General features: G+C 65.3%; 57 protein-coding genes (1 of these 57 running past the window's edge). 39 read left to right on the forward strand and 18 right to left on the reverse strand.

The genetic code is table 11. The features are described from left to right. Together K5H97_RS11425 and K5H97_RS11430 are read right to left on the reverse strand one after the other, a co-directional pair. Positions 1-1,055, reverse strand: partial view of a BCCT family transporter gene (locus K5H97_RS11425; RefSeq protein ID WP_028689261.1) — the 5' portion only. It extends 544 nt beyond the left edge of the window; only the first 1,055 of its 1,599 coding nucleotides appear in the window; the start codon lies at positions 1,053-1,055; its stop codon lies off the left edge, out of view. A gap of 249 nt (positions 1,056-1,304) precedes the next feature. Beyond that, the gene (locus tag K5H97_RS11430; protein ID WP_028689262.1) at positions 1,305-2,396 is read right to left on the reverse strand and encodes a tartrate dehydrogenase; all 1,092 of its coding nucleotides are present in this window, start codon (positions 2,394-2,396) and stop codon (positions 1,305-1,307) included. Between the two features lie 94 nt (positions 2,397-2,490). Between K5H97_RS11430 and K5H97_RS11435 the strand changes: the two genes are divergently transcribed. The 8 genes from K5H97_RS11435 to K5H97_RS11470 all read left to right on the forward strand — a co-directional run bounded on the left by K5H97_RS11435 (position 2,491) and on the right by K5H97_RS11470 (position 11,420). Then, entirely contained in the window at positions 2,491-3,402 is a 912-nt protein-coding gene (locus K5H97_RS11435; RefSeq protein ID WP_028689263.1) for a LysR substrate-binding domain-containing protein, read from the forward strand. Positions 3,403-3,575: 173 nt separating this feature from the next. After that, positions 3,576-6,407, forward strand: coding sequence for a xanthine dehydrogenase family protein molybdopterin-binding subunit (locus K5H97_RS11440; protein ID WP_028689264.1), 2,832 nt, complete (start codon positions 3,576-3,578; stop codon positions 6,405-6,407). Further along, the gene (locus K5H97_RS11445) at positions 6,400-6,939 is read left to right on the forward strand and encodes a (2Fe-2S)-binding protein (RefSeq protein ID WP_028689265.1); all 540 of its coding nucleotides are present in this window, start codon (positions 6,400-6,402) and stop codon (positions 6,937-6,939) included. The genes K5H97_RS11440 and K5H97_RS11445 overlap by 8 nt, the downstream gene beginning before the upstream one ends. Positions 6,940-6,941: 2 nt before the next feature. Beyond that, on the forward strand, positions 6,942-8,153 hold the full coding sequence (locus K5H97_RS11450) for a cytochrome c (protein ID WP_028689266.1): 1,212 nt from the start codon (positions 6,942-6,944) through the stop codon (positions 8,151-8,153). Between the two features lie 3 nt (positions 8,154-8,156). Next, the gene (locus K5H97_RS11455; protein WP_028689267.1) at positions 8,157-9,128 is read left to right on the forward strand and encodes an XdhC family protein; all 972 of its coding nucleotides are present in this window, start codon (positions 8,157-8,159) and stop codon (positions 9,126-9,128) included. Continuing rightward, positions 9,125-9,688 (forward strand): nucleotidyltransferase family protein, encoded by a 564-nt coding sequence (locus tag K5H97_RS11460; protein WP_028689268.1) that lies wholly within the window; start codon positions 9,125-9,127, stop codon positions 9,686-9,688. Before K5H97_RS11455 ends, K5H97_RS11460 begins: the two co-directional genes overlap by 4 nt. Before the next feature lie 170 nt (positions 9,689-9,858). After that, positions 9,859-10,713: a glyoxalase III HchA gene (gene hchA, locus K5H97_RS11465; RefSeq protein WP_028689269.1), complete on the forward strand. Its 855-nt coding sequence runs from the start codon at positions 9,859-9,861 to the stop codon at positions 10,711-10,713. 5 nt (positions 10,714-10,718) lie between these two features. Next, positions 10,719-11,420, forward strand: a complete 702-nt coding sequence (locus K5H97_RS11470; protein ID WP_051555633.1) for a PA1136 family autoinducer-binding transcriptional regulator — start codon at positions 10,719-10,721, stop codon at positions 11,418-11,420. 1 nt (position 11,421) lies between these two features. On the opposite strand, the gene K5H97_RS11475 is transcribed toward K5H97_RS11470, so the two are convergent. Then, positions 11,422-12,414 carry an NAD(P)H-quinone oxidoreductase gene (locus K5H97_RS11475; RefSeq protein WP_028689271.1) on the reverse strand — a complete coding sequence of 331 codons (993 nt, stop codon included), beginning with the start codon at positions 12,412-12,414 and terminating at the stop codon, positions 11,422-11,424. A gap of 180 nt (positions 12,415-12,594) precedes the next feature. On the opposite strand from K5H97_RS11475, the gene K5H97_RS11480 reads away from it, so the two are divergent. The 17 genes from K5H97_RS11480 to K5H97_RS11560 all read left to right on the forward strand — a co-directional run bounded on the left by K5H97_RS11480 (position 12,595) and on the right by K5H97_RS11560 (position 29,891). Then, positions 12,595-13,464 (forward strand): LysR family transcriptional regulator, encoded by an 870-nt coding sequence (locus K5H97_RS11480; RefSeq protein WP_028689272.1) that lies wholly within the window; start codon positions 12,595-12,597, stop codon positions 13,462-13,464. A 124-nt stretch (positions 13,465-13,588) separates the two neighbouring features. Continuing rightward, positions 13,589-14,593, forward strand: coding sequence for an AraC-like transcriptional regulator QhpR (qhpR, locus tag K5H97_RS11485; RefSeq protein ID WP_028689273.1), 1,005 nt, complete (start codon positions 13,589-13,591; stop codon positions 14,591-14,593). 90 nt (positions 14,594-14,683) lie between these two features. Next, positions 14,684-16,048, forward strand: coding sequence for an NAD(P)/FAD-dependent oxidoreductase (locus tag K5H97_RS11490; protein WP_230962654.1), 1,365 nt, complete (start codon positions 14,684-14,686; stop codon positions 16,046-16,048). Between the two features lie 205 nt (positions 16,049-16,253). Beyond that, positions 16,254-17,591, forward strand: coding sequence for a DUF1329 domain-containing protein (locus tag K5H97_RS11495; RefSeq protein ID WP_028689275.1), 1,338 nt, complete (start codon positions 16,254-16,256; stop codon positions 17,589-17,591). 18 nt (positions 17,592-17,609) lie between these two features. After that, entirely contained in the window at positions 17,610-19,436 is a 1,827-nt protein-coding gene (locus K5H97_RS11500) for a DUF1302 domain-containing protein (protein WP_028689276.1), read from the forward strand. A gap of 44 nt (positions 19,437-19,480) precedes the next feature. Continuing rightward, the gene (locus K5H97_RS11505) at positions 19,481-21,841 is read left to right on the forward strand and encodes an efflux RND transporter permease subunit (RefSeq protein WP_028689277.1); all 2,361 of its coding nucleotides are present in this window, start codon (positions 19,481-19,483) and stop codon (positions 21,839-21,841) included. 28 nt (positions 21,842-21,869) lie between these two features. Beyond that, the gene (locus tag K5H97_RS11510) at positions 21,870-22,832 is read left to right on the forward strand and encodes a WD40/YVTN/BNR-like repeat-containing protein (RefSeq protein ID WP_248691136.1); all 963 of its coding nucleotides are present in this window, start codon (positions 21,870-21,872) and stop codon (positions 22,830-22,832) included. 37 nt (positions 22,833-22,869) lie between these two features. Beyond that, positions 22,870-24,090 (forward strand): amine dehydrogenase large subunit, encoded by a 1,221-nt coding sequence (locus K5H97_RS11515; protein WP_028689278.1) that lies wholly within the window; start codon positions 22,870-22,872, stop codon positions 24,088-24,090. Beyond that, the gene (locus tag K5H97_RS11520) at positions 24,084-24,638 is read left to right on the forward strand and encodes a MauE/DoxX family redox-associated membrane protein (protein ID WP_028689279.1); all 555 of its coding nucleotides are present in this window, start codon (positions 24,084-24,086) and stop codon (positions 24,636-24,638) included. Before K5H97_RS11515 ends, K5H97_RS11520 begins: the two co-directional genes overlap by 7 nt. After that, positions 24,635-25,231 carry a methylamine dehydrogenase accessory protein MauD gene (mauD, locus tag K5H97_RS11525; RefSeq protein WP_036985828.1) on the forward strand — a complete coding sequence of 199 codons (597 nt, stop codon included), beginning with the start codon at positions 24,635-24,637 and terminating at the stop codon, positions 25,229-25,231. Before K5H97_RS11520 ends, mauD begins: the two co-directional genes overlap by 4 nt. Then, on the forward strand, positions 25,228-25,752 hold the full coding sequence (locus tag K5H97_RS11530) for a methylamine dehydrogenase light chain (RefSeq protein ID WP_028689280.1): 525 nt from the start codon (positions 25,228-25,230) through the stop codon (positions 25,750-25,752). Before mauD ends, K5H97_RS11530 begins: the two co-directional genes overlap by 4 nt. Positions 25,753-25,755: 3 nt before the next feature. Next, on the forward strand, positions 25,756-26,202 hold the full coding sequence (locus K5H97_RS11535; protein ID WP_028689281.1) for a hypothetical protein: 447 nt from the start codon (positions 25,756-25,758) through the stop codon (positions 26,200-26,202). Next, positions 26,199-26,804 (forward strand): c-type cytochrome, encoded by a 606-nt coding sequence (locus K5H97_RS29850; RefSeq protein ID WP_028689282.1) that lies wholly within the window; start codon positions 26,199-26,201, stop codon positions 26,802-26,804. The genes K5H97_RS11535 and K5H97_RS29850 overlap by 4 nt, the downstream gene beginning before the upstream one ends. 95 nt (positions 26,805-26,899) lie before the next feature. Further along, a complete protein-coding gene (locus K5H97_RS11545; protein WP_051555628.1) occupies positions 26,900-27,424 on the forward strand; it encodes a hypothetical protein in 525 nt (174 codons plus the stop codon). After that, on the forward strand, positions 27,421-28,125 hold the full coding sequence (locus K5H97_RS11550) for an NAD(P)H-dependent oxidoreductase (RefSeq protein WP_028689283.1): 705 nt from the start codon (positions 27,421-27,423) through the stop codon (positions 28,123-28,125). Before K5H97_RS11545 ends, K5H97_RS11550 begins: the two co-directional genes overlap by 4 nt. Positions 28,126-28,140: 15 nt before the next feature. Beyond that, on the forward strand, positions 28,141-28,923 hold the full coding sequence (locus K5H97_RS11555; protein ID WP_028689284.1) for an enoyl-CoA hydratase/isomerase family protein: 783 nt from the start codon (positions 28,141-28,143) through the stop codon (positions 28,921-28,923). A gap of 146 nt (positions 28,924-29,069) precedes the next feature. Next, positions 29,070-29,891 carry a MipA/OmpV family protein gene (locus K5H97_RS11560; RefSeq protein ID WP_028689285.1) on the forward strand — a complete coding sequence of 274 codons (822 nt, stop codon included), beginning with the start codon at positions 29,070-29,072 and terminating at the stop codon, positions 29,889-29,891. A 1-nt stretch (position 29,892) separates the two neighbouring features. On the opposite strand, the gene K5H97_RS11565 is transcribed toward K5H97_RS11560, so the two are convergent. Then, positions 29,893-30,357, reverse strand: coding sequence for a VOC family protein (locus K5H97_RS11565; RefSeq protein WP_028689286.1), 465 nt, complete (start codon positions 30,355-30,357; stop codon positions 29,893-29,895). A 41-nt stretch (positions 30,358-30,398) separates the two neighbouring features. Beyond that, positions 30,399-30,581, reverse strand: a complete 183-nt coding sequence (locus K5H97_RS11570; protein WP_028689287.1) for a DUF2986 domain-containing protein — start codon at positions 30,579-30,581, stop codon at positions 30,399-30,401. Between the two features lie 153 nt (positions 30,582-30,734). On the opposite strand from K5H97_RS11570, the gene K5H97_RS11575 reads away from it, so the two are divergent. From K5H97_RS11575 to K5H97_RS11610, 8 genes are all read left to right on the forward strand, one after another. After that, a complete protein-coding gene (locus K5H97_RS11575; RefSeq protein ID WP_028689288.1) occupies positions 30,735-31,502 on the forward strand; it encodes a ribonuclease T2 family protein in 768 nt (255 codons plus the stop codon). Positions 31,503-31,524: 22 nt separating this feature from the next. Continuing rightward, positions 31,525-33,216, forward strand: coding sequence for a phospholipase D-like domain-containing protein (locus K5H97_RS11580; protein WP_028689289.1), 1,692 nt, complete (start codon positions 31,525-31,527; stop codon positions 33,214-33,216). A gap of 224 nt (positions 33,217-33,440) precedes the next feature. Next, positions 33,441-34,076, forward strand: coding sequence for a lytic polysaccharide monooxygenase auxiliary activity family 9 protein (locus K5H97_RS11585; RefSeq protein ID WP_028689290.1), 636 nt, complete (start codon positions 33,441-33,443; stop codon positions 34,074-34,076). Positions 34,077-34,113: 37 nt separating this feature from the next. Then, a complete protein-coding gene (locus tag K5H97_RS11590) occupies positions 34,114-35,163 on the forward strand; it encodes a chitinase (protein ID WP_028689291.1) in 1,050 nt (349 codons plus the stop codon). A 178-nt stretch (positions 35,164-35,341) separates the two neighbouring features. Further along, positions 35,342-36,223: an AlkA N-terminal domain-containing protein gene (locus K5H97_RS11595; RefSeq protein WP_081791530.1), complete on the forward strand. Its 882-nt coding sequence runs from the start codon at positions 35,342-35,344 to the stop codon at positions 36,221-36,223. Between the two features lie 158 nt (positions 36,224-36,381). Next, complete coding sequence (locus tag K5H97_RS11600) at positions 36,382-37,062, forward strand: hypothetical protein (RefSeq protein WP_069017788.1); 681 nt, start codon at positions 36,382-36,384, stop codon at positions 37,060-37,062. Next, the gene (locus K5H97_RS11605; RefSeq protein WP_028689292.1) at positions 37,059-37,583 is read left to right on the forward strand and encodes a hypothetical protein; all 525 of its coding nucleotides are present in this window, start codon (positions 37,059-37,061) and stop codon (positions 37,581-37,583) included. The genes K5H97_RS11600 and K5H97_RS11605 overlap by 4 nt, the downstream gene beginning before the upstream one ends. Continuing rightward, positions 37,580-38,152 (forward strand): hypothetical protein, encoded by a 573-nt coding sequence (locus K5H97_RS11610; protein ID WP_081791531.1) that lies wholly within the window; start codon positions 37,580-37,582, stop codon positions 38,150-38,152. Before K5H97_RS11605 ends, K5H97_RS11610 begins: the two co-directional genes overlap by 4 nt. A gap of 52 nt (positions 38,153-38,204) precedes the next feature. Here the strand turns inward: K5H97_RS11610 and K5H97_RS11615 are convergent, their stop codons facing one another. From K5H97_RS11615 to K5H97_RS11650, 8 genes are all read right to left on the reverse strand, one after another. After that, positions 38,205-38,612 (reverse strand): ACT domain-containing protein, encoded by a 408-nt coding sequence (locus tag K5H97_RS11615; protein WP_028689293.1) that lies wholly within the window; start codon positions 38,610-38,612, stop codon positions 38,205-38,207. Between the two features lie 105 nt (positions 38,613-38,717). Continuing rightward, the gene (locus K5H97_RS11620; protein ID WP_028689294.1) at positions 38,718-39,206 is read right to left on the reverse strand and encodes a DUF2878 domain-containing protein; all 489 of its coding nucleotides are present in this window, start codon (positions 39,204-39,206) and stop codon (positions 38,718-38,720) included. Positions 39,207-39,209: 3 nt separating this feature from the next. Further along, positions 39,210-40,469, reverse strand: a complete 1,260-nt coding sequence (locus K5H97_RS11625) for an SAM-dependent methyltransferase (protein WP_028689295.1) — start codon at positions 40,467-40,469, stop codon at positions 39,210-39,212. Beyond that, a complete protein-coding gene (locus K5H97_RS11630; protein WP_028689296.1) occupies positions 40,450-41,253 on the reverse strand; it encodes a DUF1365 domain-containing protein in 804 nt (267 codons plus the stop codon). Before K5H97_RS11630 ends, K5H97_RS11625 begins: the two co-directional genes overlap by 20 nt. Further along, entirely contained in the window at positions 41,250-42,497 is a 1,248-nt protein-coding gene (locus K5H97_RS11635; RefSeq protein ID WP_028689297.1) for an NAD(P)/FAD-dependent oxidoreductase, read from the reverse strand. Before K5H97_RS11635 ends, K5H97_RS11630 begins: the two co-directional genes overlap by 4 nt. 6 nt (positions 42,498-42,503) lie before the next feature. Beyond that, positions 42,504-43,256 carry an SDR family NAD(P)-dependent oxidoreductase gene (locus K5H97_RS11640; RefSeq protein ID WP_028689298.1) on the reverse strand — a complete coding sequence of 251 codons (753 nt, stop codon included), beginning with the start codon at positions 43,254-43,256 and terminating at the stop codon, positions 42,504-42,506. Continuing rightward, complete coding sequence (locus K5H97_RS11645) at positions 43,253-43,675, reverse strand: nuclear transport factor 2 family protein (protein WP_028689299.1); 423 nt, start codon at positions 43,673-43,675, stop codon at positions 43,253-43,255. The genes K5H97_RS11640 and K5H97_RS11645 overlap by 4 nt, the downstream gene beginning before the upstream one ends. 105 nt (positions 43,676-43,780) lie before the next feature. After that, entirely contained in the window at positions 43,781-44,227 is a 447-nt protein-coding gene (locus K5H97_RS11650; protein WP_028689300.1) for a PAS sensor domain-containing protein, read from the reverse strand. Positions 44,228-44,380: 153 nt separating this feature from the next. Here K5H97_RS11650 and K5H97_RS11655 point away from each other — a divergent pair, with 153 nt between their 5' ends. After that, a complete protein-coding gene (locus K5H97_RS11655) occupies positions 44,381-45,268 on the forward strand; it encodes a MerR family transcriptional regulator (RefSeq protein ID WP_028689301.1) in 888 nt (295 codons plus the stop codon). A 7-nt stretch (positions 45,269-45,275) separates the two neighbouring features. Here the strand turns inward: K5H97_RS11655 and K5H97_RS11660 are convergent, their stop codons facing one another. From K5H97_RS11660 to K5H97_RS11675, 4 genes are all read right to left on the reverse strand, one after another. After that, a complete protein-coding gene (locus tag K5H97_RS11660; RefSeq protein ID WP_028689302.1) occupies positions 45,276-46,205 on the reverse strand; it encodes a malate dehydrogenase in 930 nt (309 codons plus the stop codon). A gap of 141 nt (positions 46,206-46,346) precedes the next feature. After that, a complete protein-coding gene (locus K5H97_RS11665) occupies positions 46,347-47,042 on the reverse strand; it encodes an anti-sigma factor (protein ID WP_028689303.1) in 696 nt (231 codons plus the stop codon). Continuing rightward, positions 47,039-47,569 carry a sigma-70 family RNA polymerase sigma factor gene (locus K5H97_RS11670; protein WP_028689304.1) on the reverse strand — a complete coding sequence of 177 codons (531 nt, stop codon included), beginning with the start codon at positions 47,567-47,569 and terminating at the stop codon, positions 47,039-47,041. Before K5H97_RS11670 ends, K5H97_RS11665 begins: the two co-directional genes overlap by 4 nt. 100 nt (positions 47,570-47,669) lie before the next feature. Next, on the reverse strand, positions 47,670-48,203 hold the full coding sequence (locus K5H97_RS11675) for a DUF3455 domain-containing protein (RefSeq protein WP_028689305.1): 534 nt from the start codon (positions 48,201-48,203) through the stop codon (positions 47,670-47,672). Positions 48,204-48,493: 290 nt separating this feature from the next. Between K5H97_RS11675 and K5H97_RS11680 the strand changes: the two genes are divergently transcribed. Beyond that, positions 48,494-50,395 (forward strand): potassium transporter Kup, encoded by a 1,902-nt coding sequence (locus K5H97_RS11680; RefSeq protein WP_028689306.1) that lies wholly within the window; start codon positions 48,494-48,496, stop codon positions 50,393-50,395. Between the two features lie 74 nt (positions 50,396-50,469). Here the strand turns inward: K5H97_RS11680 and chrA are convergent, their stop codons facing one another. Continuing rightward, positions 50,470-51,840 (reverse strand): chromate efflux transporter, encoded by a 1,371-nt coding sequence (gene chrA / locus K5H97_RS11685; RefSeq protein ID WP_028689307.1) that lies wholly within the window; start codon positions 51,838-51,840, stop codon positions 50,470-50,472. A 1-nt stretch (position 51,841) separates the two neighbouring features. Here chrA and K5H97_RS11690 point away from each other — a divergent pair, with 1 nt between their 5' ends. The 4 genes from K5H97_RS11690 (at position 51,842) to K5H97_RS11705 (ending at position 54,803) form a co-directional block, all read left to right on the forward strand. Beyond that, positions 51,842-52,009 (forward strand): hypothetical protein, encoded by a 168-nt coding sequence (locus K5H97_RS11690; protein WP_155952661.1) that lies wholly within the window; start codon positions 51,842-51,844, stop codon positions 52,007-52,009. Between the two features lie 157 nt (positions 52,010-52,166). Beyond that, the gene (locus K5H97_RS11695; RefSeq protein ID WP_028689308.1) at positions 52,167-53,150 is read left to right on the forward strand and encodes a DUF1852 domain-containing protein; all 984 of its coding nucleotides are present in this window, start codon (positions 52,167-52,169) and stop codon (positions 53,148-53,150) included. A gap of 27 nt (positions 53,151-53,177) precedes the next feature. Further along, entirely contained in the window at positions 53,178-54,206 is a 1,029-nt protein-coding gene (locus tag K5H97_RS11700; RefSeq protein WP_028689309.1) for a methionine synthase, read from the forward strand. 87 nt (positions 54,207-54,293) lie between these two features. After that, on the forward strand, positions 54,294-54,803 hold the full coding sequence (locus tag K5H97_RS11705) for a flavin reductase family protein (protein WP_028689310.1): 510 nt from the start codon (positions 54,294-54,296) through the stop codon (positions 54,801-54,803). Positions 54,804-55,063 lie beyond the last annotated feature (260 nt).

The following is a 55,063-nucleotide window of genomic DNA, read 5'->3' on the forward strand; positions in this document are numbered from 1 at the left end:
CCGCCCAGCAGCAGGGCGAACACCACTTCCTTGATCAGCCGGCCGCGCGAGACGCGGGCGACGAACATGGCCACGCCCGGCGCGTAGGACACCCACCACAGCCAGTAGAACACCGTCCAGTTGCGGGTGAAGGCGCCGTCGCCGGCCGGGTCGGTGAACAGGCTCATCTGCACGTAGTGCTGCAGCATCAGGCCGATGGAGTTGGCGGTATTGTTCAGGGTGAACTGGGTCGGGCCGACCAGCAGGACGATGGCGGCGAACACCAGGGCGCCGATGCAGACCATCTTCGACAGGCGCTGCAGGCCGCCGTCGATGCCGATGTACGAGCTCAAGGAGAACAGCAGCGCCACCGCGCCGATCACCAGCAGTTGCACGGTGAAGGTGTTGGGGGTGCCGGCCAGGTCGGCAAGGCCACGGGTCAGGGTCGAGGCGGTGAGCGCCAGCGACACGGTCAGCGCGCCCATCATGGTCAGCAGGAAGATCAGGTCGACGGCGCGCCCGACAGGGCCGGTGGCCTTGAAGCCGGTGACCGCCTCGATGATCGAGGCCAGGTTCAGGCCACTCTTCTTGCGCACATGGAAGTGGTAGGCCATGGCCAGCGAGGCCAGGGCGTAGATCGACCAGGCGCTGATGCCCCAGTGGAAGAACGAGTAGCTGACGCTGTACTCCAGGGCCTTGGCCGACATCGGCGCGATGTTCAGGCCCGGGGTCTGGTAGTAGTAGGCCCACTCCATCACGCCCCAGTACAGGGTCGAGGAACCCATGCCGGCGCAGATGAACATGAACACCCAGGTGGTGGTGGAGTACTCCGGCTTGCCGGCGCCCAGGCGGATGTTGCCGTATTTGCTGAAGGCCAGGTACAGCACGGCCAGGGAACTGCCGAACACCAGGACCTGGACGCTGGTGCCAAAGGTGCGGGTGGCCACCTCGAACAGCTGGTTGGCCAGGCTTTCGGCCTGGGCGGGGAAGGCAGCAAGGCCGATCACGGTGAGCAGCACGGCCAACAGGCTCACGGCGATCAGGAACACATCGATCTTTTTGTTATTGGGGGACATCAATTGTCTCCTGGAGCATTTTTTTTGTAGTAGGCGTCAGGCGTTTGGGAAGTCCGTATCGAGGCCGGGTTTTCCTTTCCGTTAACTATTGGATAACAAGTATCTTTTGGTTTACAGATTCTGCATCGAATCGAAGTGGGTGGCAATAGGATCGTCGGACAATCCGGATGGTTGGCTGGCAAGCCCGCTCCCCCAGGCAGCACATCTTCCTGTGGGAGCGGGCTTGCAGCGCGATGACCTGTCGCCGACTCAGGCCCCGAGCAGCGCGGCGATGGCCTTGCCCACTTCCTGGGTCGAGCGGCTGCCGCCCATGTCGCGGGTGGTGTCGCCGTTGGCGATCACTGTCTCGATGGCCTTGAGAATGTCGTCGTGGGCCGCCTGGTAGCGCGCGTCGTTGTCGGCCTGGCCGAGGAACTCGAGCATCAGCGCGCCGGACCAGATCATGGCGATCGGGTTGGCGATGTTCTTGCCGTGGATGTCCGGCGCCGAACCGTGCACCGGCTCGAACAGCGACGGGAACGTGCGCTCGGGGTTGAGGTTGGCCGACGGCGCGATACCGATGGTGCCGGCGCAGGCCGGGCCGAGGTCCGAAAGGATGTCGCCGAACAGGTTGGAGGCCACCACCACGTCGAAACGTTCCGGCTGCAGCACGAAACGGGCGCAGAGGATGTCGATGTGCTGCTTGTCCCAGCTGATCTCGGGGTAGTGGGCGGCCATGGCGGCGGTGCGCTCGTCCCAGTAGGGCATGCTCACGGCCATGCCGTTGGACTTGGTCGCCGAGGTGACGTGCTTGCGTTCGCGGGTCTGCGCTACGTCGAAGGCGTACTTGAGGATGCGGTCCACGCCACGGCGGGTGAACACCGACTCCTGTAGCACGAACTCGTTGTCGGTGCCTTCGAACATGCGCCCGCCCAGGGAGGAATATTCACCCTCGGTGTTCTCGCGGATCACCACGAAGTCGATGTCGCCGGGCTGCTTGTTCGCCAGCGGGCAGGGCACGCCGGGGAACAGGCGCACCGGGCGGATGTTCACGTACTGGTCGAAGTCGCGGCGGAACTTGAGCAAGGATCCCCACAGCGAGATATGGTCAGGGACTTTGTCCGGCCAGCCGACGGCGCCGAAGTACAGGGCGTCGAAGCCCTTGAGCTGGTCGAACCAGTCGTCTGGCATCATCTTGCCGTGGGCCAGGTAGTAGTCGCAGCTGGCCCATTCGAAGAACTCGAACTCAAGGTTCAGGCCGTGCTTGCGGGCGGCGGCCTCGACCACGCGCAGGCCTTCGGGGAGGACTTCGTTGCCGATGCCGTCACCGGGGATGGCGGCGATCTTGAAGGTCTTGGTCATGGGGCGCCTCTCGTGTTCAGGGAAGATGCGGCCATGCTATAAGGCTGTGCTTCGGAGATAATCCGGCAATCCATCAATTCTTGGTGCACGAATCGTGAATAATCTGCCGAACCTGGACGACCTCGACATCTTCCTGCAGGTGGCTCGCCGCGCCAGCTTCGCCGCGGTGGCCGACGAGCGTGGCATGTCGGCGGCGTTCGTCAGCAAGCGCATCCGCCTGCTGGAGGACAGCCTCGGCGTGCGCCTGCTGCACCGCACCACCCGGCGGGTGACGGTGAGCGAGGAGGGCGAGCGGGTGTATCAATGGGCGCAGCAGATCTTCGAGACCCTTCAGCGCATGGACGACGATCTCAACGCCGGCCAGCGCGAGCCGGTCGGTCAGTTGCGCATCGCCAGCAGCCTGGGCCTGGGGCGACGCTTCGTGGCGCCGGCGCTGTCGGAACTGGCGGCGCGCTACCCGCGCCTGGACATCCGTCTGGATGTGCACGACCGCCTGGTGGACCTGATCGCCGAAGGCGTCGACCTGGACATCCGCGTGGGCAACGTGATCGCCCCTCACCTGATCGCCAAGCCCCTGGTGCGTAATCGCCGGGTGCTCTGCGCGGCACCTTCGTACCTGGCCGAGCATGGCGCGCCACGGGTGCTGGCGGACCTGGCCAGCCATGACTGCCTGGTGATCAAGGAGCGCGACCACCCATTCGGGCTGTGGCACCTGGAAGGGCCGCAGGGCGAGGAGAGCGTGCGGGTGACCGGCGCGTTGTCGAGCAACCATGGCGAGGTGGCGCACCAGTGGTGCCTGGATGGGCGCGGCATCCTGCTGCGCTCGTGGTGGGACGTGCACGACAGCATCGCCGAGGGTCGGCTGGTGCAGGTGCTGCCGGACTACCAGCAGGCGGCGGATATCTGGGCGGTGTACACCGCGCCGTTGGCCGGTTCAGCCAAGGTGCGGGTGGCGGTGGAGTTCTTCCGCCAATACTTCGCCGAGCGCTATCGCTTGCCGGATTGAGCCTTCGCGGCGCGATCGCGCCCCCCCGCGACAAGTTGTCTGCTTGACTTGCAGTGGCACTCTACGATCGTTAACTTGACTTCGTAGTCAGTTTTTGTGATCGTGCGCGCCCTCCCAGTTTTCAAGCACCAGAAAAAGCATGGGCAGCCCAAGAGCTACCCAGAGGATCAACCATGTCCAACCGTGATATTTCCCGGCGCTCGTTCCTGCAAGGTGGGCTGGTCGCCGGTGTCGGCGTGACCCTGGCGCCGCTCGGCAGCCAGGCCTTCGCCGCCCTGATGGAAAGCAAGGTCACCACTTCGCCGCAGAAGTGGATGAACCACGACGGCAAGGCGCGTTTTCGTAACGATGCGTTGTCCAAGGTCTGTGGCAACAAGGTGTTCGCCCGCGACATTCGCGCCAAGGACATGCCCGGCTGGCCGCAGCAGCAGGGCCACGCCATGCTGCTCAAGGCCACCAAGGCCGACCGCCTCTACGCAGGCTACGACCTGTCGCTGCTGGGCGCCGAGCTGCAACCGGACCGCATCGTCACCGCCGACGACCTGAAGAAGGACGGCATTGCCTGGCCCGAGGCCCATTCGCCCGATCCGCTGCTGCCGCCGGGCCAGGTACCAATGTTCATCGGCCACCCGGTGGCGATCCTGATCTGGAACGACTTCGAGCGTTTCCGCAAGGCCAAGCTCAAGCTGCAGTTCAACGACCAGGCGATCCGCTACGGCGCCCAGGCCCCGCTGTACCAGCGCGACCCCTACGGCAGCTTCCGTTTCGTGCGCGTGGGCGGCAAGACGCCGTTCGACGAGGACGAATACTCGAGCCTGAAGAACACCATGCTGTTCCCCACCATCCTGGCGCGCAAGCCGGTATGGACCGCCGAGCCCAAGCAGCACGGCAACCTCACCGAGCAGGGGATGTTCTACGCCCAGCGCATCGACGAGCAGCTCAAGCAGCCGCCGGAAGACTGGCTGCTGTTCGACGAGCGCTACAAGACTCCGTCGATCGAGCCCGCGGCCCTCGAGCCGGACAACGGCAACGGCTGGTTCGACCCGGCCACCGGCACCCTGCATTTCGTCGTGGCCACCCAGTGCCCGTTCGAAGTGGCGCAGGAATGCGTGCACATGATCAAGCCGTCGCGTTTCGGCCTGAAGCACCTGAACATGCACCCGGGCTACACCGTTGGCTACGGTTCCAAGGACAACAACATCTTCGTGTTCTACGCCGCCGTCGCCGCGCTGTACGGCGCGGGCGTGCCGATCCGCCTGGCCAACGACCGCTACGAGCAGTTCCAGAGCGGCATCAAGCGCCACCCGTTCGACATCCGCTATCAGCTGGCCGTCGACAAGAAGGACATGAGCTTCAAGATCTTCCGCGCCGACATGAGCGTCGACGGCGGCGGGCGCATCAACTACAGCCCGTCGGTGGCCGCCGTGGGCGCCACCGCGGCGCAGTCGATCTACTACATGCCGCAGAACGACCTGTCGGTGACCGCGTACCATTCCCGTGGTGTCGAGGCCGGCTCCATGCGCGGCTACGGCACCCTGCAGAGCATGGCCGCCACCGAGATGATGGTCGACGAGATCGCCGACCGCCTGGGTGTGGACGCCATCGAGCTGCGCCGCAAGAACGCGCTCAAGTCGGGCATGAAGAACACCCAGGGCGCGGTGCCTGCCGGTGCCCTGCGTCTGCACGAGATCCTCGACAAGGCCGCCGCGCACGACTGGTGGAAGAACCGCCAGGCGCGCAAGCAGGCCGAGGACGCCAAGGACCACGACAACTGGTATGGCGTGGGCTTTGCCATCACCCAGAAAGACTTCGGCACCGGCTCCGAGGCGCCGATGGCGGCGGTCGAGTTCAGCGCCGATGGCCGCATCAGCCTGCGCCATATCGGCACCGAGCTGGGCACTGGCATGTCCACTTCCCAGGCCCTGGTGGTCAGCGACTTCCTCGGCCGTGTCGCCGACGAGGTCATGACCGCCCAGACCGAATGGCCGGAGCTGGCGCTGACCACCAGCGGCAACCCCTACCTGATCAGCCAGGCCGAGCAGGACGCCGCACTGCGCAACCCGCGCTGGGTCGGCAAGCTGGCCTCGCCGTCGTCGGCGACCAACTCGGCGTTCTACTTCAGCCACGCCACCCGCGAAGCGGCCCGCGTGCTGTTCAACCACGGCCTGTGGCCGGCGGCCATGGCCCTGTGGAGCCAAGGCCCGTATGGCGGCCAGGCCAACCCGTTGGTGGTGCGCCGCGAGAACGCGGTGTGGGTCAACGGCGAGTTGACCGGTAATGGCCTGGCGCCGATCCCGTTCGCCACGCTGGCGAAGAAAGCCCACGAAATGGGCCTGGTCACCGGCGTCAGCGTGCACGGTTTCAACCGCTGGAGCTGGGCCGAGGCCGACTTCGTCATCGACGGCGTGCGCGAGCGCCTGCCGCTCGATGCCGTGGCGGTAAAGTACGGCGACGGCGCGGTGAACGCGAAGAAGGCGCAGATGAACAGCGCCGGCTTCCACCTGCTCGACCGGCAGAACGCCGAATACCCGGCCACCCAGCTGAACAACGCCATGGTCACCTACTACAGCCCGGTGGCGACCATCGTCGAGGTCAAGGTCAACAAGGGCAGCGGCGAGGTGACGGTGCTCAACCACCACAGCTGGGTCGAGTGCGGCCGGGTACTGGTGCCGGAGCTGGTCAAGGGCCAGCTCGAGGGTGGTATCGCCATGGGCATCGGCCATGCGCTGCTGGAGGAAATGCCGCTGTACGAGGGTGGCCCGGGCGAGGGCGACTGGAACTTCAACCGTTATCGCCTGCCGATGGCCAGGCATGTGGCGGTGTGGAAGCAGACCTCGGAGATCCTGCCGCCGTTGTCGCCGACCGACCCGTCCAAGGGCATCGCCGAAGTGGTGATGATCCCGGTGGTCGGCGCCATCGGCAATGCCGTGGCCCATGCCATCGGCAAGCGCGTGCGCGACCTGCCCATCACCCCCGCCCGAGTCAAGGAGGCCCTCAATGGCTGACCGCAAGCTGCAACTGACCCTCAACGGTCAACCTGTCGTCACCGAAGTGGTCCCCGATGACCTGGCGATGATCGACTACCTGCACGAATACCAGAACCTTACGGGCTCGCGTCTGGGCTGTGGCCAGGGTATCTGCCATGCCTGCGTGGTAATCGTCGACAACCCCGACGGCACCAGCGAAGAGGTGCGCACCTGCATCACCGGCGCGCATTACTTCGAGGGCAAGAAAGTCCGCACCATCGAGGGCCACGCCAAGCTCGACGAAGCCGGCAATCCGGGCGAGTTGAACCCGATCCAGCAGAAGTTCGTCGATCGCTTCGCCTTCCAATGCAGTTACTGCGCGCCGGGCTTCGTCAACGCCGCCACGGTGCTGGTGGAAAAAGCCCAGCGCAAGCCGCTGAAGCAGAGTGAGCTGGAGGGCGCCATCGAGGCCAGCCTCGGCCACCATGTGTGCCGTTGCACCGGCTACGTGCGCTACTACGAGGCGACCCGCGAAGTATTGGGCGACCTCGGCCTGGTCAAGGAGGGCTGAGCATGACGCGCATTCTGAGCAGCCTGGCACTGGCCATCGGCGCACTGGTCGCCTGCAACGCCCAGGCGGCGGACGAGGCCTTGATCAAGCGTGGCGAATACCTGGCCCGCGCCGCCGACTGCATGGCCTGCCACACCGCCGAAGGCGGCGCGCCCTATGCTGGCGGCCTGCCGATCCATTCGCCGTTCGGCACCATCTACGGCACCAACATCACCCCGGACAAGCAGTACGGTATCGGCAACTACAGCAGTGACGAGTTCTTCGCCGCCCTCACCGAGGGCAAGCGCAAGGACGGCGCCAACCTGTACCCGGCCATGCCGTACACCTCGTACCACCTGGTCAAACGGGAGGATTCCGACGCGATCCATGCCTACCTGATGAGCGTGGCGCCGATCAACCGTCCGGCCCCGCAAACCAGCCTGAGCTTCCCGTTCAACGTGCGCACCGGCCTGGTCGGCTGGAACCTGTTGTACGGCAAGAGCGTGCAGCTGGAGGAGGGCAAGGGCAACAGCGAGGCGTGGAAACGCGGCCAGTACATGGTCGAGGTGCTCGGCCACTGCGGCGAGTGCCACACCCCGCGCAACCCGATTGGCGCGCTGCAGCAGGACAAGCGCCTGACCGGCGGCCTGCTGTTGGGCTATCTGGCGCCTAGCCTGCTGGCCCAGGACCTGGCCGACCGTGGCTGGAACCATGCGGATCTGGCGACTTTCCTCAAGCACGGTGTCAGCGCCCAGGGCAGCATGTTCAACGAAATGTACCCGGTGGTGCACCACAGCACCCAGCATCTGCAGGACAGCGACCTGTCGGCCATGGCCACCTACCTGCTCGGCGACCAGCCGCCGGCGGCCAAGGTGGTGCAGACAGTCGCCCACGAGACCATGGGCGAGAGCGCCAAGCGTGGCCGCCAGCAGTACCTCAACGTCTGCGCCGGCTGCCATGGTGGCGAGGGCGAGGGCAAACCGCACATCGCCGTGGCCATGCGCGGCAACACCGTGCTGCGCCAGGCCGACTCGCGCAACCTGGTCAAGGCCATCGTCGATGGCATCCGCGAGCAGCAGTTCACCGGTTTCGAGCGGATGCAGCCGATGCCGGGCTTCGCCGACAAGCTCGACGACGGGCAACTGACCGACATGGTCAACTACCTGCGCGAAGCCTGGGGCGGCCTGCCGGGCGACCTGACCACCCAGCAGCTGGCCCAGCTGAAGGCGGACTGACCCGTGCAGCATCTCGACCTGCAGGTGGTGCGCCAGGCGGCGCAGTGGTCGCGTGACGGCTTGCGCGTGTGGCTGTGCACGGTGCTCTGCACCTATGGCTCGGCGCCTCGCGCGCCGGGCTCGCTGCTGGCGGTCAACGACCAGGGGCACTGGGTCGGCTCGCTGTCCGGCGGTTGCGTCGAGGAGGACTTCCTCGAACGCGTCGCCGCTGGCGAGTTCGCCGCGGCCGTCACCATGGTGCGCTATGGCGACGGCAGCGACACTCGCGGCAACATCCGCCTGCCCTGCGGTGGCATCCTCGATGTGCTGGTGGAGAACCTGCCGGGCGACTGCGCGACCCAGGCGCACCTGGGCGAGCTGGAGGCGGCCTTGCTGGGCCGCCGCCGGCTTGTGCGCGAGGTCGACCTGCGTACGGGTGAACGCCAGGTGCAGGACGACCACAGCCAGGGGCCACGGGTGGAGCAGGGCGGCGCATGCGTGCGCCTGCGCGTCGGCGCCGCCCAACGGCTGTTGCTGGCCGGCTACTCCAGTGTCGCGCATTTCTGCGCCGAGTTCGGCAAGGGCCTGGGTTTCGAGGTGGTGCTGTGCGACCCTCGCGACGAGGTGATGGACAACGTGGTGCTCGACGGGATAGAAATCCGTCGGGAACTGCCCTCGCTGTTCATCGCCAACGGTGGCTGCCACCGCGACACGGCGGTGGTGGCGCTCACCCACGACCCGAAGATCGACGACCTGGCCATGCTCGAAGCGGTACACACCGAAGCGTTCTACATTGGCGTGATGGGCTCGCGGGCCACCTCGCAAAAGCGCCGTGAACGTCTGCGCCGTATCGGCGGGCTCGGCGATGCCGAGATGGCGCGCATCCATGCCCCCATCGGTCTCAACCTGGGCAGCAAGACGCCGGCGGAGATCGCCCTGGCGGTGCTCGCCGATATCTTGCGCACCCGTAGCGGCATCGCCCGCGAGGCCTTGTGAGCATCGTCGCGCTGGTGTTGGCGGCCGGCCAGGGGTCGCGTTTCGGCGCGGACAAGCGCCGGGCCGTGCTGGGTGATGGTCGTAGTCTTTTGCAGCACAGTGTCGAGCACGCCCTGGAGGCGTTCGACGACGTGCGCGTGGTGCTGCGCGCTGGCGAGCGGGGCGAGGACCTGGGGTTGCCGGCGGACTGCCGGATCATCCATAGCCTCGATGCCGGGCTGGGCATGGGCCATAGCCTGGCGGCGGGCGCCGCCTCGCTGGATGACAGCGAGGCACAGGCGGTCGCCATCCTGTTGGGGGACATGCCATGGATCCTGACCGCGACCTTACGGCGGTTGGTCGAAACCGCTGGCCCTGCGGTCATCGTGGTGCCGCGTCATCAGGGGCAGAATGGGCATCCGGTGCTGTTCGGGCGCAACTACTGGCCTGAACTCGCACTGATGACCGGTGATGAGGGCGCGCGTTCGGTGCTGCAACGGCATCGGCAACAGTTGCGGTTGGTCGAGGTAGACGACGCAGGGGTATTGCGCGACGTCGATACGCCCGCCGCGCTCGGCTAGACTGCCCGGAGTTCATTCGCAGCCTTTTCGCGACACAAGGCCGTTCCAGGGACCGCGCGGTCTGATGTACCGATGCCACAGGCAGCCGTTGAGGGAAAACCCTCATTGCCGCTGATCCGGTGGCCTCCTAGCATGGATCCGGTCAACCCCCCAGGCACAGGAGCACAATCATGACCAACAGCAGCGACGACAAACGCCCGACCCCCGATCCGGCCGAGGACAACGCCTTTTTCCCCTCGCCGTATTCCCTCAGCCAGTTCACCTCGCCCAAGTCCGACCTCAGCGGCGCCGACTACCCCGACGCCTACAAGGGCGGACGCTGGAAAATCCTCTTGATCGGTGCCGACGAGCGCTACCTGCTCACCGACAACGGCACGCTGTTCTCCACCGGCAACCATCCCGTGGAAACCCTGCTACCCATGTATCATCTGGACAAGGCCGGCTTCGCCTTCGATGTCGCGACCTTGTCGGGCAACCCGGTCAAGTTCGAATACTGGGCCATGCCTCGCGAGGACCAGCAGGTGCTCGGCCTGTTCGAGCGCTACAAGCCCGCCTTCAAGCAGCCGCGCAAGCTCGCCGAGGTAATCGACAGTGCCCTGGGTGACGACTCGGACTACATCGGGGTGTTCATTCCCGGCGGTCACGGCGCGTTGATCGGCCTGCCGGAAAGCGAAGAAGTCGCCCAAGTGCTGAAATGGGCGGCGGACCACGACAAGTTCGTCATCACCCTGTGCCACGGTCCGGCGGCGCTGCTGGCCGGCGGCAAACTGTTCGATGGCTACAAGATCTGCGCCTTCCCCGATGAGCTGGACGCCAAGACCCCGGACATCGGCTACATGCCCGGCCACCTGACCTGGAAGTTCGGCGAGCGCCTGCAGGCCCAGGGCGTCGAGATCGTCAACGACGGCATCTCCGGCGCCGTCCACCAGGACCGCCGACTGCTCACCGGCGACAGCCCGCTGGCCGGCAACGCCTTGGGCAAGCTGGCTGCCGCGGCCTTGCTCAAGGCGACCAACGGCGGGTGAACGGCATGCCGTTCGACGAGGTGGTACAGGCGGTCCGGCAGATCGAGCAGGCCACCACCCTGGCGACGATCCAGACGGCCGTGCGCACGTTCGCCCGGCCGCTGGGCTATGACCGCTTCGTGCTGTTCAGCGCCAGCGCTGCGCGGGACGAGGTGGTCGAGCGCATCCACTGGGTGGAAGGGGACTGGTTCGGCGACGGCCAGGTGGTCGATGCCCGGACCTACGTGCGCCATTGTCCGGTGACCCGCCATCTGCTGGCAGCCCGTGAAGCGTTCTTCTGGAGCAAGCAGCCTGGCGACGAAGGTGAACGCTATCGGGTGGTTCGGTTGCCCGGCGGGCCGGGCATCCATGGCCTGCAGGTGCCGGTGTTCGGCCCGGCAGGCCTGGAGGGCGCGATGAGCCTGGGCGGTGTGCGCATCGACGCTTCGGCGCCGGCGCGCCTGGCCCTGACCCTGCTGGCCAACGCGGCGTTCCTAGGCGCCCGGCGGCTACTCGAGGCACCGCCCGGCGAGGGTCAGCTGTCGGCGCGTGAGCGCCAGGTGCTGGCCTGGACCGCCGCCGGGCAACGCCAGGCCGATATCGCCGCCACCCTGGGCCTGTCGGTGCGCACCGTGGAAAACCACCTGCGCGCCGCTCGCCGGCGCCTGGGGGTGAGCACCACCGCCCAGGCGATCAGGATCGCCCTGGGCAGCGGCGCGCTCGACTGACTCAGCCGTTGTGCGCAACCTGCAACACCACCTTGCCGATATGCCGGCCAGACTCCATCAGGGCATGGGCCTGGCTGGCCGCTGCCAGCGGGAAGGTCGCGTGGATCAGCGGCTTGACCGCGCCGCTGCGCACATGGGGCCAGGCCTTGGCCTGCAGATCCTCGAGGATCGCCGCCTTGTCGTCGGAGCTGCGTGCACGCAACGTCGAGCCGATATGGGTCAGGCGCTTGGTCAGCAGGGGGAACAGGTCGACCTCGGTGGCCGGGCCCTTGACCACGCCGATCTGCACGATGCGCCCATCCATGGCCGCGGCCTTGAAATTGCGGGCCACATAGTCGCCGGCGATGATGTCGACGATCACGTCGACGCCCTTGCCGTCGGTGTGCAGCATGACCTGTTCGACAAAATCCTCGCGGGTGTAGTCGATGGCCACGTCGGCGCCGAGCTCGAGGCTGGCGGCCTGTTGCCCTGCGCCGTTGACCGTGGTGAAGATCTTCGCCGCGCCCAGGGCGCGGGCCAACTGTGTGGCGGTGGTGCCGATGCCGGACGCGCCGCCGTGGATCAGCACGCTTTCACCGGCTTTGAAGCCGCCGCGCTGGAACAGGTTGACCCAGACGGTCATGAAGGTTTCCGGCAAGGCCGCGCCCTCGACCATCGACAGGTTGTCCGGCAGGTGCGCGGTGGTGCGCTCGTCGGCCACGGCGTACTCGGCATAGCCGCCGCCCTGGACCAGGGCGATCACCGCGTCGCCCACGGCAAAATGGCGGACCTGTTCGCCGAGGGCCACGACCCTGCCGGCGATCTCCAGCCCCGGAATGTCCGGCGCGCCGGCGGGCGGATCGTAAAGACCCTTGCGCTGCAGCAGGTCGGGGCCGTTGACGCCGGCGGCATGGACCTGGATCAGCACCTCGCGGGGGCCTGGTCGAGGCGTGGCGTGGGTGGCGGCCTGGAGGACCTCGGGGCCTCCAGGCCGGGTGATGTCGATGGCGGTCATGTGAGTGGGGATGTGACGCATGAAGACCTCTGTCATTCTGAGGAAAGGCCGCTTTGGCCCGGTGCGTAACAGGGTATGAAACCCGCGTCGTGCGGTCGCGCGGCGATTTTGCGACGCACCTTTGCAGATTTTCTTCAGGCGCCGCGATGCCTGCGGGCCGACAAGTAATGGAGTGAGCCAATGAACTGGGATGACGCCCGCATGCTGCTGGCCTTGAGCCGCGAACTGACCCTGCGCCGCGCCGCCCGGGTACTGCGCGTCGACCAGGCCACCGTGGGTCGGCGGGTGGCGGCGCTGGAGGCGGACCTTGGCGCGACCCTGTTCCTGCGCACCCCCGCCGGCTACCAGCTCACCGCCACCGGCGAAGTGGCCGTGGAAATGGAGCAGAAGATGGAGCAGGCCGCCCTGGAACTGGCCCGCCGCACCCGGGGCAGCGACAATGAACAGGCCGGCGAGGTGCGCATTGCCACCACCGATTCCCTGGCCCTGGAGTTCGTCATCCCGGCATTGCGCCGCTTGCACGAGGAACACCCCGAGGTGCGCATCGTGCTCAGTGGCAGCTCGGAGATCGTCAACCTGTCGCAACGCGAAACCGATATCGCCATCCGCAACCAGCGCCCGGACAACCCCGACCTGGTGCTGCGCAAGCTGGCCAGCTGGCAGATGGGCCTGTTCGCCTCGGCGGACTACCTGGCGCGTCGCGGCGTGCCGCAGGAGGGCAGTTTCGCCGGCCACGACCTGGTGGTGTACGAGCCGTACTGGCGTGACCGCGGCGCACCGACCCTGGTGGACGTGCCCATGGGCGAGGGCCGGGTGGTGATGGCGGCCAATGCCAGCATGATGCTGCGCCGGGGCATCGCCGAGGGCTTGGGCCTGGGCGAGATTCCCGTGGCGCTCGGGCAGCGTGACGGCCTGCGACGGGTCTGGCCGCAGCGTACGCGCAGCCAGCCTTACGAGGTGTGGATGGTCACTCACCAGGACCTGCGCCACACGGCCAGGGTGAGGGCGGTGATCGATCACCTGGTGCGGGCGTTTGCCCCACCTCAGTAACAATCGGTTACAGTCGCTGTGAGCGACCACACGCCCCCTGTAGGCGCGGACTCATCGGCGATGCGCCGCCCGGTGGCGCCTTTTCCTGATCCTGGCACTCTAAAAACGACCTGCGAAGAACAACATGAAATCAGTGCGCACCGTCCTCTCGGAAAACTTCTTCCGCCGTTTCAGGACCACCTTCGCCCCGCACCTGGAAGCCCTAGGCATCGACCTGCCGCTGCTGGAACGCGCCGATATCGAAATCCCTGGCGACCAGTATGTCGCCCTGTGGGAAGCGGCCGGCACCTGCAATCCGGCCGTCGGCCTGACCCTGGGCAGCCAGACCGAGGCCGACGATATCGGTGCCCTGGGCCACGCCTTGCATTGCGCGCCCAGCGTGGAAAAGGCGCTGATGACCCTGCACACCTATATCGTGGTGTTCGCCCAGGAGTCGTCCATCGACTACAGCTGCGAGGGCCGCCAGCTGCGCATCACCTACCAGGTTACCGACAGCACCGTGGTCAACCGCCGCCAGGACGCCGAGTTCGCCATCGCCACGATCCTGCGCCAGTTGCAACTGATCACCGCCAGCCCGGTACGGCCGCTGCGGGTGGACTTCGAGCACTCGCGCCCGGCGGACGTGTCGATGCACAAGCAGTTGTTCATGTGCCCGTTGTTCTTCAGCCAGCCGACCAACCGCATCACGCTGCCCGCCGAGGTTCTGCAACTGCCGGTGGCGCGAGGCAATGAGCGCCTGTTCATGGCCCTGGAGCCGTACCTGCAGCAGGCGCGTGAGCAGCGCAGCATCAGCGACGAATTGCTGCCCCAGGTCACCCGCATGATCGCGCTGGGCATGGCCAGTGGCGTGCCGTCACTGGATGAGGTCAGCGAGTGCATGGGGCTGAGCCGGCGTACCCTGCAACGTCGGCTCAAGGACCAGGGCATCGAGTTCTCTGTGCTGGTGGAGGAGGTGCGCCGTGACCTGGCGCTGGGCTACCTGAATCATTCCGACTACTCGATGACGCAGATTTCTCTGCTGCTCGGCTATGCCGAATCCGGCTCTTTCACCCGGGCGTTCCGGCGCTGGACCGGGCAATCGCCGCAGCAGTTCCGCCAGGCCGGGCGCGGGCCTGGCACGGGGTGCTGAAAATCTGGCGTCCGTGGTCAATCACGTTGCCGCGCCACCCGATAGGCTCGGAGGGACCGCATGTCTGTGTGCGAAACCCGAGAGTCCAGCATGAACGACAACAACAACGACGCTGTGCATGAACATCGCTCCTTCTGGCAACACGACTACGGCGCCTACGCGCCCAATACGCGCCTGACCGAAGACCTCAAGGTCGATGTGGCGGTGATTGGTGGAGGTTTTACCGGGCTCAACACTGCCTGGCAGTTCAAGCGCGACAACCCCGGTGCCCGGGTGGTGGTGCTGGAGGCGGCCTTGATCGGCTTCGGCGCCAGCGGGCGCAATGCCGGTTTCAGCACCAAGCTGTTCGGGCTGGAGCCGGAACTGGTGGTGCTGCGCTGGGGACGGCAGAAGATGATCGACGCCCACCACTACCTCGAAAAGGCCGTGGCCTATACCCGTGAGGTGATCGACAGCCACGGCATCGATTCTGATTACCGCCATGCCGGGCTGGTGCGGGTCAGCTATTCGCCGCAGCAGGTAGCGCGCCTGGGCAAGACCCTGGAGCTGTACGACTCGCTGGGACTGGCGGCGGACATGCGCTGGCAGGACAGCGACGCGCTGCGTCAGCAGTACGCTTCGCCTCGGTTGTTGGGCGGCATTCGCGAAGCCGAGACCGGCTACCTCGACCCTTGCAAGCACGTGCGCGGGCTCAAGGGCCTGGCAGCTTGCGCAGGGGTGCGTATCCATGAGGCGACACCGGTGCTCGATATCGACAACCGCGGCGTCGGTATCGTGTTACGCACGCCCGTGGCCAAGGTGACCGCCGACAAGCTGGTGATCGCCACCAATGCCTACTCACGGCAGGTACCCGGTTCTCGTGTGCTGGAGCGCCGCCAGTTCCCGCTGTGGACTTACCAGGTGGTCACCGAGCCGTTGGGCGACGCGCTATGGCAGCGTCTGGGCTGGCAGGGCAGGGAGGCCTTCGGCGACAACCGGCAGATGCTGCACTATTTTCGCCCGACCGCGGACGGGCGCATCGTCATGGGCGGTGGTGATGTGCGGGCCTACACCGGCAGCGCCATGCACGAACAGCCCTCGCCGGCCACCTGGGCCCATTGCGAGACACACCTCAAGTGGATCTACCCGCAGTTACGCGACGTACGCATCGCCTATCGCTGGGGCGGGCCGGTGTCGGTCAACGCCGACATGGTCCCTGAGATCAGCTTTGTCGGCGATGAACGCATGATTTATGCCGGGGGGTGCTTCGGCCACGGCGTGGCGCTGAGCCACCTGAACGGGCGCACCATCGCCGACCTGCTGCAGGGGCGACGCAGCGAGCTGAGCGACTTCTGGATCGTCAACCGAAAGGCCATCCCGATGCCGGGCAACACCCTGTCGTGCTGGGCCGGGCGCACGGCGCGCCAGGCGCTGCGAGCCTGGGACTGGTGGGAGGAGCGCGGGCTCAAGGCCTGACACGCAGAGGGTACTTGCCTGCTGGCACCGGATGACAAACACCCTGGCGCATGCGGCCAAGCCGCTGGCCACCGCCATTGAATACTGTCTGTCACGCAGAGCCGGAAACGCATGTTGGGCCGTCTTTTGGCGGCCCCTTTTTCCGCGCCCTTGCCCGTTACGAACTGCCTTTCGATAACCACAACAATCCCGCAAGGAAAAGTTCATGAAACCACGCCCCCTGTCCCTGTTGGGCGGCGCGCTGTTGGCGCTGCTCGGAACCACCACTTCGCTCACGGCCCTTGCCGACCTTACCCCTACGGGGGCCGAAAGGGCCGGCAATGCCGATGGCAGCATTCCCGCATGGACCGGCGGCCTGACCGAGGCGCCGGCCGGCTGGTCGCCGGGCCATGGCGACCCCTATGCCGGCGACAAGCGCCTGTACTCGATCGATGCCAGCAATGTGGCCCAGTACCAGGGGCAGTTGCCGGAAGGCCAGGTGGCGTTGATCAAGGCCTACCCGGGCTATCGCCTGGACGTGTACCCCACCCATCGCAGCTGCGCCATCCCCGCCGAGGTGGCCAAGCGTACCCAGGACTTTGCCGGCCAAGCCCGCATCGGCGCTGATGGCTGGCGCCTGGAGCAGGCCGCCGGGGCCGCGGTGCCGTTCCCGCAACCGAAAAGCGGCATCGAGGTGCTGTGGAACTACAAGCTGCGCTACATGGCCAAGGGCCGCAAAGCGCAGATCTCGTTCCTGCGCCGCGAGGCGGCCGGCGGGCTCACCGAGGTGCGGCAGTGGGCCAGCGAGTACTACCCCTACAACGACCCGGCGGTCAAAACGCCCGAGGACACCGGCGATATCGAAGCCAAGCTGCTCTACGACATCCAGTCGCCGTCCTCGCGCGCCGGCGAGATGTACCTGGTGCACGCGCGCCTGGACCAGCCGCAGAACGCCTGGATCTACTTCCCCGGGCAACGCCGCGTGCGCCAGGCGCCGACCTTCGCCTACGACAATCCGATCGCCGGCTCCGACAACCTGTACTTCGTCGACCAGATCAACATGTTCACCGGCGCCCTGGACCGCTACGACTTCAAGCTGCTGGGCAAGCGCGAAGTGGTGGTGCCGTACAACTCCTACCGTCTGGTGGACAAGGCCAATACCTACGACAAGCTGATCGGCGAGCAGTACCTGGACCGTGACGCGCAGCGCTACGAAAAGCATCGGGTGTGGGTGGTGGAGGCCACGGTCAAGGCCGACAAGCGCCATTCGTTCGCCAAGCGCGTGTTCTATTTCGACGAGGACAGCTGGAGCCTGCTGCACGTGGACATGTACGACGCCAGGGGCAACCTGTGGCGGGTGCAAGAGGGCAGCCTGTGGGCCGCCCCCGAGATCCAGGCCTGCACCAGCTTCGAGTACGTCAGCTACGACCTGATCGCCCGGCGTTATATCGCCGACGGCTTCACCCAGCAGGGCGCGGCCCTGGACCTCACCGCCGGCCTGCAGGGCCGGGTCAGTGACAAGTTGTTCAACGCGGGCGAACTGCGCCGTCGCGGCGAGCGCTGAGCCTCGGGAGACCACAGCATGAACAGACTCCCTTCGCGGGCATGGGCGAAGGCCGCACCGTGCCCGGCGCTGGCCCTGGCTGCCCTCGGGCTGCTCGGCGCGCAACCTTGCCAGGCCGTGACATTCGGTAGCGAGCACGGGATCTCGGGCAGCGTCGACTCGACCCTGTCCTACGGTTTCGCCAGCCGCCTGCAATCGCCCGACTGCCATTTGCTGGGCAATGACAATGGCGGTTGCAACACCGCCACCCATAACGAACTGGGCCGTTATTACAACCTGGAGCGCGGCAATGGCTACGCCAACGCCGACATCAACTACAGCAACGCCGACGACGGCAACCTCAACTACCACAAACACGACGTGTTCTCCCAGGTGCTCAAGGGTACCCATGAACTGAGCCTGCGTTTCGGCGAGGGCTGGAGTGCCCTGGGGCGGGTGGCCTGGGCGCGGGACTTCAAAATGGACGACACCCGTCGCACCGACCTGGAGGGGCCGGCCAGGCGCGACGCGACCCAGCGCTTCGACCTGCTCGACCTGTGGCTGGCGAAAAGCTTCGACCTCGGCGATATGCCGGCCAAGGTCAAGGTCGGCAACCAGGTGATCAGCTGGGGCGCGGAGCTGTTCGTCAGCGGCGGCATCAACCAGATCAACGCCCTGAGCCTGCCCAAGTACCACACCCCGGGCACGCAGTTGAAGGAAGTGTTCATCCCCGCGCCGATGGCCTCGTTCAGCCTGGGACTGACTGACGCCCTGAACCTGGAGGGCTACTACCAGTTCAAGTGGAACGGCTATGACGTCGACCCGGTGGGCACCTATTTCTCCAGCGCCGACATCGCGGGCGAAGGGCGTCGGGCGATCTACTACCCGACGGGTTTCGTCGAAGGCCTGCAACCCGGCACCTGCGCCGGAAGCCCGACCGGCCGCTGCGGCGACCCGCTGACCAGCGGCCTGAGCCACGAGCAACTGGTGGCCAGCGGCCTGGCAGTACCCTATGGCGGCGAACGCAAGCCCGGTAACGGCGGCCAGTACGGCTTGGCCCTGCGCTGGATGGCGGAGTCGATCAACACCGAGTTCGGCCTGTTCTACCAGCGCTACCACGACAAACTGCCGTTCATCGGCTACACGGCGCGCAGCAACCCGGACGCCTTGGTGGTAGACGATTACTTCATCAACTACGGCGAGGACAAGGACCTGTTCGGCGTGTCGATGAGCACCCTGGTGGGGCCGGTGGCCGTGGCCGGCGAGCTGTCGTTCCGGCCCCACGACAGTGTGGCGATCGACCCGACGGTAGCCTTCGGTCAGGGCCTGACCGGCAGCTACAATCGCTACAGCGTGTTCGACACCGGGGTGAGCAAGGGCTTCGTCGAGCAACGCAAGTGGCAGGCTGACGTCAACGCCACCTATACCTTCTCGGGCAACGACCCGCTGGGCTTCATCCCCAACGCCCTGGGCGCCTCGGACGGCTTCCTGCTGGCGGAGGTGGCGGTCACCCGCTATCCGGGGTTGGACACCTCGGGCCGGGTGCCTTACGTGCTTCCCGACTATTCGCTGCCGGACCGTACCTCGTGGGGCTACGTCACCGAGTTCGGGCTCAACTACCCGAACCTGTTCGGCAGCGGCGTCACCGTCACCCCGCAACTGGACTTCAGCCATGACGTCAAGGGCACCACGCCCAACGCCATGCCCTTCGTCGAGGGGCGCAGGTCGCTGACCGCCTCCTTGCTGTTCAACCACCGCGACCGCTGGAAAGGCGGCCTGCAGTGGGTGCGCTACTGGGGCGGGGGCGACAACAACCTGATGGCCGACCGCGACTTCGTCAGCGGCAACATCTCCTACTCCTTCTGATCCGGCCGCCACGCGCTTGCGAGCGCGTGGTGGGGAGGCTATTCATGCTGGCTAATCTGGTCTCGGCGCTCGAGCGCCTGGTCTTTCGCCACCGCCTGGCGACCCTCGGCCTGCTGGCCGTGGTCACCCTGGTGATGGGCCTGTTTGCCGCGCGTCTGGAGATGACGGCGGGCTTCGACAAACAGCTGCCGCAGCAGCACCCCTATATCAAGACGTTCAACCAGTACCGCGACGTGCTGTTCGGCGCCAACCGCGTCATCGTGGTGCTGCGGGCGCGCCATGGCGATATCTGGAACACGGCGGCGCTGACACGCTTGCACGACCTGACCCAGACGCTGTTCTTCCTGCCGGGCATCGACCGGCGCAGCGTCACTTCGCTGTGGACGCCGAACACCCGCGCAGTGCAGATCACCGAGGAGGGCATGAAGGCCGAGGACGTGGTCGGCGGTGATGTCACCATCGGCAACCTCGATGCCCGGGCCATTGCCGGCATTCGTGAGCGCACCCTGGCCGGCGGCTTCGTCGGCAGCCTGGTGGCCAATGACCAGCGTGGGGCCATGGTGGTGGCGGAGCTGGCCGACCCGGACCCGGTGACGGGCAAACGTCTCGATTACCTGGCCTTCAGTCGTCAGTTGGAGGAACAGGTACGGGCGCGATACGCCGACGCCGACTTCGACGTGCAGATCATCGGCTTCGCCAAGCAGATGGGCGATATCGGCGCCGGCGCCCGCAGCGTGGTCGAGTTTTTCGCCCTGGCTTTTGTGCTCACGGCGTTGGCGGTCTACTGGTACATCCGCTCCTGGCGCCTGACGGCGCTGGCGCTGGTGTGTTCGCTGGTGTCGGTGGTGTGGCAGTTCGGCACCCTGACGCTGTTGGGCTTCGGCCTCGATCCGCTGGCGATCCTGGTGCCGTTCCTGGTGTTTGCCATCGGCGTGTCCCACGGCGTACAGCAGGTCAATTTCATCGCCAAGGAGGTCTGTGCCGGTGCCGATGGCATGACCGCCGCCAGGCGCAGTTTCGTCGGCCTGATGATTCCCGGCACCCTGGCCCTGATCACCGCCTTCGTCGGCTTTGCGACGTTGGTGCTGGTGCCGATCCCGATGATTCGCGAACTGGCCATTACCGCGTCGGTAGGGGTGGCCTACAAGATCGTCACCAACCTGGTGATGCTGCCGGTACTGGCCAGCTACTGCCGTTTCGACGGACGCTACGTGGCCAAGGTCGAGCGCCTGCGGGCGCGCCGCGAAGGATTGATGACCGGCCTTGGGCGCATCGCCGAGCCGCGGAACGCGCTGCGGGTGACCATGCTGGGCGTTGGCCTGATGGCACTGGCGGTGTGGCAGAGCCAGGGCCGGCACATTGGCCATGTGCTGCCGGGGGCGCCCGAACTGCACGCCGACTCGCGCTACAACCAGGATGTGGAGCAGGTGGTCAGCCATTTCGCCCTGGGCCTGGACCTGTTCACCGTGGCCGTGCAGACCCCGGCGGGCGGTTGCTACCGGCATGACGTGATGGCCTATGTCGACCGCCTGACCTGGTATCTGGGCACCTTGCCCGGCGTGCTGTCGGCGCAGGCGCTGCCGGCCATGGCCAAGCTGGCGGCCTCGGGGGTCAACGAAGGCAACCCGAAATGGGCGGCACTGCCGGTCGACGAGCTGTCTCTGGGCGAAACCGTGCGCCAGGTGCCCGAAGCGCTGCGCCTGTTCGATGCCGACTGCACCGTGCTGCCGGTCAACCTGTACCTGGCCGACCACAAGGCCAGCACCCTCAAGCAGATAACCGCGGCCGTCGAGCAGTACCGCGAGCGCCATGTGCTGCCTGGGGTGAGCGTGCGCCTGGCCAGCGGCAACGCCGGGGTGCAGGCCGCCACCAACGCGGTGGTGGAGGGCTCGGAGCTGCCGATGATGCTCTACGTGTACCTGACCATCGTGCTGCTGGTGGGGCTGGTGTACCGCGACTGGCGGGCGATGCTCGCCTGCTGCCTGCCGCTGACCCTGGCGACCTTCCTCGGCTACTGGTTCATGAAGGCCCTCGACATCGGCCTGACCGTGGCCACCTTGCCGGTGATGGTGCTGGCCGTGGGCGTCGGGGTGGATTACGCCTTCTACATCTACAACCGCCTGCAACTGCACCTGGCAGCAGGAAGCGACATCGTCGCCGCCTTCCAGCAGGCCTTGCGCGAAGTGGGCGTGGCCACGGTGTTCACCGCGCTGACGCTGTCGGTTGGGGTGGCCACCTGGTCGTTCTCGGCGTTGAAGTTCCAGGCCGACATGGGCCTGCTGCTGACCTTCATGTTCATGGCCAACATGCTCATGGCGGTGACCTTGCTGCCGGCGCTGGCCGTGGTCCTGGAAAGACTGGTTCCGCGACGGGGGCCGGTCCGCGCGCCCCTGATCGCCCATTGAGAAGGGCTGAAGGATGAGGACTGTTCAGGTGTTGCCCTGGTTGCTGGGGGTGATATGGGCAGGGCAGGTCGCTGCGGCGCCGGCCATTGCCCTGAGCGATGTACGCCACGCGCCCCTGGTGGCGGTGGCGCGGGCCGGGGAAGGGCTGGTCGCGGTGGGCGACCACGGCGTGGTGGCGTTGTCCGCCGATGGCCAGCAATGGCGCCAGGCGCGCAGCGTGCCGGTGGATGGTTTGCTGACCGCCGTGAGCTTCGTCGATGAGCTACAAGGCTGGGCGGTGGGGCATGGTGGGGTGCTGCTGCACAGCCTCGACGGCGGTCAGCACTGGACCCTGCAACAGCGCCTGGAGGGCAAACCCGTGCTGCTGTCGGTGCTGTTCACCGACGCCCACCACGGCATGCTTGTCGGTGCCTACGGTTATGCGGCGCGCACGGTCGATGGCGGCGTCAGCTGGCTGCCGATGCAAATCGGCGAGGAGGGCGACGACTTCCACCTCAATCAGGTGTTCCAGGCCGCTGACGGCAGTCTGTTCATCGTCGGCGAGGCCGGCCACGGCTACCGCTCCTCTGACCAGGGCGCGTCCTGGCAGGCGCTGGACACCGGTGTCAGTGGCTCGCTGTGGACCGGCACCGGCCTGCGCGATGGTCGCGTGCTGCTGGCGGGGATGAGTGGGCGGGTGCTGCTGGGCGACAGCCAGGGGCGCCACTGGCGCCTGCTCGACAGTGGCAGCCGCGAGGCGATCAGCGCCGTGACGCAACTGGATGACGGGCGGGTGGCGCTGGTGGGTAATTCGGGCCTGGTGGCGATCTCCGACGCGCAGGTGGCGCATTTTACCAGCGCACAACGTGAAGACCGCTCGAACCTGGCCGCCCTGGCTGCGCAATCCGGTCACCTGCTGCTGTTCGGCGCCACTGGCGTGATCGATGGCGTGGCACCGGATGCCAAGGCAGCTGTCACCGCGCGCCAAGCCTCTGAAAATGCCCCTCGATAGACTCAAGCCCAGGCCAATCGCCTGTTGCGGAGCCCCTATGTTCAAGCGTTCCTTGCGTCATCTGCTGTGTGGTCTGTCGTTGTTCGCCGGCACCGCCTCGGCACTGGCCGAATTCGTGCCGGAGCAGGCCCGTGTCGAAGTGCTGGGCGATCATCGCGAGCAGCACTGGTTCTGGATCTGGGGCAGCAATGCGCCCAACATGGTCGATGGCCGCGCCTACCTGTTCGACGACCAGGGCCGCAACCTCGGCCAGCTGAGCACCGGCATCTGGTCCAACGGCCTGCAGCTGGCGCACAGCCGCGACGAGCTGTATGCCACCGAGATCTACTTCAGCCGTGGCGTGCGCGGCCAGCGCAGCGATGTGGTCACGGTGTACGACGCCAGGACCCTCAGCCCCAAGCGTGAGATCGCGATCCCGGCCAAGCGCATGACCGCGCTGATCTCCACGGGCCTCAGCGTGCTTTCCGATGACGAGCGCTTCCTGCTGGTGCTCAATTTCACCCCGGCGCAGTCGATCTCGGTGGTCGATCTGGAAAACAGCCGCTTCGTCACCGAGGTGCCGATCCCCGGCTGCGCCTCTATCTACCCGGCCGGCCCTCGCGATTTCTACGCCATCTGCGGCAATGGCGGGTTCTTCCACCTGCGCTTGGATGATCAGGGGCAGGTGGCGCTGCAAGAGCGCACCGCGCCAGCGTTCGATCCATTGCAGGACCTGCTGCTGACCACGGGCGTGCGCGATGGCGGCACGTGGTACTTCGTCTCCCAGCACAACCGCGCCTATGCCCTGGACATGAGCGCCGAGGGTGTGCACCCGCGCAAGCAGTGGTCGTTGCTCAGTGACCAGGAGCGCGCCGATGGCTGGGGCATTGCCGGCAACCATGGTGTGGCCTTGCATCGGCAGAGCGGGCGGCTGTTCGTATTGATGCACAAGGACAAACCGGAGAACTACCAGAAGCCCGGCACCGAGGTGTGGGTGTTCGATGTGGCCACGCAGCAGCGTGTGGCGCGCCTGTCGCTCAAGGAGCAGAGCACCGCCATCGGCGTCAGCCAGGGCGCGCAACCACGGCTGTACAGTCTGGACTGGGTGGTGCCGATGCCGAGCCTGTTCACCCTGTGGGTCTACCTGACAGAAGGCGAGGCCGGACTGACCCCGTTGCTGCGTCAGGGTGTGAACCTGTACGACGCTGACAGCGGCGAGCACCTGCGCAGTGTCGGTGACATCCCCCTGGGTTTCCTCAATGTGGTGATGCCATGGTGAGCGTCGAACTGCTGCATGACCCCTTGGTGCATGTCGCCAGCGTCGGCGGGCTGGCCCTGCTGCTCGGCGCCGCTGCGCTGCACAAGCTGCACGATCCCCGGGCGTTTGCCGAGGTGCTGCAACGCTATGCGCGCGTATTGGGCCGCTGGTGCGCGGCGCCGGTGTGGGCGCACCTGTTGCCGGTGCTGGACGTGTTGGCTGCCGCCGGCTTGTTGCTGAGCCTGTGGTGGCCGTTGGCGACGCTGCCCGCCGTGGTGATGCTGGTGCTGTATGCCGGCGTGCTGGCGGCGGCCGTGGGAGAGGGTGCATCCCTGGAAGACTGCGGCTGCCACTTCGGCGGCAGTCGCCAGCCGCCGTCCCGGGCGCTGGTCTGGCGCAACCTGCTGCTGGCGCTGGTCGCCGGCAATCTCTTGGTACCGATGAACGAACGCGCGCTGAGCTGGCTCGACGGCTGCACCCTGGTGTTCGCCTTCGTCTGTGTCGCCGCCCTGTATCTGCTGGCCAACCAGCTGATCTCCAACCGTGCACTTGCGAGGCAACGGCCATGACCTATGCACTGATCATTTCCAGCCTGTTGTCCTGGGCGATCATCCTGATGCTGATCCTTGCCGTGTGGGCGCTGGCGCGCCAGGTCGGGCTGCTGCATGAGCGCATCCAGCCGGTGGGGGCGCTGTCCCTGGGCAAGGCGATCAAGGCCGGTGACACGGCGCCCGTGTTCACCCTGCCGAGCCTGACCGGGGGCTCGGTCAGCCTGGGCCGCGCAAGCGGGCAGGGCACTTTGTTGTTCTTCCTGTCCGAGACGTGCCCGGTGTGTAAGACGCTGCTGCCGGTGCTCGATGCGTTGCGCCGCCAGGAACGCCTGAGGGTCGTGCTGGCCAGCGATGGCGAAGCGGATGAGCACCTGGCCTTCATCGCCGCCCACAGCTTGCAGGCGTTCCCCTACCTGCTGTCGCGGGAAGTGGGCCTGGCCTACCAGATCAGCAAGCTGCCCTACGCTGTGCTGATCGATGAGCACGGCCGCGTCGCCAGCCATGGCCTGATCAACACCCGCGAGCACCTGGAAAGCCTGCTGGAAGCGCGGCGCCTGGGGCATGCCACCGTCCAGGCGTACAACGCCGCGCAACAGGGGATGCAGCCATGACGATCCGTTGGTTCGACGAGGCCACCCAACTGCTGACCCGCCGTGTCGCCCGCGGCACTTCGCGCCGCGGCTTTCTTGGCGGCCTGGGCACCTTGCTGGTCGGCACCGGGGCGACCACCCTGCTGCCGGTGTTTCGCGGCGGCGCCTTTGCCCAGTCCAGCGCTGGTCTGCAGGAGTCGGGTGATCCGAACAGTTGCGAGTATTGGCGTCACTGCGCCATCGACGGTTTCCTTTGCGGCTGCTGCGGCGGCACGTCCAGCAGTTGCCCTCCGGGCACCGTGCGCTCGGACATCACCTGGATCGGCACCTGCCGCAACCCCACCGACGGCAAGGACTACGTCATCTCGTACAACGACTGCTGCGGCAAGAGCAACTGCGGCCGTTGCGTGTGCCAGCGTGACCAGGGCGACACGCCGCTGTACCGCCCGCAGAGCTCCAACGACCTCAACTGGTGCTCCGGCAGCCAGGCGGACATGCCGTACCACTGCTCGCTGTCGGTGGTGATCGGGGTCAAGGAGTAGGGCATGGCCGTGCGCCGGATAGGGCTGCTGACGCTGGCGGTGCTGTTGCTCGCCGGCAATGCCCGGGCCACCGAGCCCCGTCAGTTCGACTACATGCTCAACTGCCAGGGCTGCCACCTGCCCGACGGCAGCGGCAACCCGGCGCGCAACGTGCCGGCGTTTCCCGGGCAACTAGGCAAGTTCCTCGGGGTGCCGGGGGGGCGCGAGTACCTGGTGCAGGTGCCGGGTTCGGCTTTGTCGGGGTTGTCGGACGAAGCCCTGGCCGGCGTCCTCAACTGGATGCTGGCGCGTTTCGACGCCCGTCATCTGCCCGCTGATTTCAACCCCTACACCGGTGCCGAGGTGCGGCAGTGGCGCGGGGCGGTGCCCGCCGACGTCGAGACCACGCGCAATCGCCTGCTGCAACGCATCGCTGAACAAGAACGACGATCAGGGAACCCCGACCGATGAAACAAAGCCTTTACGCTGGCCTGCTGGCCATGACCGCGGCCTTCGCCGCCCACGCCGAAGCGCCACCGACCCAGGCCACCACCTGTGTGGCCTGTCACGGTGCCCAGGGCCAGGGCAACCCCGCCCTGGGCGCGCCGCGGCTGGCCGGGCAGCAGGCCGAATACCTGCTCACCCAGCTGCGCGACTTCAAGGCAGGCCGCCGTGGCTATGCCGCCGCAGACACCCATGGCGCACAGATGCGCGCCATCGCCACGACCATAGGCGATGGCGACCAGGAACCGCTGGCGCGCTACTTCGCAGGGCTTGGCGGTACTTCCAGCACTGTGCCAGCTGCGTCCGCTAGTCAGGGGCAAGCGCTTTACCAGGGTACCTGCGGCGCTTGTCACGGCCCTCAGGCAGAGGGCTTCGCGCACTTGAAAACGCCCAATCTGCGCGTGCTTGACCGGGTCTATCTGGAGCGTCAGCTGACGGCGTTCAGCGATGGGACCCGAGGGGGCGAGCAGCATGGCAGCGAGCTGGCGATCTGGATGCGCGGCATTGCCTTGCAACTGCATGACGATGATCAGCGGCGGGTATTGCTCGACTACATCGCCAGCCCTTGAATCGGGGCTGCTGCGCAGCTCATTCACGGCATAAGGCCGCTACTACAGGAATCGTGAAGGCCCACTGTCCCTCTCCAACGGAAATACCTCCTACCATGCCATCACCCAAGTTTCTCAAGGGCTTTCGCCACGAACTGGCCAACCGCGCCTTCGCCCTGGCGGCGGTCCGGCGCATGGCTTCGCGCTTGCAAGGCCAGCCGTCCCATCCATTCTGGAAGACCTATGCCGACCTCGAACGCTTCAATCAACCGCGTTACCAGGCCGCCGCCGACCGCTGGGGGCTGGATACCACGCCCGGCGTACTGACACGGCTCAAGGCCTGGCTGCTGTCCTCGGTCCCGCGGCCCCTGCAAGGCCTGATGCTGCGCATCGTCCACCACGAGACCGTGAAGTACATGGCCTGGCTGCAGGGCCTGCGCCAGATTGGCCCCGCTGATGCGCAGCGTTTCCTCGACTACATGATCGAGCAGGAGCAACTGCAGCTGGACATGATGCGCATGGCGCTCAATGGGCGCTACCGCGATGTGGTACGGCAGGCCGACACCTTCTTCCTCAAATACAACGGTGTGCGGCTGCTGGCCGAACACCCCTTGCCACCTGCCACCGCGGAGCTGCCATGAACGTCCTGATCGTCCATGCCCACAACGAACCCCAGTCCTTCAACAGTGCCATGGCCCGCCTGGCCGTGGAGGTTCTCGAGGGCCAGGGCCACAGCGTTCAGCTGTCGGATCTCTATGCCATGGACTTCAACCCGGTCGCCAGCGCCGATGACTTCCGTCAGCGCGCCAATGCCGACTACCTGGTCTATGCCCTGGAGCAGCGCCATGCGGTCAACAACGGCACCCTGGCCGCGGACATCGCCGCGGAGCTGGACAAGATCCGCTGGGCCGACCTGATCATCCTCAACTTCCCCATCTACTGGTTCAGCATGCCGGCCATCCTCAAGGGCTGGATCGACCGGGTGTTCGTCTCAGGCTACTGCTATGGCGGCACGCGCATCTACGACCGTGGCGGGCTCAAGGGCAAGCGGGCGATGCTCAGCTTCTCACTGGGTGGGCAGAGCCACATGTTCGGGCCGGATGCGGTGCATGGCGAACTTGACGCGATGCTGCGTCCGATCCAGCGCGGGGTGCTGGGCTATGTCGGGTTGTCGGTGTTGCCGCCGTTCGTGGCGTTCCATGTGCCCTACATCAGCAAGCAGGCGCGCCAGCAGTACCTGGCGCAGTACCGCGAGCATCTGCTGACGCTCGATGAGCGGGCGCCGCTGGTGTTCCCGTCGCTGGATGATTTCGATGCCACCTTGCACCCAAGGGTCCTGTGAAGGGGAGCGATGCTCATGCCTGTTCATGTCGAGCGTTGCGAAGGCATCGCGTTTCTCACCCTGGATCAGCCGCAGCGACGCAACAGCTTCGACCTGTCCATGGCCGTCGCCCTGCGCGATGCCGTGCGCGGCCTGGCGCTGGCGCCGCCGAAGGTGGTGCTGCTGCGCAGCCGGGGCGAGCACTTCTCGGTCGGCGGTGACGTCCATCACTTCCAGCAGTTACTGCAACGTTCGCCCGACGCCCGTAGCGCAGGTGTCGCGCAGTTGGTCGGCGCGGTGAACGAGGCGGTGCTCGGGCTCACAGACCTGCCATGCCCGGTGCTGGGTCTGCTCAATGGCGCCGTGGCCGGCTTCGGCCTGTCCCTGGCGCTGGGCTGCGACCTGCTGGTGGCCGCCGAGGACGCCCGGCTGGTCTACGCCTACGGTGCCATCGGCATCACCCCGGACGGCGGCGGCAGTTGGCACCTGCCGCGCCACCTCGGGCTGCACCGCGCCCTGGCCCTGGCGTTGCTGAACACGCCCTTGTCGGCCCAGCAGGCCCAGGCGCTCGGGTTGGTGGTCGAGGTGGTGCCCGCCGACGCCTTGCCGGCCACCGGCCTGGCGCTGGCCAGGCGCCTTGCCGGCGCCGCCGCCGCTGCGCAGACGGGGGCCAAGCGGTTGCTGCGTGCAGGCCTGGAGGGCGATCTGGCCAGTGCGCTGGACCGGGAGCGAGGTGTGTTCGTGAGTCTTTGCGCCAGCGATGACTTTGCCGAGGGGGTGGAGGCCTTTTGTGAGCGCCGTCCGGCGTCCTTCGGCTAAAAAATTCAGCCATCTTCACGGGATCTTGATAGTCGCTCGAAGGAACGTTGACAGACCCTCGCTAGAGTGCGCGCCAGTTGAAATGCGCCGGGCAATCCCGGTGCGTTTCCCGTGGTGTCGAAAACCTTATCCAGCGAGTCATGATCATGTTCGAAACAACGTCCATCAGGAAGATACTGGGCACTTCGCTTGCCCTCAACGCGGCGCTTGCCTGCAGCCAGGCTAGTGCCCAGGAAAAGACTGCGCCGGACATCATCTGGGGCGACGAGGCCCAGGTCAGCGCAGGCTTCGCCCTGCATGCCGCGCCGCGCTACATGGGCGCGAAGGGCAGCCAGGGCCACCTGCTGCCATCGGTGACCGTCCAGCGCGGCATCTTCTTCGCCGACAGCCTCAAGGGCGTGGGCGTGCAGCACCAGTTCGACAACGGCTTCAGTGCCAGCCTCTCGGTTGGCTACGACTTCGGCCGTGCCGACGGTGACAGCAAGTACCGCAATGGCTCGGACGATTTGAAAGGCATGGGCGAGGTAGGCGGTGCGACGGTGGTCGACATCAATCTGGCCCAGCAGGTCCTGCCCTGGCTGGCGATCACCGCCGATGCCGAGCTGCGTACCGGTGGCTACAAGCGCGGCAACCGCTATCAGTTCGGCCTGCTGAGCACGCTGCACCACAACGACGCCGACACGGTGACCCTGGGCGTCAACGCCCATGCGGGGCAGGCTCGGTACAACCAGGCCTACTTCGGCGTCACCGGCCAGCAAAGCGACAACACCGATTTCGATCGATTCAAGGCCGACCAGGGCATCTATGCCTACTCGGGCGAGTTGTCGTGGATGCACCGGTTCGACCCGCACTGGTCGACCATCGCCAGCGTGAATGTGACGCACTATACCGACCAGGTCCGCCACAGCCCGATCATCCGCCAGGACACGCCGGTCACCTCGACCGTCGGCGTTCAGTACGCGTTCTGATTCAGGCCAGCGGCAGGAACGCCTCTTCGATGAACGCTTCGAGCGCCTGCGCCTCGATGATCTCGATCGAGAAATGCCCGAAACGCTTCGGCAGCCAGATGATGCGGGCACCGGCAGGCGACTGCAGGTGTTCGCGCGCCAGCGGCTTGCCGTTCTCGTCCTCGGGCTGGATGCCGTTGGCCGTCAGTTGGTCATAGGCCTGTTCGATGTCCGGCGTGGAGTAGCAATGGCGGTAGATCATCCCTTCGCCGTGAGTATCGAGCAGGTCCTTGAGGTTGCCCGCCAGCGGCTGCACCAGCATGAAACGCTCCTGACCGATCCGGGCGATGGCGTAGTGCACATGCAGGCCGCCGCGCTCCCAGACGAGCGTGCGCGAGATCTCGGCGCCCAGCACCTGGGCGTAGTAGGTACAAGCGGCCTGCAGATCGGCGACCAGCACATCCACGTGGCTGAATGTCAGGTCCATCGCATCGCTCGCTTTCTCGGCAGGTGTTGTCATCATCAGGCTCAGTGCTGGGTGGGGGAGGCGCTGTCTGCGTTGGCCTGCTCGGCGCCCAGGCTGGCTTCGGCCGCCAGTTTCAGCCGGTCGGCCTTGGAAATGTAGGTGTTGCGGTTTTTCGGCGCCAGCTTGGCGCTGGCCTTCTTGGCGTGGGCTTTCAACAGCTGGTTGATCTTTTTACGACGGTTCATGTTTTTTCGCTTCATTGGCGCCTTGTGGTACGGCAGGACGAACGATACAACAAAGCACCCCTGACGAATCGTCATATTCGCGCTACACCATCACCTGACGGGGTTGAACGAGCGACAGGCACGGAGCCTGTCGCACCCGACAAGGAGGTCATCATGCAAGGAACACCACGGCATTGCGCCTGGATGAGAACGCTGTTCTGGGGCTGGCTGGCCGTTGCCTCGCCGATTTTCGCCGAGGAAATCTGCGCGTTGCCCGACGTCGTCGAGCCCGCCCCGGTGCGCCCGGTGGACTATGTCAACAAGGACCTGCCCACCGACTACCTAGCGCTGGTGCTGTCCTGGTCGCCGGAACACTGCGAGACCCAGCGCAACAAGCCCAAGGCGCAACGGGACAAGCATGCCTTCCAGTGCTTCTCCGGCAACCGTTTCGAATGGGTGGTGCATGGACTGTGGCCGCAGAACCGCTATGCCAAGTCCAACCAGGACCATCCTCGCAACTGCCAGAGCGTCGGCTCGCTGCCGGCGCCACTGGTCAGGCAGCACCTGTGCATGATGCCGGGGCCGGACCTGATGCAGAACGAATGGCAGGCCCATGGTACCTGTGGCTGGTCGTCCGCCGACCGATACTTCGCCGATATCCAGCGGGTGTACGACACGCTGCGCCGTCCCGATACCCAGGCCATGCTCGGCCGCAACCCTGGTCCCAATCAACTGCTGGACGCCAAGGTCAGCGATATCAAGCAGGCTTTCCTGGCCCGCAACCCCGCGCTGCCGGCGCAGAGCCTGCGAGTCTCGGTAGGCTCGGGCAACCGGCTGAAGGAACTCTGGGTGTGCCTGGACAAGCAGCTTGCCCCGATCTCCTGCCCGAGCGGCGGGACCCCTGACAGTCAATCGATCAAGGTCAGGACGCCGTTCCAGTAACCGGCCTGCAAGGAGTGCACCCATGCGAGCATCCGCCGCTGGCGACTATCTGCGGGTACGGGCTATCGCCGGCACCCATGTCGTGTTCCTGGCCTGGGACTTCGTGACGCCGCCGAGCCTCGAGGCTCTGGTCGGCGAACAGAACCTGCTGGGCTTTGCCGTGCACCGTCGATACTTCGACGCGGCCGGCAAGGTGCGGACCCAGTACTACCTGCGCGGCCTCAAGCGCTTCGCCGACAAGGACAAGGGGCTGCCACCGGGCACGCTGGTGCCCACCAGCGAGCATCCGATCCAGAGTTTCCTGTGGGCCGACTACACCGTCGCCGCCGATGGGGATTACGAGTACAGGGTACTGCCGGTGTTTGGCGAACCCAAGAACCTGCGCATCGACGAAGCCCGGAGCGTCGCGGTGCGCGTGCGCTGTGAACCCACGCTGGCGCCGGCCGGCGAGGGCTTGGGGCACGATATCCACTTCAACCGCGGCGTGATCGGCTCCCAGGCTTATGCCAGGGAGTTCGACAACGTTGCTCCCGACCCCGATGCGCCGGCATCAAAACCGATGAAATGGCTTTCGCGGGGCTTGTACGAAGCCCTGCTCGACTTCATCGGGCGTGGCGGCGCTAAGGGCATGGGCTTGCGCGCGGCGTTCTACGAGTTCCAGTACCTGCCAGTTGCCCAGGCCCTGCGCGAGGCCGCCCGCGAAGGCGACGTGCAGGTCGTCTTCGATGCGTACAGCAAGTACAAGGCGAACAACCTGGCCACCATCGAGCAGGCCGGCCTGCAGGCCTGGGTTCATCCGCGCACGGTCAGCGAAGGCATCCGCCACAACAAGTTCGTCGTGCTGCTCAAGGACGGCCAGCCGGTCAGCGTCTGGACCGGTTCGACCAATATTTCAGCTGGCGGGATCTTCGGCCACTCGAACGTTGGCCATGTCGTCCACGCCCCCATCATCGCCCGGCAATACCTGGACTACTGGACGCGGCTGCAACAGAACATGACCCCGGCCAGGCTGCTCGGGCCCAACGCCCAGGCCAGCCCATTGCCCACCTTGCCATTGCAGCCGGGCACCTACCCGCTGTTCAGCCCCCGCGAGCGCAAGGAAACGCCCCAGGCGCAAAAGACCTTGCAGTGGTACGCGGACCTGGCCGGCAATGCCCGGCAACTGGTGTGCTTCACCGCCGCGTTCGAAATCGCCCCGGAATTCCAGAAGGTGCTCCAGGCCCAGAACGACGTGCTGCGCTACGTGATCAAGGACGATCCGCTCAGGAAGACCGAAGACATTGGCACCGACGGTGACGTGATCTTCGCCGCCGGCAGCTACCTGGGCGAGGACAACCCGCTGGCCAACGCGCTCAAGGAGCGTGACAACCCGCTCAACAGCAACGACTTCGTCCATACCAAGTACCTGTTGGTCGACCCCCTGGGCGAGCAGCCCACCGTGGTGACCGGGTCGGCGAACTTCAGCGCCGCCTCCCAGGAAAAGAACGACGAGAACATGCTGGTGATCCACGGCGATACCCGGGTGGCGGATATCTACTTCGGTGAGTTCATGCGCCTGTTCGACCACCACTACGCGCGCTACCTGGCGGCGAAGTACCAGGCCCGGCCCGGGAGTACTGGCAATTACCTCAAGCCGCAGGCCGGGCAATGGTTGCCTGCACACCTGGATCCGTCTAACTACCGGTCGAAGCGGCGCCGCTATCTGGTCGGCTGACAGTCCCCTCAGGCCATGCGCCGCCTGGGCATGTAGGTGATTTGCTCCATGATGGGTAGGAGAAACATAGCGATACTGTATGAATGTCCAGTATTTATTGGGGCTCCTCCCAACGGCCGGCTTCTGTGCGCAAAATCGCGCCGTGGACAATAAATCCAGCTCCGTTAGTTTGAAGGCCTCTCCTTCGGAAAGGGAGAGTTCTCAAATCAAATGGAGCTATGAACATGAACCAACCACAAAACCAGAACCCACTCCGCCATGGCCGCGTCACTTCCCCGGCTTCCCGCGGCGCCGTCGCCATCGACCTCGGTGTGTTGAGCGGCTGGCAGGTCGACGAAATGGAAGGCGGCAAGAACTTCCCGGCCCTGGCGGCCGGTCCGTTCCCCGCACCGTTCCAATCGGACAACCCGAGCGTCGCCCCGCCCGCCGACGGCTATATCCTCAGCGGCGGCAAGACCGACGCCCGTGACTGCGTCAACTTCACCGACGAGGAGATGAGCAAGAAGCTCAACCGCGCCTTCACCTGGCCGCTGGTGAACGTCGACCCCGGGCAGCTGTTCAAGGTGACCTGGCGCTACACCGCGCCGCACACCACCCGTGGCTACCGCTGGCTGATCACCAAGGACGGTTGGGATCCGAAACAGCGCATCACCCGTGCGCAACTGGAGGACAAACCGTTCGCCGAGGACTTCTACCCTCAGGTGCCGTACTACAGCCATGCCGGGGAGCTGAAGGCCAAGGTCGACCACGAAGTGAAGCTGCCGGCCAACAAGAAGGGCCGTCATGTGATCGTCCTGATGTGGATCGTCGCCAACACCGGCAATGCCTTCTACCAGGCCTTCGACGTCGACTTCAAGTAAGTCCGCGGATCTTCCACACGTTCTAAAGGATTGGAACATGTCAAAGATTGACTTTACCCAACTGAAGGCCGCGCGGGACGATGCCGCCTCGCGCATGCCCAGCCTCGAGGGCAAGAAGATCCTCATGGGCTACTGGCACAACTGGCCGGCAGGCCCGGCGGACGGCTACCAGCGCGGGCAGTTCGCCAACATGAGCCTGGAGGAGGTGCCGCGCGACTACAACGTGGTGGCCGTGGCGTTCATGAAGGGCAGCGGCATCCCGACCTTCAAGCCTTACAACCTGTCCGATGCCGAGTTCCGCCGCCAGGTCGGCGTGCTCAACAGCCAGGGCAGGGCGGTGCTGATGTCGTTGGGCGGTGCCGATGCGCACATCGCGCTGAACCCGGGCCAGGAACAGCCGCTGGCCAATGAAATCATCCGCCTGGTGGAAACCTACGGTTTCGACGGGCTGGACATCGATCTTGAACAGAGCGCGATCGACTTCGCCGCCAACAAGACCGTCCTGCCCGCCGCGCTGAAGCTGGTGAAGGATCACTATGCCGCCGAGGGCAAGCATTTCATCATCAGCATGGCACCGGAGTTCCCGTACCTGACCAGCGCCGGGCGCTACGTCGACTACCTCAAGGCACTGGAGGGGTACTACGACTTCATCGCCCCGCAGTTCTACAACCAGGGTGGCGACGGGCTGTGGGTACAGGAGGCCAACAACGGCAAGGGCGCCTGGATCGCCCAGAACAACGATGCGCTCAAAGAGGACTTCCTCTTCTACCTGACCGAAAGCCTGGTCAGCGGCACCCGCGGCTTCACCCGGATCCCGGCCGACAAGTTCGTCATCGGCCTGCCGGCCAACGTCGATGCTGCCGCCACTGGCTACGTGGTCAACCCGACGGCGCTGACCAACGCGTTCAAGCGCCTGTACGCCAAGGGCGTGTCGATCAAGGGCCTGATGACCTGGTCGGTCAACTGGGACAACGGGGTCAACAAGGACCACGTGCCCTACAACCAGGAATTCAGCCGACGCTACGGGCCGCTGATCAACGGCACCAAGGCACCTGCTCGCACCCGCAAGGCACCGACGGGCGCCTGATCGAACTCGCATCGGGCAGACGTGCCTGATGCCCGGCAGTCGAGGCCTGCCGAGGTGAACGATCGATAAGAATCCGATGCCGCAAGGCATCGGATTTTTTGTTGTCTGCAGGATAGGGGCAACCCTGTGAGCCCTATGTCCGAAAATAGCGCGCCTCGAACGCGTCCAGGACACTAGAATGTCGCTCATGACCAACCTCTGCCTGGGCTGGTGCCCACCCTATGACGTCGAAGCGATGCTGGGCTTCCTGCGCCTGCGCGCCATCCCGGGCCTGGAGTGGGTCGAGGGCCGGCAGTACGCGCGCACCCTGCGCCTTGTGCAGGACTCGCAGGCGTGCAGCGGCTGGCTGAGCGTGAGCCTTGATGACGAGCGCGCCCAGGCGCAGGTGACGATCAGTGACAGCCTTGCCAGCGTGCTGCCCATGCTGATCAACCGCGTGCGAACCGCGTTCGATCTGGATGCCGACCCGGTGGCGATCCACCGCGTGTTGCAGGCCAGTTTTCCGACCCGCGAAGGCATGCGTGTGCCCGGCACGCTGGATGGCTTCGAACTGGCGGTGCGCGCCGTGCTCGGCCAGCAAATCACCGTGGTCGCCGCACGCACGCTGGGCGCGCGCCTGGTCACCGCCTTTGGCGAGCCCATCCAGACTCCAGTCGCAGCGCTGGACCGCCTGTTCCCCACACCGGCCACCCTGGCGGCGGCCAGTGGTGACGCCCTTGGCCGACTGGGCATCACGCGCCAGCGCCAGGCGGCGCTCAAGGCCCTGGCCGAGGCCGTGGGGGAGGGGCGCCTGGTGCTGAGCCCCGGCGTCGATGTCGCGGCCACCTGCGCCCAGTTGCGTGCCTTGCCCGGCATCGGTGACTGGACGGCCCAGTACATCGCCTTGCGCGCGTTGCGCTGGCCCGATGCGTTTCCGGCGGGAGACGTGGCACTGCAGAAAGCTCTGGGTGTGAACAGTGCCAGCGCCGCTACGCAGGCCGCGCAGGGCTGGCGCCCCTGGCGGGGTTATGCGGTGCTGCGCGCCTGGCAAGGGCTGGCGGGCGAGGCGCGTGCAAACTGACAGGCAGCACCCTTGGATCGCGGTGTGGCAAATAGCTATAACTGCCACTCGCCTGATGACCCGCTGCGCTATATCATCGCGCCCCCACAGCCGGCAGCAGTCACCCCTCGACCTACCGTCGGCAACCGATGGAACGCGATCCCCTTCAAGGACTTTTCATGCCTGGATTTCTCCGTGCATTCGCACGTCTGTTACCCCTTGCCCTGTTGACGGGCTGCGCCGCCAAGTCTCCGGTCCTCGTCACTGCGCCCCTGCTACCGGCCGCAGGCGATCCGGTCGCGTACCTGGTCGGCAGTATCGGTCCGCTAGGTCGCGACAGTGCCTACACCAACCAGCGGATCCTGTTGCGCAAGCGCGGCTCGCAATACGGCGCGGCGGCCTGGTGGGGCCATGCCGAGGTGGAACATACCCCGAAGGACATCGAAGAGGTACGCGGCAACGACAAGAACGCGCTCCCTGGCGAGGCCAGCGTCTTCGTCATGCCGCTCAAGCCCGGCGACTACGAATTCTACGATTTCCAGTTCTTCTGGACGGGCTTCAACGGCGCCTACAGCACCCTCCAGGCGCGGGAGCAATTCCTGGTGCCCATGCACCTGGAGGCGGGCAAGGCGTATTACATCGGCGAGTTCCGCTCGCGCTGCCTTGGAACTTCGGCCTGCATGTTCTTCCATGGCGACCAGCAGCCAAGGGATGAAGTGATTGCGCGGCGTCAGAATCCTGGTTTGCCGACCTTGCAGGCGTTGAATCTGAACCTGGCGCCGGCGTTTCCTTTCGTGACGACGCTGCCCGTGGCCGGCTCGGCGGATGATAAGCCAGGCAACCAGGAGTCCAAGCAATGAAAAAGTCCCTGCTTCTCACCGCAGGTCTGCTGCTGGGCGGCTGCGCCGGCACCCAGACCCTCCCCGACCCGCAGATCAGGGACGGCCTGGATTACCTGCCGCCGATCACGGTGATGGTCGATTCGCTCGAGCACAGTTACGAATTGCGCAACTACCTGCGAGAAAGCGGAGTATTCAGCAGCGTCGAAAGCGGCAGCGCCGCAGAAGGGCAGACTCAGGTGATGGTCAAGCTGGATGCCCAGCGCAAGGTCGCGCCCATGCCGTTGCTGTTCCTCAGTGCCGCCACCTTGTTCCTGCTGCCGTTGCAGAGCGACATGGACACCAAGGCCGACTTCACCGTGATGCGTGATGGCAAGGTGCTAAATCGCTACCACTATGAAAACTACATGGCCAAGTACGCTTGGCTGCTCGATCTCGGTATTCCCGAGCGCCAGGAAAACATCCGCCGCGTCGCCCGCGCCTTCGCCCGTGACATGCAGGCCGCGAGCCTGGCGGGCAATGCGCCGCAGGCGCAGCGATGAATCGCCTGTGCACGTTGGGGCTGGCCGCTGCGGGGCTGCTGGCGCTGGGCGGCTGCAACCCATCGATGAAGCCGCTGGGCTACCACGCTGAAAAACCCTATGTGCCGATGAGCCTGGTGGTGATGCCGGACGGTTACACGCGCTTCGACATCCAGGAGCGCAACGAGCTGACCGCGGCGGTCAGGTCGTCCGGTGCGTTTTCCTTCGTCGACCATGGGTTGCCCCGCAAAGGCTATGGCCTGGTCATCACTCAGCCACCGGGCAAAGGGGCAGGGGTGCTGGTCGCGCTCAACGCGTTGACGTTGCTGACCTTCCCGATGCCCTACAGCTATGTGCACAACCTCACCGGCCAGGTCTACAAGGATGGTCAACTGCTGCGCACCTTCAGCTACAAGCGCGAGGGCCTGAGCGTGGCCGCCTGGTACGTGCCGCCGCCGATCACCGAGAACCAGCGGCAGATGCTCACCGAGCTGATGTCGGACCTGGAGGCCAGCGCGCTGATTCCCCATGTCGGTGACGAGGGGCAGGAGGCGGTGAGCGCTGGGTTAGGGCTGTCCGGCGCAGAGTGAATCTGCCCTGGTTGGAACGGGGCACCGCGTTGGTTCTGGCAGCGCCAATCGCTCAGGCTTGGTTGGCGCTGCTTGAAAGTGCCCTCAATACGGCCATGGCGCTCTGGGCCTCATCCACACCGACAAAGATGTGGTCATGGTAATAGGCCGCCACCACGTTGCAACTGATGCCGGCCTTGCCCAGCGCGGTGGCGAACGCGGCGGTCAGGCCAACGGCTTCGAGGGAGGAGTGGACGGTCAGGGTGATCCAGGCGCACACGTAGGTGTAGGGCAGTTGCATCGCGTCCGCGACCTTTCGCTCCAGGATGACCGTCCAGCCTTCGTGCTCCCTGAAGCTGCCGACAATGTTCAAGTCTTGTAGTTGTGAGGCGTCGGTGACCGTGGCAAAGACATACTCACCGTCATTGAGTACGGGTTTCATGGACTGGAGGAGTTTTTCAATCGAGGTTTCGCCATGCATCGTGTGGGCTCCTGGGGTGGTGAGCCGGCAGTCTAGAGCGTTCACCGGGGACGATTGAAATTAGCATTGCACGCAGGGCATTAGGATAATCGATGAGTCTGGCGCTCAGCGCCACGCCGCCAGGCGCACCAGCGAGGGCAGCAACAGTGCCCAGATCGGCGCCAGCAGCGTGGCGGTGGTGATCGCGCCCAACGGCAGGTCGACCTGCGCCAGCCGGGCGCCGGCCAGGTAGGCCAGTGGTCCGCCCAACGCGCCGAACAGCGCCCCGCGCCAGAACGGCCAGCCGGCCCAGGCCAGGCTGTGGCGCAGGCCGCTGGCCAGCACCAGCCACAGCATCGCCAGCCACATGGGTAGAGGACGGCTGTCGAAAGTGAACACGCCAAGCGCGCCGAGCAGGCTATCCAGCAGGCAACCGGCCAGCGTTACGCGCAGTAGCGCCCGGGATTCGCCAGCGCGATCCCGGCACAGGAATACATGCGCCACCATGACCGGCGGCACCACCAGCAACAACCAGGGCCATCGCGCCCCGAGCACGCACAGCCACCAGCCGGCCTGAAGCCACAGGGCATTGGCGATCAGCCAGCCACGGCGCATGGGTCAGTGCCCAGGCAACGGGGCGCGCCGAGCCAGGGGGCCGGCCCACAGCAACTGGGCGACGCCGATGGCGCGTTCCTCGAATCCGCCCTGGCAGTAGCACAAATAGTACTCCCACAGTCGCTGGAACATGTCGTCGTAGCCGAGCGCCGCCAGCTCACCACGTGCCTGGCGCAGGTTGTCGCGCCAATGACGCAGGGTGCGTGCATAGTCCAGACCGAAGTCCTCCAGGTGCACGAGGTTCAGCCCTGTCTGGCGGCTGGCGGTGTCGAGCAGCACGCTCAGCGACGGCAGGGCGCCGCCGGGGAAAATGTAGCGCTGGATGAAGTCCACCGAGCGCCGGGCCTGGGCATAGCGCTGGTCGCGGATGGTGATGGCCTGCAGGAGCATCAGCCCGTCAGGTTTGAGCAGCGCGGCGCACTGGCGAAAGTACACGGGTAGGTAACGGTGGCCAACGGCTTCGATCATCTCGATCGAGACCAGTTTGTCGAAAGTTCCCTGCAGGTCGCGATAGTCCTGGCGCAACACCGTTACACGGTGTTCCAGCCCCAATGCCTGGACGCGCTGGAGGGTGAACGCATACTGGGCTTCGGAGAGCGTCGTGGTGGTGACCCGGCAACCGTGTTGGGTCGCGGCGTGGATCGCCAGGCTGCCCCAGCCGCTGCCGATCTCCAGCAGGTGATCCTGCGCACCCAGTTCGAGCTTGCGGCAAATCTGCTCCAGCTTGTTCAACTGGGCGTGCTCCAGGGGTTGCTCGGGGTGTTCGAACCGGGCCGCCGAGTACATCATGGTCGGGTCGAGCAGGTGTTCGAACAGGACGTTGCCCAGGTCGTAGTGGGCCAGGATATTGCGTTTGGCGCCGCGCCGGGTGTTGCGGTTCAGGCGATGCAGCAGGCGCAGCAGGGGGCGACCCAGGCGTGCCAGGCCACCTTCCAGGGCGTCCAGCACCTCCAGGTTGGCCACGAACAGGCGGGTCACGGCCGCCAGGTCCGGGCTGTGCCAGTAGCCGTGGATGTAGGCTTCGCCGGCACCGATCGAACCGTTGCCGGCCACCAGGTTCCAGGCCGCGCCTTCAAGGATCTCCACTTCGGCCAGCAACGGGCTGCCGGCGTCGCCGAAGCTCCATTGCTGTCCCCGCTCGCGCAGTCGCAGGTGGCCGTGGCGCAGCTTGCCCAGTTGCGCCAGCACCGCGCTGCGGGCCAGCCCACCCAACAGGGGGGTGAGGCCTGCGGATTTGCTGACGCTAAGGGTGGGGTTCGACATGATCGGGCTCCTCGCAGCGGTGGCCAAGCGCCAGGGCGCCCTGGCTGGCGGTGTGGTCGTGAATGGGGATGCGCTTGAGCAACAGGCGCAGGGCTTGCCAATAGATGGCCGAGACGGTGCGCAGGCTCATCCAGGGGAAGGACAGCAGGTATCGGTGCAGCGCGGCGCGGCCCAGCGGCTGGCGCCGCACGGCGAGGTCGGCTTCGAAGACTTTCTGACCGTCTCGCCAGTTCTCCATGTGTACGTGAATCCGTTGCGCATCCAGATGGAAACGCAGGTGGTAGTCCATGGCCATTGGCAGGAAGGGCGAGACGTGGAAGGCCTTGGCCATGACGAATGGCTGGTCTAGACCGTCCCGCACCGGCAGTACATAGTGGAAGCGCTCGCGCCATGGCGTATTGCGCACTTCCAGCAGGATCGCCGCCAGTTGTTCGTTACGGTCATGGCAGAAGTACAGACTTACCGGGTTGAACGACAGTCCCCAACTGCGCAGTTGGGTCAGCAGACGCACCGGGCCCTCGGGAATCTGGCCGGTGGCTTGGCCGACCAGCCGGCGGGCGGCCTGGGCCAGCGGCTCGCCGGTGCCGGTCAGCGCCGGCAGGTAGTCGGTCTCGCGCCAGCTCAACGGGGCCAATCGCCCGTGGCCTATCCAGCGCGACAGGCCCAGCAGCCAGGCCTGCTCGTCAAGGTCCACGTAGAACATACCGATCCGGTAGCGGAAGGCATGCGGGCGGGGCCCCAGGCGCCGATGGCTGACCCAGCCCGGGCACAGGCTGCTGTTCACAGTTGCTCTCCGAAGTGTTCGGCGACCTTGAGCGCACTCACCACGCCGTCCTCGTGAAAGCCGTTGCCCCAGTAGGCGCCGCAGTAGTAGCTGTGGCGCTGGCCCTGCAGTTCGGCCTGGCGGGCCTGTGCGGCGGTGGCGGCGAGGCTGTACTGGGGGTGGGCGTACTGGTAACGGGCGATGATCTGCGCCGGGTCTACCTGCGCGGTCTGGTTGAGGCTGACACAGAAGGTCACCGGGGCCTGGATGCCCTGCAGGATGTTCATGTTGTAGGTCAGCGCTGCCGGAGCCTGTTCGGGGCCGCCCAGGCGGTAGTTCCAGCTGGCCCAGGCCTTGCGCCGGCGCGGCAGCAGGCGGGTGTCGGTGTGCAGCAGCACGTCGTTGCTGGCGTAGGTGATGGCCCCGAGCACCGCGCGCTCCTGGGCGCTGGGCGCCTCCAGCAAGGCCAGGGCCTGGTCGCTGTGGCAGGCGAACACCACGTTGTCGAAGCGCTCGCTACCGGCCTTGCTGAACAGGGTGACACCGCCTTCGTCGCGGCTCACCCGGTCGACCTTGCACGCCAGGCGGATGCGCTCGGCGAACGGCCGGCACAGCGGTGCGACATAGCTGTGCGAACCACCTTCGACGACCCGCCACTGCGGACGTCGGTTCACCGACAGCAGTCCATGGTTGCGGCAAAAGCGCACGAAGAACTGCAAGGGAAAACCGAGCATGTCCGCCCGTGACATCGACCAGATCGCCGAGCCCATCGGCACGATGTAGTGCTCGACGAAGCGCCGGCCATAGCCCTGTGCCTGGAGATAGCCGCCCAAGGTGGTGGACGGGTCTATTCGCCCGCGGTCCAGGTCGGCCAGGGCCTGGTGGTTGAAACGCAGGATGTCGCGCAGCATGCCCCAGAACCCCGGCGACACCAGGTTGCGCCGTTGCGCGAACAGGGTGTCGAGGTCGTGGCCGTTGTATTCGAGGCCACTGCTCGGGTCATGCACCGAGAAGCTCATCTGGGTCGGTCGCGAGGCAACGCCGAGCTGGTCGAGCAGGCGGATGAAGTTCGGGTAGGTCCAGTCGTTGAACACGATGAAACCGGTATCCACCGCATGGCGCTCGCCGTGCCAGGGCACTTCGACGGTATGGGTGTGGCCACCGATCCAGTCGTCGGCCTCGAACACCGTGACTTCGTGGCGGCGCGACAGCAGGTGGGCGCAGGTCAGGCCGGCGATGCCGCTGCCTATGATCGCGATACGCATGTTGGGCTATTCCTGTGGCCGTCTTGCCAGGCGTCGACCCAGCGCCAGGCGCCAACGCGGCGGCAGCGCGCCGAGCAGGCGCAGGGCCAGGGTGAACGCAGCGGGGAAGTTGATTTCCAGTGGCCGCCCGGGCAGGCGCCGGGCGATATGGCGGGCGGCGCGTTGCGCCGTCCAGCGCTGGGGCATGGGGAAGTCGTTACGCCGGGTCAGAGGCGTGTCGACGAAGCCGGGGCTGATCAGGGTGACATCGATGCCTTCGTTGGCCAGGTCGATACGCAGCGATTCGACCAGGTAACGCACGGCGGCCTTGGACGCGCCATAGGCACCGGCGCGGGGCAGGGCTAGCCAGGTCACCGAGCTGCCCATCACCACCACATGCGGGCGTTCGCCACGGCGCAGCAAGGGCAGGGCGGCGGCCAGGCAATGGCACAGGCCCAGCAGGTTGATGCGCATCACACGTTCGACCAGGTCAGGGTCGAATCGACCTGGCTCCAGATATTCGCAGGTCCCGGCGTTGAGGATGACCCCGTCCAGCGCGCCCCAGGTCTGCTGCAGTTCGTCGGCGATCAATGCCAGCCGTTCACGGTCTTCGATGTCGCCAAGAGCCACCAGTGCCTGCTCGGGAAAGCGTGCGACCAGGGGCGCCAGGCGTTCGGCGCAGCGGCCGCCCAAGGCCACCCGGTGCCCTTGTTCCAGCAATTGCACAGCCAATGCGGCGCCGATGCCACTGCTGGCGCCGGTCAGCCAGTAGCGGCTCATGCCAGCCGGCCCTTGAGCCAGCGAATGGCGCCGCCCATGACCGGGACATGTTCATACAGCAGCGCGCCAGCGTCGAAGTAGTCCTGGTGAACCTGTACCCGCTGCTGCCATTGCAGGTGGCTGCAGCCTTGCAGACTGATGGGACGGCCACTGGCGAGGCGCGGATGTCTAAAGTGCAGGGTCCAGCGCAGGTAGCCCTCTCCGGGCCGGACCTCGTCGGCGCCGGTGAAGGCATAGCGGATATCGTGGACGTTGGCGTAGAGCTGGGCGAAGTACGCCTGCAGTGCCGGCAGGCCATCGATCTGGTGCAGCGGGTCGCGAAAGCGGATGTCTTCGCTGTACAGGTTTTCCAGCGAATCAAGATTGCCTGCCTGCAAGCGGGCAAAGTGATGGGCGAACTGCAGCAGGTAGTCTGACATACGCGGCTCCGGGCAATCCTGTACAACGATGGCGAGTTGTACAGGTATGACTGAAGCCTAGGACTAAAATTGTACAAATACAATTGTCTTGTACAGCTTTTTCAATCAGCGTCCCGTCGCCTCCAGCGCCTGGCGCAGGCGCGCAACCTCCGCCTCCAGTTCACGTACTTTCTCCTCGGCGGCCACCTGGGCGGTGACATCGCGCTGGATACCGATGTAGTAGGTCAGCTGGTCGGCTTCATTGCGTACCGGGGTGATCGACAGCTCGTTCCAGAACGGGCTGCCATCCTTGCGGTAGTTGCGCAGCACCTGGCGGCATGGGCGACCGGCGCGGATCGCCTGCGCGATGGCGGCGACGCTCGGCTGGTCATGGTCGGCGCCCTGGAGAAACCGGCAGTCCTGGTAGAGGATATCGTCCGTGGTATAGCCGGTGAGCCGTTCAAACGCCGGGTTGACGTAGATGAGAATGCTGTCGTTGCCCTCCTGCTCGGCGACGACGATGCCATCGTTGGACTGTTCGACCATCAGTTGCAGGAGTTTCGCGTTGATCATGGTGCTCACCTGTCGGAACGTGGATGCAAATGCGCAGCGTAGCTACCGTGCGAGAGCCTCGGGCGCGTTTGCCGACCATGATGACCCAAGCAGGCTCGCCGCAACAGGTGCCCATGGGTTTAGAATGTGCTCACATCCATTTGAACCCTGGCCATGACCGACACCCCTTCCTTCGACTTGCTGCCCATGCGCGACGTGGTCAGCCTGACCGGCATCAACCCCGTGACATTGCGGGCCTGGGAGCGCCGCCATGGCCTGATCAGCCCACAGCGCACCGAAGGCGGCCACCGGCTCTACACGGCCCGGGATGTCCAGCGCATTCGCGACATCCTGCGCTGGACCGGCAACGGCGTGCCCATCAGCAAGGTCGGCGGGCTGCTCGCCGGCCAGCCCGAAGCGCCCCCCACGCAGGACGATGCCTTTCACGATTGGCGCCTGGCCGTTGTTCGGGCAACCAAGGCATTCGACGCGCAGGCGCTGGAAGGCATTCATGGGCAGCTGTTCACGCTGCTACCCAAGGCCACGGTGATGCATGAGGTGTTCATGCCGGTGTGGCGTGAGCTGGCCGAGGGCGAGGCTTTCGGCGAGCGCAGCCAGTGGCTGTTCCTGGACACCTTCCTGCGCGCCCGTCTACTACTGCGCCTGCACATGAACCAGGCCGATGCGCCACGGGTGCTGCTGGCCGGCGCCGAGGGCCTGGCTGACCTGCAGTTGCTGTGTGCCGGCCTGCTGCTGAGCGATCGAAGGCAACGCATTGAAGTGCTGGGGTGTGGCCAGCCGCTTGAGGAGCTGGCGTTGGTGTGCGGAGCAATCCAGCCCGCGGTGCTGGTGGTCGCGGTGCAGGGGCCGGTAAGCGCGGCCTTGGCGAAACGGCTGCGTTCGTTGCAGATGGAGATCCCTTGCCCGCTGGCCTTGGTGGGGGAGGGGTTGGGCGCTTCGCAGGAGGTGTTGCAGGGGATTCCGATGTGTCTGCTGGATGAGCGCGATCCGCAGGCGCCCGGCGTGCTCGATGCTCTGCTCAGGGGCGCCCTGGACCTGTAACGGCTCCCTACAGCGCTTTCATCTGCGCAATATCCCGCGCCACTTGATCCGCAGAACGGTCGAACATCGCCTGCTCCTGCGCATCCAGCGGCAGTTCGATCACCTGCGTGATACCTGCGTCCGAGAGCACGCAGGGAACCCCCATGGCAATATCCGTGCGCCCGTACTCGCCCTCTAGAATCGCGACCGCCGGCAGGATGCGGCTGCGCCCGTTGGCAATCGCATCCACCATTTGCGCAATCGCCACGCCCGGCGCATCGCAGGCGCTGCCGACCTTCTTCAGGGCAAGGATCTCGCCGCCACCTTTGCGGGTACGCTCAACGATCTGCTCGATCTGCTCACTGGACAGCAAGTGCGCCAGCGGCACCGCACCGACCGTGCAATAGCGCATCAACGGTACCATGCTGTCGCCGTGCCCGCCCAGGACCAGCGCCGTGATATCCCGTGCCGAAAACCCGGTCTGCTCGGCAATGAAACACTTCATGCGCGCGGTATCCAGCACCCCAGCCTGGCCGAACACCTTGTTGCGGCTCAGGCCACTGAGGCTCCAGGCCCGATAGGTAAGCACGTCGACCGGGTTCGACACCACCAGCACCGTCGCGCTCGGCGCATGCTGTTTCACATCGCGCATGATGCCATCGAGTATCGGCAGGTTGGTGGCCAGGACATCCTGGCGCGACTGGCCAGGCTTGCGCGGCACGCCCGCGGTGATCACCACCAGGTCGCAACCCTGCAGCAACCGGGCATCCGACCCGCCGTGCACCTTGGTATCAGAGCCTGACTCCACCGCCGCCTGCCAGACATCCAGCGCCTTGCCCTGCGCCAGCTCGCCCTGGACGTCGATCAGCGCCAGTTCACGGCAGAGGGCTTCCCGGGCGATGACCTGGGCCGCTGCCTCACCGACGATACCGGCACCCACGATTGATAGTTTGTTCATCTCGCACCTCCTCGCGGCTTGCGTCATCAGTGACACGCTCGCCTGTACAGGGAAGTATTGACCGCCCTTGGTAAAGGGCTACACATTAGTCACTGCCAGCCAGCTGGACGCCAATTCCCATCACCTTGAAAGGCCTGCCCCTCAGAGCACTTTGACCGCCCGTCCGATGAACTGCACAGGCCCGGTCGGAAGTCCGCTGGCAGAGCCACCCACATTCTCCAGGGTCAGCTCGAACAACTGGTTGGGCTCAACCGCAGGCAGGCGCTCCAGCGGCACGGTGACCTGCTCCCCGGGCTTGATCAGCCCGAGCGAGATGGGTGCTGGCCATTGTTCACCCTTGGTCCAGAACTGCAGGACCTTATCTCCGGGGACCTCGGACTTGCCCAAGGGAATCAACTGGACCTTGTCAGGGCCACGGGCCTGGACTACCCAGCCAGGTGCCTGGGTGGCGGGTGCCACCAGCACGACCATATAGGTGGTGGCAGGCGACTGAACCGTCAGCAGTGCAACACCCAGCAACAAGCTGGCTGCAAGGCTGGCAGCGGCCAGCCCTTGCCACAGCCCCAGGCGTCGCCACCATGTGGGCTGGGCAGGGCAGTCGCCCAGGCTACGGTTGATCCGTTGCCACAGTCTGGGACTGGGCGGCAGGGGCGCGGCCAGCGCGTTCAACCCCAGCAGCCGCTGCTCCCAGGCGTCCACGGCGTCACGCAGTGCACGGTCGCTATCCAGGCGCCTGAGCACGCTATCCTGCTGCTCGGCCGACAACGTGCCCAGCACATACTCGCCGGCCAGTTGCTCGAGATCATCGGTGCTTTTGCTACCCGGCTCGTTGTTCATCCCATGCACTCCCGCAGCGCCTTGAGGCTGCGTTTTATCCACGACTTGACCGTGCCCAGCGGGGTGTCGAGCAAGCGGGCGATCTCGGCATGGCTGCAGCCGTCGACGTAGGCATGCAGGATGCAGCGGCGCGGCGCGGTGTCGAGCTGGTCGAGGCAGCGGTCAATCCTCGGCGAATCGGCTTGCATGATCATGTCTTCGTGATAAGGCGCGATATCGGCATCGTCGAGCACGACCTCACGGCGGGTATCGCGCACGAAGTTCAAGGCCAGGTGCCGGGTCAGGCTGTACACCCAGCCACGCGCCGAGCCACGTGCCGGATCGAAGCTGTCCGCGCGGGTCCAGATGCGGATGAAGGCGTCATGGACGATGTCCTCGGCGGTGGCGTGGTCGCGGGCGATGCGCCGGGCCACGCCGAGCAGCCGGGCACCCTCCTGGTCGTAAAGCGCCTGCAGGGCGCCGCGATCGCCCCTGGCACAGGCCTGGAGACAGCGCTCGTAGTCGAATGGCGTCGTGGGCAGGTTCAAGGTCGGGCCGATCCTCATGCTATCGGGAGCCCCGGCCGGTCGGCCGGGGACTGTCGATGAGCGTAGCTCAAGGGTGCTGGCGCGCCTTGCGCACAGGCCCTCAGTTGGCGGCCCAGAAGATGTAGTCGGCCTGGTACTTGACGATCTGCTTCTCGCCCTTGTTCTGCGCCGTGCAGGCGGTCTGCGGGGCGACACCGCCACGGGTGGCCAGGCGCTGGACGAAGCTGACGCCGCTCATGGCGCCCTTGCCCTCGGCGGGATTGGCCTTGACCAGTTGGTACGGCAGGTCACCCTTGGCCGCCGGGGCAATGGCCAGCTGCGTGCCGGTGATCTTCGAGCCGTCCTTGGCCTGCCAGGTGGCGGGCGGGCCGAAGTAGTCCCCCACGGCCTTGCCGGTCCGGTCCTTGAGCACGGCCTTCGGGCCGACGAAGGTCCATTCGGTTTGGCCAGGGGCATCGGGCTTGTCGCGGCATTCGTAGGTGATCTCGCCGACACCGACGGTTTCCAGCGCTACCTTGTGGCCGTCCGGCACCTTGACGGCATCGGGGACCCCAGTCTGGGCGTGGGCGGTCGACAGCAGCATGGCCAGGGCGAGGCCGCAGGCGGGCAGGAACGAAACGTGTGCGATGTTCATCGAGCGATCTCCTGGTAGGGACATGGCAGGGCATTCAGGTGTTGCCCTGAGGTGATTACCCACCAGCACGCGATTTGGATGCACCCAGACGAAAAAAAGAGCCTTGGCCGACAGCGCGCAAGGTGGCCAGCGCTCTTCCTCCGAGGTCGAGCGCTCATCGGGCAATGGCGTTTTTTTACGCTTTCTTTATGCCGGCCTTTGCAGGTTGAGAAGATACTGGCGCGGCTTTTTCTGTCCCCCGCCTGCCTGCCCGCATTCAGTGTTTACGCAATACTGACGAGACGTTACCTGTGAGCCAATCCGCAATCGTTGAAAACCCGTCCCACGCCAACAAGAGCACAGGCGTCGGCCTGCTGGTCGCCGCCGTCGGGGTCGTCTATGGCGACATCGGCACCAGTCCCCTGTACACACTCAAGGAGGTGTTCTCCGGCCATTTCGGCGTGCAGGCCAACCTCGAGGGAGTGCTGGGCATCCTGTCGCTGGTGTTCTGGTCGCTGATCTGGGTGGTGTCGGTGAAATACGTCCTGTTCATCCTGCGCGCCAGCAACCAGGGCGAGGGCGGGATCATGGCGCTGACCGCGCTGGCCAGGCGGGCGGCACGTCCTTATCCGCGGCTGAGCAAGGTGCTGGTGCTGCTGGGGCTGTTCGGCGCAGCGCTGTTCTACGGCGACAGCATGATCACCCCGGCGATCTCCGTGCTGTCGGCGGTGGAAGGCCTGCAACTGGGCATCGATGGCATCGAGCACTGGGTAGTGCCCCTGGCGGTGGTGGTCCTGGTCGGGCTGTTCATCATCCAGAAGCACGGCACGGCGCGCATCGGCATCCTGTTCGGGCCGGTGATGGTGCTGTGGTTCGTGGTGCTGGGGGCGCTCGGCATCCATGGCATCGTGCAGCGGCCCGAGGTGCTGCAGGCGCTGAACCCGTCCTGGGCGGCGCACTTCTTCGTGGCTCATCCGGGCATCGGCGTGGCGATCCTGGGCGCCGTGGTGCTGGCCTTGACCGGTGCCGAGGCGCTCTACGCCGACATGGGACACTTCGGCCGCAAGCCGATTTCCCGCGCCTGGTTCATCCTGGTGTTGCCGGGTCTGGTGCTGAACTATTTCGGCCAGGGCGCGCTGATCCTCGACAACCCGGCGGCGGTGCGCAACCCGTTCTACCTGCTGGCCCCGGAGTGGGCGCTGCTGCCGATGGTCGCGCTGGCCACCCTGGCCACCATCATTGCCTCACAGGCGGTGATCTCCGGCGCTTTCTCGCTGACCCGCCAGGCCATCCAGCTGGGCTATGTGCCGCGCATGTTCATCCAGCACACCTCCAGCGAAGAGCAGGGCCAGATCTATATTGGCATGGTCAACTGGGCGCTGATGGTCGGCGTGGTGTTGCTGGTGGTCGGTTTCGAGTCGTCCAGCGCCCTGGCTGCGGCCTATGGCGTCGCGGTGACCGGCACCATGCTGATCACCACGCTGCTGGCCTCGGCGGTGGTGCTGTTGCTATGGAAGGCCCCGCGCTGGCTGGCCATTCCCTTGCTGCTGGGCTTCCTGCTGGTGGACGGCCTGTACTTCGCCGCCAACGCGCCGAAGATCCTGCAGGGCGGCGCCTTCCCGGTGATCGCCGGCCTGGCGCTGTTCGTGCTGATGACCACCTGGAAGCGCGGGCGCAGCATCATCGTCGAACGCCTGGATGAAACTGCCTTGCCGCTGCCCTTGTTCATCGCCAGTGTGCAGGCGCAGCCGCCTCATCGCGTGCAGGGCACGGCGGTATTTCTCACCGCCCGCTCCGATGCGGTGCCTCACGCGCTGTTGCACAACCTGCTGCACAACCAGGTGCTGCACGAGCAGGTGGTGCTGCTGACGGTGGTGTCGGAGGATTCGCCGCGGGTGACGCAGGACAAACGCTTCGAGGTCGAGGCCTTCGGCCAGGGCTTCTTCAGGGTCAACCTGCACTTCGGCTTCATGGAGGAGCCTGACGTGCCCCTGGCGCTCAGCCATAGCAGCACGGCCGAGCTGGACTTCAGCCCCATGCGCACCACCTACTTCCTGAGCCGGGAAACCGTGGTGCCGACCAAGCGAATCGGCATGGCCAAGTGGCGCGAGCACTTGTTCGCCTTCTTGTTGAAGAACGCCAACAGCAACTTGCGGTATTTCAAGCTGCCGCTGAACAGGGTGATCGAGCTGGGGACCCAGGTCGAGATGTGAAGGGGGGCTCAAGGGGGCGGTGGTCCGCGATGACCGCGAGGGGGCGAGCGCTTCCTCCCGAGCAATAGCATGAATCAAGCCCGCAGCAGATGAACAGCCAGCCCGGCCACGGCGCAGGCAAACAGCACCTGAATCACCCCCCGCTTGAAGCGGAACAAGGCGACTGCCGCAGCAAACGCGATCACCGCTGAGGGCCAGTCGAATGCCCCACTGAAACCCTTTGGCCAAAGCACGTGGTAGCCAAAGAACAGGGCCAGGTTCAGGATCACGCCCACGACCGCCGCGGTGATGCCGGTCAGCGGTGCGGTGAACTTCATCTCGTTGTGCGTCGACTCCACCAACGGGCCACCGGCGAGGATGAAGAGGAATGATGGCAGGAACGTGAACCAGGTGACCAGGCTCGCCGCGACCGCACCGGCAAGAAACGGGTGCTCGGTACCGAACATGGGATGCACGTAGCCCCCAACGAAACCGACAAAGGCGACCACCATGATCAGTGGTCCCGGCGTCGTTTCTCCCAAGGCGAGGCCATCGATCATCTGGGTCGGCGTCAGCCAGCCGTAGTGTCCGACAGCGCCCTGGTAGACATAGGGCAGCACCGCGTAGGCACCACCAAAGGTCAGCAGTGCGGCCTTGGTGAAGAACCAGCCCATCTGTGGCAGGGTTGCGCCCCAGCCAAACGACAGCGTCAGCAGCCCCATGGGCAGGACCCAGAGTGCGGCACCGACCACAAGCAGGCGCAACAGGTGCCCCCAACCGAATCGGGCGTGCGTGGGAGCCGGGGTGTCGTCATCGATCAGTGCCGGGCCATGGTTATGCTTTGCGGTTCCGTGACCGCCACCGATCACGAACTGGGCTGGGGCAAGGCGGCCTCCCACATAACCGATGATCGCGGCCACCAGCACGATCAGCGGGAACGGCACGTTGAGGGCGAAGATGGCAACGAACGAGGCGCCGGCCATGGCCCATAACCAGCCATGCTTCAACGCGCGCGAACCGATCCGGTGGGCTGCGTGGACGACGATTGCCGTGACCGCCGGCTTGATGCCATAGAAGATCCCTGCCACTACCGGGACCTCACCGAAGGCGATATAGACCCAGGACAGACCGATCAGGATGAACAGTGAAGGCAATACGAACAACGCGCCGGCAATCACCCCGCCCCAGGAGCGGTGCATGAGCCAGCCGATGTAGGTGGCCAGCTGCTGAGCCTCAGGGCCGGGCAACAACATGCAGTAATTCAGCGCATGCAAGAACCGCTTCTCGCTGATCCAGCGCCGGCGCTCGACCAGCTCCTGATGCATGATCGAGATCTGCCCGGCGGGCCCGCCGAAACTGATGAATCCCAACTTGAGCCAGAACAGGAAGGCTTCATACAAACTGACCGGCTGCCGGGTGTCTTGCGAAGGTGGCTGTGTGCTCACAGCGGAGGGAGTATCAACCATTTTGAGCTTCCTCACTTGCGAACGCCGCCAGCAGGCCATCGAAAATGTCCTCGGCTACCGTTTTCAGTTGATCGTCATCGCCGACATTTTCTCTCAAGCCCGCGAGCATACGCGTTTTCAGAGGCCGCATTCCAGCGCAGGCAGCGTCGATCGTGAGCAGGTGTCTTAGAACGATTATGAGGAAAACTAAAGATCAGCTTAAAATAAATGAGCTTTCCTCAAGGTGTTCATCTGCTGACAATCCCCCCATTGAATTTTTCCTTCGAAGCCGGGCAAGCCGGAAGACTTTTCAGGATCTACTTCGGGAATGAGGGTACCGGGTCACAATGAATAAAGAATTTACCTTCGCGATTAGTAGTATTCGTTTCGACGAAGACTATCGACCTGCGGACAACACGCGCATCACCACCAACTTTGCCAACCTGGCCAGGGGCGAGAGCCGTCAGCAAAACCTGCGTAACACGCTGGCGATGATCGACAATCGCTTCAATGCCCTGGCGCATTGGGACAACCCCAAGGGTGACCGTTATTCGGTAGAGCTCGATATCGTTTCCGTCGAGATGAAGATCGCGGATGAACAGACGGGCGATGCCTTGCCGTTGATTGAAATCCTGAAAACCAGCATTGTCGATCACAAGACCCACGAGCGCATCGAAGGCATTGTCGGGAACAATTTCTCCTCGTACGTGCGGGACTATGACTTCAGCGTGCTGTTGCTGGACCACAACAAGGGGCAGTCCGGCTTCAGCACGCCGCAGGCATTTGGCGAACTGCACGGGAAACTGTTCAAGTGCTTCGTGAACTCGAGCACTTTCAGGGAGCATTTCAACAAACTGCCGGTCATCTGCCTGAGCGTTTCGAGCAGCAAGACCTACCATCGCACTGAAAATCAGCACCCGGTCCTGGGTTATGAATACCAGCAGGATGAGTACTCATTGACCGATGAGTACTTCGCCAAGATGGGCCTGAAGGTGCGCTACTTCATGCCGCCGAACAGCGTCGCGCCGTTGGCGTTCTATTTTGCCGGCGACTTGCTGGGTGATTACACCAACCTGGAATTGATCAGCACCATCAGCACGATGGACACCTTCCAGAAGATCTACCGCCCCGAGATCTACAACGCGAACTCGGCGGCAGGCAAGTCCTATCAGCCCAGCCTGAAGCACCAGGACTACTCGTTGACTCGAATTGTCTACGACCGCGAAGAGCGCAGCCGTCTGGCCATAGAGCAAGGCAAGTTTGCCGAAGAACAATTTATCAAGCCGTACCACGCTGTGCTGCAGCAATGGTCCGCTCATTACGCTGTTTGATCGATCGAATACACAAGGCCTTGGGTCATGAAAAAACTACTCCCCACTTCGACTGCCGGCAGCCTGCCCAAACCGTCCTGGCTGGCACAGCCGGAAACCCTCTGGTCGCCCTGGAAGCTGCAAGACGAGGCGCTGATCGAGGGCAAGCAGGATGCGTTGCGTCTGTCGCTGCAAGAACAGCAACATGCCGGTATCGACATCGTCAGCGACGGTGAGCAAACTCGCCAGCACTTCGTCACCACCTTCATCGAACACCTCGACGGCGTTGATTTCGAGAAGCGCGAAACCGTGCGTATTCGTGATCGCTACGATGCCAGCGTGCCGACCGTAGTGGGTGCCGTTGCGCGCCGTAAGCCGGTGTTCGTCGAAGATGCCAAGTTCCTGCGTCAGCAAACCTCGCAGCCGATCAAATGGGCGCTGCCAGGCCCCATGACGATGATCGATACGCTGTATGACGCGCACTATAAAAGCCGCGAAAAGCTGGCCTGGGAATTCGCCAAGATCCTCAACGAGGAAGCCCGCGAGCTTGAGGCTGCCGGCGTTGACATCATCCAGTTCGACGAACCGGCCTTCAACGTGTTCTTCGACGAGGTGAACGACTGGGGCGTTGCCACCCTGGAGCGGGCCATCGAAGGCCTCAAGTGCGAAACGGCCGTGCACATCTGCTATGGCTATGGCATCAAGGCCAATACCGACTGGAAGAAGACCCTGGGTTCGGAGTGGCGCCAGTATGAGGAGGCGTTCCCCAAACTGCAGAAATCCAAGATCGATATCGTCTCGCTGGAGTGCCACAACTCCCACGTTCCGATGGAGCTGATCGATCTGATCCGCGGCAAGAAGGTGATGGTTGGAGCCATCGACGTGGCCAACCACGCCATCGAAACCCCGGAGGAAGTGGCCAATACCCTGCGTAAAGCGCTTCAGTTCGTGGATGCCGACAAGCTCTACCCGTGCACCAACTGCGGCATGGCGCCGTTGCCGCGTGCCGTGGCACGCGGCAAGTTGAATGCCTTGAGCGCAGGTGCAGAGGTCGTGCGACGAGAGCTCGCGAAGTAAGGCTGAGCGCGAGGTGGAAGGGGCGGGGCGCGCAGCTTCGGCCCTTTCCTATTGCTGACGGGTCGCACCCCATATCCAGGATCTACTATGTCGCTCTTCAGTACTGCCATCGAGCCTCTGCGCTTTCGCGAAGCGCTCGGGCACTACGCCTCCGGCATCACGGTGATCACCTCGCACTGTGATGGCGAGCCGCTCGGCTTTACCTGCCAGTCGTTCTACAGCGTGTCGATGAACCCGCCGCTGGTGTCATTCAGCGTCATGTCCAATTCGGCCAGCTACCCCGGGATTCGCAAAGCCGGCCGCTTCGCGGTCAATATTCTGTCGGGTGAGCAGGTCGGGATTTCCAACCAGTTCGCACGGCGCGGCACGGACAAGTGGCAGGGCGTCGACTGGCAGGCCTCGCCGCTGGGCAACCCAATCATCGCAGGCAGCCTGCATTGGCTCGATTGCGAGATTCACGCCGAACACGCCGCCGGTGACCATCTGATCGTGATTGGCGAGGTGAAAGCGCTGAACTTGCAGGAAGCGGCGGCTGCCCAGCCATTGCTGTACTTCAAGGGGCAGTATTGCAACCTCGCCGAGCTCAGCCCGGCCTGAGCCTTGGCAATGGCCAGCACGGCCGAGGTCCAGCCACGCTCTGGGATTTACCGGCATGCCCACGCCACCCACTTCATGGATGGCACCGACGATGCGCTGGTCAGTGCCCTGGGCAGACAGTTGATTGGCGCGTATCAGGGGGCGGCGGGGTGAATTTTGTCGCGCCTTCTTCGTCACCCGTGGAGTGGACAGGTTCATCGGACGAGGAGGGCCCGTGCAGACTGATCACGTATTGAGCAGGCAGCCTCCCACCTGGCTGT

The sequence above is a fragment of the Pseudomonas mosselii genome (assembly GCF_019823065.1).
GTDB lineage: Bacteria > Pseudomonadota > Gammaproteobacteria > Pseudomonadales > Pseudomonadaceae > Aquipseudomonas > Aquipseudomonas mosselii.

Excerpts from the sequence above, each read along its gene's own strand:
- K5H97_RS11640 (WP_028689298.1), bottom strand. The coding sequence starts at position 43,256 with ATGAGCCGCTACTGGCTGACCGGCGCCAGCAGTGGCATCGGCGCCGCA.
- K5H97_RS11605 (WP_028689292.1), top strand. The coding sequence starts at position 37,059 with ATGAAAAAGTCCCTGCTTCTCACCGCAGGTCTGCTGCTGGGCGGCTGC.
- K5H97_RS11480 (WP_028689272.1), top strand. The coding sequence starts at position 12,595 with ATGAACTGGGATGACGCCCGCATGCTGCTGGCCTTGAGCCGCGAACTG.
- K5H97_RS11450 (WP_028689266.1), top strand. The coding sequence starts at position 6,942 with ATGACGCGCATTCTGAGCAGCCTGGCACTGGCCATCGGCGCACTGGTC.
- K5H97_RS11665 (WP_028689303.1), bottom strand. The coding sequence starts at position 47,042 with ATGAACAACGAGCCGGGTAGCAAAAGCACCGATGATCTCGAGCAACTG.
- K5H97_RS11675 (WP_028689305.1), bottom strand. The coding sequence starts at position 48,203 with ATGAACATCGCACACGTTTCGTTCCTGCCCGCCTGCGGCCTCGCCCTG.
- K5H97_RS11430 (WP_028689262.1), bottom strand. The coding sequence starts at position 2,396 with ATGACCAAGACCTTCAAGATCGCCGCCATCCCCGGTGACGGCATCGGC.
- K5H97_RS11700 (WP_028689309.1), top strand. The coding sequence starts at position 53,178 with ATGAAAAAACTACTCCCCACTTCGACTGCCGGCAGCCTGCCCAAACCG.
- K5H97_RS11520 (WP_028689279.1), top strand. The coding sequence starts at position 24,084 with ATGGTGAGCGTCGAACTGCTGCATGACCCCTTGGTGCATGTCGCCAGC.
- mauD (WP_036985828.1), top strand. The coding sequence starts at position 24,635 with ATGACCTATGCACTGATCATTTCCAGCCTGTTGTCCTGGGCGATCATC.
- K5H97_RS11585 (WP_028689290.1), top strand. The coding sequence starts at position 33,441 with ATGAACCAACCACAAAACCAGAACCCACTCCGCCATGGCCGCGTCACT.
- K5H97_RS11660 (WP_028689302.1), bottom strand. The coding sequence starts at position 46,205 with ATGAACAAACTATCAATCGTGGGTGCCGGTATCGTCGGTGAGGCAGCG.
- K5H97_RS11515 (WP_028689278.1), top strand. The coding sequence starts at position 22,870 with ATGTTCAAGCGTTCCTTGCGTCATCTGCTGTGTGGTCTGTCGTTGTTC.
- K5H97_RS11555 (WP_028689284.1), top strand. The coding sequence starts at position 28,141 with ATGCCTGTTCATGTCGAGCGTTGCGAAGGCATCGCGTTTCTCACCCTG.
- K5H97_RS11600 (WP_069017788.1), top strand. The coding sequence starts at position 36,382 with ATGCCTGGATTTCTCCGTGCATTCGCACGTCTGTTACCCCTTGCCCTG.
- K5H97_RS11620 (WP_028689294.1), bottom strand. The coding sequence starts at position 39,206 with ATGCGCCGTGGCTGGCTGATCGCCAATGCCCTGTGGCTTCAGGCCGGC.
- K5H97_RS11545 (WP_051555628.1), top strand. The coding sequence starts at position 26,900 with ATGCCATCACCCAAGTTTCTCAAGGGCTTTCGCCACGAACTGGCCAAC.
- K5H97_RS11590 (WP_028689291.1), top strand. The coding sequence starts at position 34,114 with ATGTCAAAGATTGACTTTACCCAACTGAAGGCCGCGCGGGACGATGCC.
- hchA (WP_028689269.1), top strand. The coding sequence starts at position 9,859 with ATGACCAACAGCAGCGACGACAAACGCCCGACCCCCGATCCGGCCGAG.
- K5H97_RS11495 (WP_028689275.1), top strand. The coding sequence starts at position 16,254 with ATGAAACCACGCCCCCTGTCCCTGTTGGGCGGCGCGCTGTTGGCGCTG.
- K5H97_RS11530 (WP_028689280.1), top strand. The coding sequence starts at position 25,228 with ATGACGATCCGTTGGTTCGACGAGGCCACCCAACTGCTGACCCGCCGT.
- K5H97_RS11625 (WP_028689295.1), bottom strand. The coding sequence starts at position 40,469 with ATGTCGAACCCCACCCTTAGCGTCAGCAAATCCGCAGGCCTCACCCCC.
- K5H97_RS11470 (WP_051555633.1), top strand. The coding sequence starts at position 10,719 with ATGCCGTTCGACGAGGTGGTACAGGCGGTCCGGCAGATCGAGCAGGCC.
- K5H97_RS11580 (WP_028689289.1), top strand. The coding sequence starts at position 31,525 with ATGCGAGCATCCGCCGCTGGCGACTATCTGCGGGTACGGGCTATCGCC.
- K5H97_RS11440 (WP_028689264.1), top strand. The coding sequence starts at position 3,576 with ATGTCCAACCGTGATATTTCCCGGCGCTCGTTCCTGCAAGGTGGGCTG.
- K5H97_RS11705 (WP_028689310.1), top strand. The coding sequence starts at position 54,294 with ATGTCGCTCTTCAGTACTGCCATCGAGCCTCTGCGCTTTCGCGAAGCG.
- K5H97_RS11445 (WP_028689265.1), top strand. The coding sequence starts at position 6,400 with ATGGCTGACCGCAAGCTGCAACTGACCCTCAACGGTCAACCTGTCGTC.
- K5H97_RS11565 (WP_028689286.1), bottom strand. The coding sequence starts at position 30,357 with ATGGACCTGACATTCAGCCACGTGGATGTGCTGGTCGCCGATCTGCAG.
- qhpR (WP_028689273.1), top strand. The coding sequence starts at position 13,589 with ATGAAATCAGTGCGCACCGTCCTCTCGGAAAACTTCTTCCGCCGTTTC.
- K5H97_RS11610 (WP_081791531.1), top strand. The coding sequence starts at position 37,580 with ATGAATCGCCTGTGCACGTTGGGGCTGGCCGCTGCGGGGCTGCTGGCG.
- K5H97_RS11505 (WP_028689277.1), top strand. The coding sequence starts at position 19,481 with ATGCTGGCTAATCTGGTCTCGGCGCTCGAGCGCCTGGTCTTTCGCCAC.
- K5H97_RS11570 (WP_028689287.1), bottom strand. The coding sequence starts at position 30,581 with ATGAACCGTCGTAAAAAGATCAACCAGCTGTTGAAAGCCCACGCCAAG.
- K5H97_RS11695 (WP_028689308.1), top strand. The coding sequence starts at position 52,167 with ATGAATAAAGAATTTACCTTCGCGATTAGTAGTATTCGTTTCGACGAA.
- K5H97_RS11635 (WP_028689297.1), bottom strand. The coding sequence starts at position 42,497 with ATGCGTATCGCGATCATAGGCAGCGGCATCGCCGGCCTGACCTGCGCC.
- K5H97_RS11645 (WP_028689299.1), bottom strand. The coding sequence starts at position 43,675 with ATGTCAGACTACCTGCTGCAGTTCGCCCATCACTTTGCCCGCTTGCAG.
- K5H97_RS11615 (WP_028689293.1), bottom strand. The coding sequence starts at position 38,612 with ATGCATGGCGAAACCTCGATTGAAAAACTCCTCCAGTCCATGAAACCC.
- K5H97_RS11650 (WP_028689300.1), bottom strand. The coding sequence starts at position 44,227 with ATGATCAACGCGAAACTCCTGCAACTGATGGTCGAACAGTCCAACGAT.
- K5H97_RS11550 (WP_028689283.1), top strand. The coding sequence starts at position 27,421 with ATGAACGTCCTGATCGTCCATGCCCACAACGAACCCCAGTCCTTCAAC.
- K5H97_RS29850 (WP_028689282.1), top strand. The coding sequence starts at position 26,199 with ATGAAACAAAGCCTTTACGCTGGCCTGCTGGCCATGACCGCGGCCTTC.
- K5H97_RS11490 (WP_230962654.1), top strand. The coding sequence starts at position 14,684 with ATGAACGACAACAACAACGACGCTGTGCATGAACATCGCTCCTTCTGG.
- K5H97_RS11475 (WP_028689271.1), bottom strand. The coding sequence starts at position 12,414 with ATGACCGCCATCGACATCACCCGGCCTGGAGGCCCCGAGGTCCTCCAG.
- K5H97_RS11595 (WP_081791530.1), top strand. The coding sequence starts at position 35,342 with ATGTCGCTCATGACCAACCTCTGCCTGGGCTGGTGCCCACCCTATGAC.
- K5H97_RS11535 (WP_028689281.1), top strand. The coding sequence starts at position 25,756 with ATGGCCGTGCGCCGGATAGGGCTGCTGACGCTGGCGGTGCTGTTGCTC.
- K5H97_RS11560 (WP_028689285.1), top strand. The coding sequence starts at position 29,070 with ATGTTCGAAACAACGTCCATCAGGAAGATACTGGGCACTTCGCTTGCC.
- K5H97_RS11575 (WP_028689288.1), top strand. The coding sequence starts at position 30,735 with ATGCAAGGAACACCACGGCATTGCGCCTGGATGAGAACGCTGTTCTGG.
- chrA (WP_028689307.1), bottom strand. The coding sequence starts at position 51,840 with ATGGTTGATACTCCCTCCGCTGTGAGCACACAGCCACCTTCGCAAGAC.
- K5H97_RS11500 (WP_028689276.1), top strand. The coding sequence starts at position 17,610 with ATGAACAGACTCCCTTCGCGGGCATGGGCGAAGGCCGCACCGTGCCCG.
- K5H97_RS11655 (WP_028689301.1), top strand. The coding sequence starts at position 44,381 with ATGACCGACACCCCTTCCTTCGACTTGCTGCCCATGCGCGACGTGGTC.